This window comes from Intrasporangium sp. (assembly GCF_035688975.1).
GTDB lineage: Bacteria > Actinomycetota > Actinomycetes > Actinomycetales > Dermatophilaceae > CALMNV01.
The window spans coordinates 1-50,497 of the sequence record NZ_DASSMH010000008.1 but is presented as its reverse complement, the minus strand read 5'-3'; the positions used below and the strand labels follow the sequence as shown (position 1 = coordinate 50,497).

Annotated in this window: 47 protein-coding genes, 1 tRNA gene, 1 pseudogene and 1 riboswitch; of the genes and pseudogenes, 23 read left to right on the top strand and 26 right to left on the bottom strand. The window is 71.9% G+C overall.

What is annotated here, in order from left to right:
• Positions 1 to 336: hypothetical protein (locus VFJ94_RS00815; protein WP_325002263.1), on the top strand; the 336-nt coding region annotated here is incomplete at its 5' end.
• A 196-nt stretch (positions 337 to 532) separates the two neighbouring features.
• Positions 533 to 865 (top strand): TfoX/Sxy family protein, encoded by a 333-nt coding sequence (locus tag VFJ94_RS00810; RefSeq protein ID WP_325002262.1) that lies wholly within the window; start codon positions 533 to 535, stop codon positions 863 to 865.
• A gap of 25 nt (positions 866 to 890) precedes the next feature.
• On the opposite strand, the gene gabT is transcribed toward VFJ94_RS00810, so the two are convergent.
• Entirely contained in the window at positions 891 to 2,243 is a 1,353-nt protein-coding gene (gene gabT, locus VFJ94_RS00805; RefSeq protein ID WP_325002261.1) for a 4-aminobutyrate--2-oxoglutarate transaminase, read from the bottom strand.
• 158 nt (positions 2,244 to 2,401) lie between these two features.
• On the opposite strand from gabT, the gene VFJ94_RS00800 reads away from it, so the two are divergent.
• The 6 genes from VFJ94_RS00800 (at position 2,402) to VFJ94_RS00775 (ending at position 7,804) form a co-directional block, all read left to right on the top strand.
• A complete protein-coding gene (locus VFJ94_RS00800; protein ID WP_325002260.1) occupies positions 2,402 to 2,797 on the top strand; it encodes a TOBE domain-containing protein in 396 nt (131 codons plus the stop codon).
• Entirely contained in the window at positions 2,794 to 3,597 is an 804-nt protein-coding gene (modA, locus tag VFJ94_RS00795) for a molybdate ABC transporter substrate-binding protein (protein WP_325002259.1), read from the top strand. The genes VFJ94_RS00800 and modA overlap by 4 nt, the downstream gene beginning before the upstream one ends.
• Complete coding sequence (locus VFJ94_RS00790; RefSeq protein ID WP_325002258.1) at positions 3,594 to 4,382, top strand: ABC transporter permease; 789 nt, start codon at positions 3,594 to 3,596, stop codon at positions 4,380 to 4,382. Before modA ends, VFJ94_RS00790 begins: the two co-directional genes overlap by 4 nt.
• Entirely contained in the window at positions 4,379 to 5,443 is a 1,065-nt protein-coding gene (locus VFJ94_RS00785; protein WP_325002257.1) for an ABC transporter ATP-binding protein, read from the top strand. Before VFJ94_RS00790 ends, VFJ94_RS00785 begins: the two co-directional genes overlap by 4 nt.
• 186 nt (positions 5,444 to 5,629) lie before the next feature.
• On the top strand, positions 5,630 to 6,781 hold the full coding sequence (locus tag VFJ94_RS00780; protein ID WP_325002256.1) for an acyl-CoA dehydrogenase family protein: 1,152 nt from the start codon (positions 5,630 to 5,632) through the stop codon (positions 6,779 to 6,781).
• Positions 6,782 to 6,952: 171 nt separating this feature from the next.
• Complete coding sequence (locus VFJ94_RS00775; protein WP_325002255.1) at positions 6,953 to 7,804, top strand: NAD(P)-dependent oxidoreductase; 852 nt, start codon at positions 6,953 to 6,955, stop codon at positions 7,802 to 7,804.
• A gap of 331 nt (positions 7,805 to 8,135) precedes the next feature.
• Here VFJ94_RS00775 and VFJ94_RS00770 read toward each other — a convergent pair whose 3' ends face one another.
• Both VFJ94_RS00770 and VFJ94_RS00765 read right to left on the bottom strand, forming a co-directional pair.
• On the bottom strand, positions 8,136 to 8,864 hold the full coding sequence (locus VFJ94_RS00770; protein WP_325002254.1) for a TetR/AcrR family transcriptional regulator: 729 nt from the start codon (positions 8,862 to 8,864) through the stop codon (positions 8,136 to 8,138).
• A gap of 217 nt (positions 8,865 to 9,081) precedes the next feature.
• On the bottom strand, positions 9,082 to 9,507 hold the full coding sequence (locus VFJ94_RS00765) for a hypothetical protein (RefSeq protein ID WP_325002253.1): 426 nt from the start codon (positions 9,505 to 9,507) through the stop codon (positions 9,082 to 9,084).
• Positions 9,508 to 9,613: 106 nt separating this feature from the next.
• Here VFJ94_RS00765 and VFJ94_RS00760 point away from each other — a divergent pair, with 106 nt between their 5' ends.
• The 8 genes from VFJ94_RS00760 to VFJ94_RS00725 all read left to right on the top strand — a co-directional run bounded on the left by VFJ94_RS00760 (position 9,614) and on the right by VFJ94_RS00725 (position 18,631).
• A complete protein-coding gene (locus VFJ94_RS00760) occupies positions 9,614 to 9,988 on the top strand; it encodes a spore germination protein GerW family protein (protein ID WP_325002252.1) in 375 nt (124 codons plus the stop codon).
• Positions 9,989 to 10,090: 102 nt separating this feature from the next.
• Complete coding sequence (locus tag VFJ94_RS00755) at positions 10,091 to 11,875, top strand: phosphatidylglycerol lysyltransferase domain-containing protein (RefSeq protein ID WP_325002251.1); 1,785 nt, start codon at positions 10,091 to 10,093, stop codon at positions 11,873 to 11,875.
• Positions 11,876 to 11,911: 36 nt separating this feature from the next.
• A complete protein-coding gene (locus VFJ94_RS00750; protein ID WP_325002265.1) occupies positions 11,912 to 13,039 on the top strand; it encodes an alpha/beta hydrolase in 1,128 nt (375 codons plus the stop codon).
• A gap of 233 nt (positions 13,040 to 13,272) precedes the next feature.
• Complete coding sequence (locus VFJ94_RS00745; RefSeq protein ID WP_325002250.1) at positions 13,273 to 14,448, top strand: glycosyltransferase family 4 protein; 1,176 nt, start codon at positions 13,273 to 13,275, stop codon at positions 14,446 to 14,448.
• On the top strand, positions 14,445 to 15,353 hold the full coding sequence (locus VFJ94_RS00740; protein ID WP_325002249.1) for a DMT family transporter: 909 nt from the start codon (positions 14,445 to 14,447) through the stop codon (positions 15,351 to 15,353). Before VFJ94_RS00745 ends, VFJ94_RS00740 begins: the two co-directional genes overlap by 4 nt.
• A gap of 122 nt (positions 15,354 to 15,475) precedes the next feature.
• Positions 15,476 to 16,138, top strand: a complete 663-nt coding sequence (locus VFJ94_RS00735) for a phosphatase PAP2 family protein (protein ID WP_325002248.1) — start codon at positions 15,476 to 15,478, stop codon at positions 16,136 to 16,138.
• On the top strand, positions 16,135 to 16,800 hold the full coding sequence (locus VFJ94_RS00730) for a DedA family protein (RefSeq protein WP_325002247.1): 666 nt from the start codon (positions 16,135 to 16,137) through the stop codon (positions 16,798 to 16,800). The genes VFJ94_RS00735 and VFJ94_RS00730 overlap by 4 nt, the downstream gene beginning before the upstream one ends.
• Positions 16,801 to 17,041: 241 nt before the next feature.
• Positions 17,042 to 18,631 (top strand): alkaline phosphatase PhoX, encoded by a 1,590-nt coding sequence (locus VFJ94_RS00725; protein WP_325002246.1) that lies wholly within the window; start codon positions 17,042 to 17,044, stop codon positions 18,629 to 18,631.
• A 212-nt stretch (positions 18,632 to 18,843) separates the two neighbouring features.
• Here VFJ94_RS00725 and VFJ94_RS00720 read toward each other — a convergent pair whose 3' ends face one another.
• From VFJ94_RS00720 to VFJ94_RS00650, 15 genes are all read right to left on the bottom strand, one after another.
• The gene (locus tag VFJ94_RS00720; protein ID WP_325002245.1) at positions 18,844 to 19,254 is read right to left on the bottom strand and encodes a nuclear transport factor 2 family protein; all 411 of its coding nucleotides are present in this window, start codon (positions 19,252 to 19,254) and stop codon (positions 18,844 to 18,846) included.
• A gap of 95 nt (positions 19,255 to 19,349) precedes the next feature.
• Positions 19,350 to 20,126 carry an IclR family transcriptional regulator gene (locus tag VFJ94_RS00715; protein ID WP_325002244.1) on the bottom strand — a complete coding sequence of 259 codons (777 nt, stop codon included), beginning with the start codon at positions 20,124 to 20,126 and terminating at the stop codon, positions 19,350 to 19,352.
• Positions 20,127 to 20,360: 234 nt separating this feature from the next.
• Positions 20,361 to 21,098 (bottom strand): aspartate/glutamate racemase family protein, encoded by a 738-nt coding sequence (locus tag VFJ94_RS00710; protein ID WP_325002264.1) that lies wholly within the window; start codon positions 21,096 to 21,098, stop codon positions 20,361 to 20,363.
• A 5-nt stretch (positions 21,099 to 21,103) separates the two neighbouring features.
• A complete protein-coding gene (locus VFJ94_RS00705; RefSeq protein WP_325002243.1) occupies positions 21,104 to 22,657 on the bottom strand; it encodes an NCS1 family nucleobase:cation symporter-1 in 1,554 nt (517 codons plus the stop codon).
• Positions 22,658 to 22,826: 169 nt separating this feature from the next.
• On the bottom strand, positions 22,827 to 23,516 hold the full coding sequence (locus tag VFJ94_RS00700) for a GntR family transcriptional regulator (RefSeq protein WP_325002242.1): 690 nt from the start codon (positions 23,514 to 23,516) through the stop codon (positions 22,827 to 22,829).
• 69 nt (positions 23,517 to 23,585) lie between these two features.
• A complete protein-coding gene (locus VFJ94_RS00695; RefSeq protein ID WP_325002241.1) occupies positions 23,586 to 24,419 on the bottom strand; it encodes a bifunctional allantoicase/(S)-ureidoglycine aminohydrolase in 834 nt (277 codons plus the stop codon).
• A complete protein-coding gene (gene allB / locus VFJ94_RS00690) occupies positions 24,416 to 25,762 on the bottom strand; it encodes an allantoinase AllB (protein ID WP_325002240.1) in 1,347 nt (448 codons plus the stop codon). The genes VFJ94_RS00695 and allB overlap by 4 nt, the downstream gene beginning before the upstream one ends.
• Before the next feature lie 67 nt (positions 25,763 to 25,829).
• Positions 25,830 to 26,960, bottom strand: coding sequence for a glycerate kinase (locus tag VFJ94_RS00685; RefSeq protein ID WP_325002239.1), 1,131 nt, complete (start codon positions 26,958 to 26,960; stop codon positions 25,830 to 25,832).
• 9 nt (positions 26,961 to 26,969) lie between these two features.
• Complete coding sequence (gene gcl / locus VFJ94_RS00680) at positions 26,970 to 28,748, bottom strand: glyoxylate carboligase (protein WP_325002238.1); 1,779 nt, start codon at positions 28,746 to 28,748, stop codon at positions 26,970 to 26,972.
• A gap of 90 nt (positions 28,749 to 28,838) precedes the next feature.
• Positions 28,839 to 29,852 carry a 2-hydroxy-3-oxopropionate reductase gene (locus VFJ94_RS00675; RefSeq protein WP_325002237.1) on the bottom strand — a complete coding sequence of 338 codons (1,014 nt, stop codon included), beginning with the start codon at positions 29,850 to 29,852 and terminating at the stop codon, positions 28,839 to 28,841.
• Complete coding sequence (locus tag VFJ94_RS00670) at positions 29,758 to 30,585, bottom strand: hydroxypyruvate isomerase family protein (protein ID WP_325002236.1); 828 nt, start codon at positions 30,583 to 30,585, stop codon at positions 29,758 to 29,760. Before VFJ94_RS00670 ends, VFJ94_RS00675 begins: the two co-directional genes overlap by 95 nt.
• Positions 30,586 to 30,707: 122 nt before the next feature.
• Positions 30,708 to 31,955 (bottom strand): DUF6986 family protein, encoded by a 1,248-nt coding sequence (locus VFJ94_RS00665; RefSeq protein ID WP_325002235.1) that lies wholly within the window; start codon positions 31,953 to 31,955, stop codon positions 30,708 to 30,710.
• Entirely contained in the window at positions 31,955 to 33,373 is a 1,419-nt protein-coding gene (locus VFJ94_RS00660; RefSeq protein ID WP_325002234.1) for an NAD-dependent malic enzyme, read from the bottom strand. Before VFJ94_RS00660 ends, VFJ94_RS00665 begins: the two co-directional genes overlap by 1 nt.
• A gap of 450 nt (positions 33,374 to 33,823) precedes the next feature.
• Positions 33,824 to 36,043, bottom strand: coding sequence for a response regulator (locus tag VFJ94_RS00655; protein ID WP_325002233.1), 2,220 nt, complete (start codon positions 36,041 to 36,043; stop codon positions 33,824 to 33,826).
• Positions 36,040 to 36,408 carry an STAS/SEC14 domain-containing protein gene (locus tag VFJ94_RS00650; RefSeq protein ID WP_325002232.1) on the bottom strand — a complete coding sequence of 123 codons (369 nt, stop codon included), beginning with the start codon at positions 36,406 to 36,408 and terminating at the stop codon, positions 36,040 to 36,042. Before VFJ94_RS00650 ends, VFJ94_RS00655 begins: the two co-directional genes overlap by 4 nt.
• Before the next feature lie 215 nt (positions 36,409 to 36,623).
• Here VFJ94_RS00650 and VFJ94_RS00645 point away from each other — a divergent pair, with 215 nt between their 5' ends.
• The 5 genes and pseudogenes from VFJ94_RS00645 to VFJ94_RS00625 form a co-directional block, all read left to right on the top strand.
• A complete protein-coding gene (locus VFJ94_RS00645; protein WP_325002231.1) occupies positions 36,624 to 37,022 on the top strand; it encodes a PPOX class F420-dependent oxidoreductase in 399 nt (132 codons plus the stop codon).
• A 92-nt stretch (positions 37,023 to 37,114) separates the two neighbouring features.
• A complete protein-coding gene (locus VFJ94_RS00640; protein ID WP_325002230.1) occupies positions 37,115 to 37,447 on the top strand; it encodes an Lsr2 family protein in 333 nt (110 codons plus the stop codon).
• Between the two features lie 195 nt (positions 37,448 to 37,642).
• Entirely contained in the window at positions 37,643 to 37,840 is a 198-nt protein-coding gene (locus tag VFJ94_RS00635; protein WP_325002229.1) for a hypothetical protein, read from the top strand.
• The gene (locus VFJ94_RS00630; protein WP_325002228.1) at positions 37,824 to 38,162 is read left to right on the top strand and encodes a type II toxin-antitoxin system PemK/MazF family toxin; all 339 of its coding nucleotides are present in this window, start codon (positions 37,824 to 37,826) and stop codon (positions 38,160 to 38,162) included. Before VFJ94_RS00635 ends, VFJ94_RS00630 begins: the two co-directional genes overlap by 17 nt.
• 163 nt (positions 38,163 to 38,325) lie before the next feature.
• A pseudogene (locus VFJ94_RS00625) lies at positions 38,326 to 38,649 on the top strand (IS5/IS1182 family transposase); the annotation flags it as partial.
• A 165-nt stretch (positions 38,650 to 38,814) separates the two neighbouring features.
• Here VFJ94_RS00625 and VFJ94_RS00620 read toward each other — a convergent pair.
• The 4 genes from VFJ94_RS00620 to VFJ94_RS00605 all read right to left on the bottom strand — a co-directional run bounded on the left by VFJ94_RS00620 (position 38,815) and on the right by VFJ94_RS00605 (position 42,582).
• Positions 38,815 to 38,887, bottom strand: a tRNA-Thr gene (locus VFJ94_RS00620).
• A 114-nt stretch (positions 38,888 to 39,001) separates the two neighbouring features.
• Positions 39,002 to 39,739, bottom strand: coding sequence for a transglycosylase family protein (locus VFJ94_RS00615; RefSeq protein ID WP_325002227.1), 738 nt, complete (start codon positions 39,737 to 39,739; stop codon positions 39,002 to 39,004).
• A 6-nt stretch (positions 39,740 to 39,745) separates the two neighbouring features.
• Positions 39,746 to 39,897, bottom strand: a riboswitch (cyclic di-AMP (ydaO/yuaA leader).
• Positions 39,898 to 40,142: 245 nt separating this feature from the next.
• Complete coding sequence (locus VFJ94_RS00610) at positions 40,143 to 41,981, bottom strand: serine/threonine-protein kinase (RefSeq protein ID WP_325002226.1); 1,839 nt, start codon at positions 41,979 to 41,981, stop codon at positions 40,143 to 40,145.
• Positions 41,982 to 42,150: 169 nt separating this feature from the next.
• On the bottom strand, positions 42,151 to 42,582 hold the full coding sequence (locus tag VFJ94_RS00605) for a CBS domain-containing protein (protein WP_325002225.1): 432 nt from the start codon (positions 42,580 to 42,582) through the stop codon (positions 42,151 to 42,153).
• 182 nt (positions 42,583 to 42,764) lie between these two features.
• Here VFJ94_RS00605 and VFJ94_RS00600 point away from each other — a divergent pair, with 182 nt between their 5' ends.
• A complete protein-coding gene (locus VFJ94_RS00600) occupies positions 42,765 to 44,195 on the top strand; it encodes an alpha,alpha-trehalose-phosphate synthase (UDP-forming) (protein ID WP_325002224.1) in 1,431 nt (476 codons plus the stop codon).
• A complete protein-coding gene (otsB, locus tag VFJ94_RS00595) occupies positions 44,192 to 44,980 on the top strand; it encodes a trehalose-phosphatase (RefSeq protein ID WP_325002223.1) in 789 nt (262 codons plus the stop codon). Before VFJ94_RS00600 ends, otsB begins: the two co-directional genes overlap by 4 nt.
• Before the next feature lie 30 nt (positions 44,981 to 45,010).
• Here the strand turns inward: otsB and VFJ94_RS00590 are convergent, their stop codons facing one another.
• From VFJ94_RS00590 to VFJ94_RS00575, 4 genes are read right to left on the bottom strand one after another with little or no spacing between them, the layout of a single operon-like run.
• Positions 45,011 to 46,024, bottom strand: a complete 1,014-nt coding sequence (locus VFJ94_RS00590; RefSeq protein ID WP_325002222.1) for a LacI family DNA-binding transcriptional regulator — start codon at positions 46,022 to 46,024, stop codon at positions 45,011 to 45,013.
• Positions 46,021 to 47,910: a glycoside hydrolase family 13 protein gene (locus VFJ94_RS00585; RefSeq protein ID WP_325002221.1), complete on the bottom strand. Its 1,890-nt coding sequence runs from the start codon at positions 47,908 to 47,910 to the stop codon at positions 46,021 to 46,023. Before VFJ94_RS00585 ends, VFJ94_RS00590 begins: the two co-directional genes overlap by 4 nt.
• A complete protein-coding gene (locus tag VFJ94_RS00580; protein WP_325002220.1) occupies positions 47,907 to 48,842 on the bottom strand; it encodes a sugar ABC transporter permease in 936 nt (311 codons plus the stop codon). The genes VFJ94_RS00585 and VFJ94_RS00580 overlap by 4 nt, the downstream gene beginning before the upstream one ends.
• Positions 48,842 to 50,422 (bottom strand): ABC transporter permease subunit, encoded by a 1,581-nt coding sequence (locus VFJ94_RS00575; protein WP_325002219.1) that lies wholly within the window; start codon positions 50,420 to 50,422, stop codon positions 48,842 to 48,844. Before VFJ94_RS00575 ends, VFJ94_RS00580 begins: the two co-directional genes overlap by 1 nt.
• Between the last annotated feature and the right edge of the window lie 75 nt (positions 50,423 to 50,497).

Sequence of the window (50,497 nt, the reverse complement as noted above, 5' to 3'; positions counted from 1 at the left end):
CGCCCGTTCGGGCAGCCGGTCACGAGCGAGTGGAGCTACCGGCTGGTGCGGACCCTCGAAGAGGAGTGGGTGGCCGTCCTGCTGGTCGGCGGCACGGCATACTGGGCGGTGGTCCTCGGCGGGCCAGCGCACCCGGCGCCCGCAGGCCACTGCGGAGTCCGCGGCGACCTGGAGTCCGGCGGCGCGGTCCACCTGCTCATCGACGGTGACGTGTGGATCCCCATCTCACCCGTGATCCGGGTCGACGCCGAGGTCCGCGAGCAGATCCGTGAGGACCTCGTGCACCGCCTCACCGGTGGGGTGCCCGAGGTGCCCGACGCGAACGGCCGGCCGTGACGCCCCTGCGCCCCGGGTGCCGGTCCGCGGCGGGAGGCGCGGGCCACCCACCGCGGCCGCCGCGGACACCCGGACGACCATTGGTGCCCGGCTCCGGCCACGCTGAGCACGGGCGCGGCCAGCACCGGAGAGCAATGGTCGTCGGTGTGCTCATCGGCCAGCCACGGCCGGCTCCGGGCACGGCATACTGCAGCTCATGGCATACGACCACGACCTCGCGGACCGGGTGCGGGAGGTCGTGGGCGGCGAGAGCGGCGTCACGGAGCGGGGCATGTTCGGCGGCCTCGCCTTCCTCGTGGGCGGCAACATGGCCGTCGCCGCAAGCAGCGGCGGCGGCCTGCTGCTGCGCGTCGACCCGAGCCAGACGGACGTCCTGGTGCGGGAACCGCACGTGCAGCGGTTCGAGATGCGCGGCAGGCAGATGGACGGCTGGCTGAGGGTCGACCCCGCGGCGGTCGAGACCGACGAGGAGCTCCGGCGCTGGGTGGGCCACGGCGTGGCCTACGCCCGGTCGCTGCCGCCGAAGTAGCCCGACGGGCGGCCGTCCACTGCGCTCAGGCCGGCGTGGCGGCGCAGACCGCCTCGAACGCCGCCTCGAAGACGTCGAGACCCTCGCGCAGCAGGTCGTCGTCCGCCGCGAGCGGCGGCAGGAAGCGGAAGACGTTGCCGTAGGTGCCGCACGTGAGGGTGACCAGTCCCTGGGCGTGGCAGGTGCGGCCCACCGCGGCGGTGAGGACGGGGTCCGGCGTGAGGTCGCCCGCGCCGCGCACCAGCTCGACAGCGAGCATGGCGCCACGGCCGCGGATGTCGCCGATCTGCGGGAACCGCGCGGCGAGCGCCTGCAGCCGGGGCAGGAAGAGCGCCTCGACCGCCCGGGCGCGCGCGCACAGGTCCTCCTCGCGCATGGTCTCGATGGCGCCCAGAGCGGCGGCGCAGGCGACGGGGTTGCCGCCGAAGGTGCCGCCGAGCCCGCCGCTGTGCACCGAGTCCATGACGTCGGCGCGGCCGGTGACCCCGGCGATGGGCAGGCCCCCACCCATGCCCTTCGCGGTCGTGACGAGGTCGGGCACGACCTGCTCATGCTCGGAGGCGAACCAGTCACCGGTCCGGCAGAAGCCGGTCTGCACCTCGTCGGCGACAAGCAGGATGCCGTGCTCGGAGCACCACTCGCGCAGCTGTGCGACGAATCCCGGTGCGGGCACGATGAACCCGCCCTCGCCCTGGATCGGCTCGAGGATGACGGCGGCGACGTTGTCCTCACCCACCTGGGCGTGGACGTGCGCGGCGAAGACGTCGAAGGACTCCTTGGCGCAGTCGGCCGGGCCGCCGGGCCAGCGGAACGGATAGCTCATCGGGGCCCGGTAGACCTCGCCCGCGAAGGGCCCGAACCGGTGCTTGTAGGGCATGCTCTTTGCGGTCAGCGCCATGGTGAGGTTGGTGCGGCCGTGGTAGGCGTGGTCGAAGGCGACGACGGCCTGGCGCCCCGTGTGGTGCCGGGCCACCTTGATGGCGTTCTCGACCGCCTCGGCGCCGGAGTTGAAGAGCGCCGAGCGCTTCTCGTGCTCGCCCGGCGTCAGGGCGTTGAGCGCCTCGCAGAGCTCGAGGTACTCGGCATACGGCGTCACCATGAAGCACGTGTGGGTGAAGTCCTCGACCTGCCGCCGTACCCGCTCGACGACCCGCGGGGCCGCGTTGCCCACCGTGGTCACGGCGATGCCCGAGCCGAAGTCGATGAGCTGGTTGCCGTCGACGTCGACGAGGATGCCGCCGCCGGCGCGCTCGACGTAGACCGGCAGGCCGGTGCTGACGCCCGCCGACACGGCAGCCGCCTTGCGCGCGTGGAGCTCGATCGACCGGGGACCGGGGATGGACGTGCGCAGGACGCGGTGCTGGTCGACGGTCGCCATGACGGCCAGTATGCCGCCCGGACGGCTCCCGGTCGGCCCCCGGCCGGCCGGCTCCCGGTCGGCGCGGGTCAGCCCCCACCGCCCCGGCGTGGCGGGGGCCGAGAGGGACTCGTCCAGCCGCTCGTAGCCCCCGCATCTGCGGAGGTAGAGTGCTCCGTATGCCGCACCTGCGCATCAGCGAAGCCGCCGCCCTGCTCGGCGTTTCCGACGACACCGTCCGCCGCATGGTCGACTCCGGCCGGCTGGGCGGGGGCACCGACGCGTCCGGGCGGCGCACCGTCGACGGGGCCGCGCTGGCCGCGGCGGCCCAGGAGCTGGCCCACCCGGCCGAGGTCGGCCTCACCGGCGGCGCCTCGGCCCGCAACCGCATGCGCGGCATCATCACCGCGATCACCCGCGACACGGTCATGGCCAAGGTCGAGCTGCAGTGCGGGCCGTTCCGGATCGTCTCGCTGCTGTCGAGCGAGTCGGTGGACGACCTCGGCCTGGAGGTGGGCGGGGTCGCCGTTGCGTCCGTCAAGTCGACCCACGTCGTCGTGGAGGTCCCGGCGTGACGGCCCGGACCGCCGCCCGGCGTGCCTGCGCAGGGGCCGCGCTGATGCTCGCGCTCGTCGTGTCCGCCTGCGGCCGCGCGGGGCTCGACAGCGACGCGGCCGGCGGCGACACGGCTACGGCCGCTTCGGCGTCCTCGGCCCGCGGCACGGTCGTCGTCCTGGCGGCCGCGTCCCTCACCGACGCCTTCGACCGCATCACGGCGGACTTCGAGGCCGCCCACCCCGGCGTCGACGTCTCGGTCTCCTACGGCTCCAGCTCGACCCTCGTCCAGCAGGCCAACCACGGCGCGCCCGCCGACGTGCTCGCCCTGGCCGGCGAGGCGGCCGCCGGTCCGCTCGACCCGTCGCTCGTGCGCGAGCGGGCCGTCTTCGCCACCAACGTCCTCGAAATCGCGGTCCCCCCGGGCAACCCCGCCCACGTGGGGAGCCTGCGCGACCTCGGCCGGCCGGGCCTGGCGCTCGTCCTGTGCGCCTCGAGGGCGCCGTGCGGCGCGGCGTCCGACGCCATCCTCGCCAAGGCGGGCGTCGCCCCCTCGGTCGTCTCCCGCGAGGTGGACGTCAAGGCGACGCTCGCCAAGGTCCGGCTCGGCGAGGCGGATGCCGCGGTGGTCTACGCCTCCGACGTCGCCGCGGCCAAGGGCGCCGTGACCGGCATACGCATCCCGCCGGAGGCCAACACGACCCTGCGCTACCCCGTCCTGCGACTCGACGACGACGCGGCCACGCGGGCCTACGTCGACTTCGTCCGCAGCGACGCCGCCCGCTCGACGCTCGAGTCGGTCGGCTTCGGGGCGCCATGACCGCGGCCCGCGGCCGGTGGCGCTCGCGGACCGTCCTCGGGGTGCCCGCCCTGTTGGCGCTCGCGCTGCTCCTGCTGCCCCTCCTCGCGCTGCTGCTCCGCGCCGACTGGGCCCGCGTGCCCGCCGACCTCACCGCCGAGACCGCCGGGCCGGCCCTGCGCCTGTCGCTCCTCACGACCACGTCCACGGCGGCGCTCTGCCTGCTCCTCGGCACCCCGCTCGCGTGGCTCCTCGCTCGCGCGAACACAGCGGCCGTCCGCTGGCTGCGGGCTCTGCTCACGGTGCCGCTCGTGCTGCCGCCGGTCGTGGGGGGCGTCGCGCTGCTCCTCACGTGGGGCCGCCAGGGCCTGCTCGGCGGGCCGCTCACAGCCCTCGGCGTGCAGGTGCCCTTCACCACGGTCGCCGTCGTGCTCGCCGAGACGTTCGTGTCGCTGCCCTACTACGTCCTCGCGGTGGAGGGCGCCCTGCGTGGCCTCGACGTCCGGCTCGAGGCGGTCGCCCGGAGCCTCGGCGCGAGCGAGCTGCACTACCTGCGCACCGTGGGCCTGCCGCTCGTCCTGCCCGGCATCGCGAGCGGCCTCGCCCTGGCCTGGGCGCGGGCGCTGGGCGAGTTCGGGGGCACCATCACCTTCGCGGGCAGCTTCCCGGGCCGCACCCAGACCGCGCCGCTCGCCGTCTACGTCGCCCTCGAGCAGGATCCGCAGGTCGCCATCTCGATGAGCATCGCGCTCCTCGCGGTCAGCGTCCTCGTCCTCGGGCTGCTGCGCGGCCGGTGGCTGCGGTGACCCCTCCCCCGGGGCTCGAGGCGCGGATCGGCCTCAGCCGCGGGACGCTTGAGGTGTCCGTCGACCTCACGGCCTCCCCGGGCGAGGTCGTGGCGGTCCTCGGCCCCAACGGCGGCGGCAAGACCAGCGCCCTGCTCGCCCTCGCCGGCGTGATCCCGCTCCGGTCGGGCAGGGTGGCCGTGGCCGGCGAGGAGTGGGAGAGCGCGGGCCGGCGGCGCCGGCTCCCGGAGGAGCGGTCCGTCGGCCTCCTCCTCGCCGAGCCGCTCCTCTTCCCCCACCTGCGCGCGCTCGACAACGTCGCCTACGGCCTGCGCAGCCGGGGCGTCGGCCGCAGGGCCGCGCGGGCCCGCGCCCACGACGAGCTCGGCCGCGTCGGACTCGCCTCCCACCACGGGGCCAGGCCCCGAGAGCTGTCGTCGGGCCAGGCCGCCCGCGTGGCGCTTGCCCGGGCCCTCGCCACCGACCCACGTCTGCTCCTCCTCGACGAGCCGCTCGCCTCGCTCGACCCGGACACGCGGGCGCGGACCCGCTCGGACCTCTCGGCCCGGCTCGCGGCCTACGACGGGGTCACGGTGCTCGTCACGCACGACCCCCTCGACGCGCTCACCCTCGCCGACCGGCTCGTCTTCGTCGAGGGCGGCCGCGTGACCCAGTCCGGCTCACCGGGAGAGGTGCTGCGCGAGCCGCGTAGCGCCTACGTCGCCACCGTGGTCGGGCTCAACCTGTATGCCGGTGAGCTCGGCCCCGCGGGCACCGTCCGGCTCGACGGGGCCGGCTCGCTCGTGACCGCCGACGCGCCAGCCGGGCGCGTGTGGGCGACGATCGCCCCGTCGGCGGTGTCGCTGCACCGGCAGCCACCGGAGGGTTCGCCCCGCAACAACTGGCGGCTGCGGATCACGGACATCACCCTGCAGGGGCAGTCGGCGCGGGTCGGCCTCGCCGGCGCGCTGCCGCTGACGGCAGAGGTGACGCTCGCGGCGGTGACCGCGATGGCGCTGCGCGCCGGCGACGAGGTGTGGGCGTCGGTCAAGGCGACGGAGGTGCGCACGTATCCCCGCTGAGGGCGGACCCGGGCGCGGGCGCGGGCGCGGGCGGTGCGGGTGTGCGGAAGTGGCCACTCGACTCGTGGGTGGGCGGGCGGCTCCCCCCCATCGTCGAGTGGCCAGTTCCGTTCGTCCTGGGTGGCCAGCCCCACGGCATACGTCTGGCGTGTTGGTCGCCCGGAGCCAGCGCCCTAGAGTCGGGCCATGCCAGCAACGAGGGTGATGCCGACCGGCGAGGCCGAGGACCTCATCGAGCTGACTCGCGAGATCTGCCGCAAGGACCTCGCTCCCCACGTCGACGCGATGGAGCAGGCGCACACCCTGCCCCGCGAGGTCTTCCGGACCCTCGGCCGGGCCGGCCTGCTGTCGCTGCCGTACCCGGAGGAGCACGGCGGGGGCGGGCAGCCGTACGAGGTCTACCTGCAGGTCGTCGAGGAGATCGCCTCAGCCTGGATGAGCGTCGCCGTGGGGGTGAGCGTGCACAGCCTCACGGCCTACCCCGTCGCGACGTGGGGGACGCCCGAGCAGCAGGCGACACTGCTGGCCGGGATGCTCTCGGGCGAGCAGCTCGGCGCCTACTGCCTCTCCGAGCCGCTCGCCGGCTCGGACGTCGCCTCGATGACGACCCGCGCCACCCGCTCGGCCGACGGGCGGACCTACGCGCTCAAGGGCACCAAGGCCTGGGTGTCGCACGCCGGCCACGCCGACTACTACACGACCTTCGCCCGCACGGCCGACACCGGCGGCAAGGGCATCACGACCTTCGTCGTGCCGGCTGACGCGTCCGGTCTGGAGTTCGCCGCGCCCGAGCGCAAGATGGGCCTGCACTCCGACACCGTGCGCCAGGTCGTCTTCGACGGCGTCGTCGTCGGCGCGGACCGGCGCATCGGCGAGGAGGGCCAGGGCATGATGATGGCCCTGGCCGCCCTCGACTCCGGCCGTCTCGGAATCGCCGCTGCCGCAACGGGACTCGCGCAGGCGGCCCTGGACAGGGCGGCGGCATACGCGATGGAGCGCGAGCAGTTCGGCAGGAAGATCGGCACCTTCCAGGGACTCGCGTTCCTGCTCGCCGACATGGAGGCCGCCGTGACCTCCGCGCGCGCCACCTACCTGCACGCCGCCCGGCTGCGGGACGCCGGCCGCCCGTTCACCAAGCAGGCCGCCGTCGCCAAGCTCGTCTGCACCGACGCCGCCATGAAGGTCACGACCGACGCCGTCCAGGTGCTAGGCGGCGCCGGCTACACGCAGGACTTCCCCGTCGAGCGCTACCTGCGCGAGGCCAAGGTCACCCAGATCTTCGAGGGCACCAACCAGATCCAACGGCTCGTCATCTCCCGACAGCTCCTTCAGCACTGACGGCGAGTGCCGGGGGATCCAGGCGCCGGGCGCGACGCGAAGTGCACGGGGCACGCGCACACGCGGCAGACGCCCACCATGGTCCCGCCCGCCCCACTCGCGTGGGCGCATAAGGTCGCTCCCAGGCGGCATACCCAAACGGCTCGGCGAAACCATCAACCAGGAGGACGCATGCGCATCGCGGTCACCGGAGGCTCCGGCAAGCTCGGCCGGCACGTCGTCACACGGCTGCGCGACGGGGGCCACGACGTGCTCGTCCTCGACCGCGCCGGTGCCCGCGGCCCGGGCTTCCTGCAGGTCGACCTCACCGACTATGGGCAGGTCGTCGACGCGCTCTCCGGCGTGCGCGAGGGGTCGGCGACCACGACTGTCGACGCGCTCGTGCACCTGGCCGCGATCCCCGCCCCCGGGATCGCGCCCGACATCGAGACCTTCCGCAACAACCTCGTGTCCACGTTCGGGGTCTTCTCCGCCGCGATCCGGCTCGGCATCCGCAACGTCGTCTACGCCTCGTCCGAGACGGTGCTCGGGCTGCCCTTCGAGGTGCCGCCGCCCTACGTGCCCGTCGACGAGGAGTATGCCGCCCGCCCCGAGTCGGTCTACTCCCTCGTCAAGCACCTCGAGGAGCAGATGGCCGCCCAGCTGTGCCGGTGGCATCCGGACCTCAAGATCGTCGCGCTGCGCTTCTCCAACGTCATGGACGTCCAGGACTACGCGGCGTTCCCCTTCGACGGCCACCCGCAGGGGCGGGCGTGGAACCTCTGGGGCTACATCGACGGCCGTGACGGCGCCCAGGCCGTCGAGCGGGCCCTGGCGCACGACAAAACCGGGTTCGACTGCTTCGTCATCGCCTCCCCGGACACCGTCATGACGATCCCCAACGGGGAGCTGCTCGACCGGTTCTTCCCGGACGTCCCGCGCCGCGGCACCATCGGCGATCACGAGACGCTGCTGTCCATCGACAAGGCCCGGCGCGTCCTTGGCTATCACCCGGAGTTCTCGTGGCGGACCCTTCGGGCGTGAGCGCGCCCCACCTGGTCGAGTGGCCACTTTCGTTCACGGCCCACCTCGTCGAGTGGCCACTTTCGTGCACTCGCGACCGCACCGAAGTGACCACTCGACCGCAGCGCCAGGACCGGTCGCTGCACCGAAGTGACCACTCGACCGCAGCGCCAGGACCGGCCACCGGTCACTGCGCAGAAGTGACCACTCGACCGCAGCGCCAGGACCGACCGCTGCACCGAAGTGACCACTCGACGGCAGGCAGGACCGGCCACGGCCCAGTCGAGTGGCCACTTTCGTGCACCCGCGACTGCACCGAAGTGGCCACTCGACTGGGGCGCGGGGTGGGCGTTCACTGGCTGAGGGACATGTCCAACCTGTCGAGGAGTGCCTCGAGGGCCCGCTCGAACTCCGCCTCGGTGTCGTCCTGCGACAGCAGCGGTCGCAGACGCAGGAGGGTCGGATAGTCGGCGAGCTCGACGTCCTCGTCCCGGTTGGGAACGTCCGCGTTCCCCTCGTCGAGCGGCTCCGAGGCCGGTCCGGTCTCGGCGCCCAGGGTCGCGGTCTCGAGGAGCAGGTGCCCGAGCAGGAAGCTGGTGAAGGTGCGGTAGGCGTCGACGGCCTGCTCGCCCGTGAAGCCGCGGTCGATGAGCGCGTTGAGGAACTGCTCCACGATGCGCAGGCTGCGCAGCGGAGGGCGCAGCCACGGGGCGGCGGGGTGCCGCGTCGCGACGAGCGGAAAGGCCGCAGGGTGGGCGAGCGCCATGCTGCGCACCTCGTGGGCAAGCCACTGGATGTAGGCCTGCCACCCGTTCGAGGCGCCGAGCCCCTTCTCCGGCGCGACCTCCAGCTCACCGACGAGCTCGTCGACGATGCCCTCCAGCAGGTCTTCTCGGCCGTTGACGTAGCGATAGAGCGACATGGCCTCCACGCCGAGCTGCTTGCCGAGCCGGCGCATGCTGAGGGCGGACACGCCGTCCCGGTCCACCTGACCGATCGCTGCATCGATGATGAGGGAGCGCGACAGCCGCTCGCGCTCGACAGGAGCGGTGCTCGGGGTTCGGCGGCCGTCGCCAGACATCTCAGCTCACCTTTTCCTCGGTCATCCTCGACGCGCCGACCGGTTCACGTCCCCTGGCGGTCGACACGTGGTCCCGACACCCCGGATGCCTCGACCGGGGGAGGTTGTGCAGCCATTCTGGCACAGGACCGGCCCGGCCTCGGTCTTCCGGGCGGGCAGGGTCGGGTGCCGTGACCCCCTCGGCACGATCCGTATGCCGCTAGCGGCGCCCGACTGGTCAGCCGGTGACGAGGACGGTGAGCGACACGAGGATGGCGATGCCGCTGCCGACGATGGCCACGACGCCGAGGACCCGCACGACCAGGGCCCAGTCGACGGACCCCGGCCCGAACGCGAAGGGAAAGACCTGCCAGATGACGACCATGGCCACCAGTCCGATCGAGGTCGTCACGATGTCGCCGAGCGCCTTGAACCGCACGCTGTCCACGAGCAGGTAGAGGGCGTTGGCGACGACGCCGGCGGCAATGGAGGCGTTGACGATGCCGAGGACCTTCGGCGTGTCGGCGGTGAGGAACGGCACAGCCTCCCACCCGGGCCAGCGGTTCACGGCATACAGCATCGCCCCGTTGACGAGGAGCGCTACGGCGTAGCCGAACCGCCGCGACGCGACGGCCGGGCGACGAGGCGGGGCAAGCGTGGTCATGACTGCCTCCTTGCGGCTTCTCTCTTCATCGTCACCGCGGCCCCGGTGCGCGGGTCAGGGCCGTAGGTCCCTGCCCCGCAGCGCGACCCCGGCATACCGTCGGTCCATGGACGTCAAGGAGCTGCTTGCCCAGGTGACCGACAACATGGCTGTCTCCAAGGTGTTCGGGGACCCGATCCCGCAGGGTGACGCGCTCGTCGTGCCCGTGGCCCAAGTGCGCGGCGGCGCCGGCGGAGGCGAGGGCGACAGCGAACAGGGCAAGGGCAGCGGCGGAGGCGGGTCGTTCTCAGCCCGACCGGCCGGCGTCTACGTCATCCGCGACGGCACCGCCTCGTGGCAGCCCGCCGTCGACGTGACCCGCATCGTCCTCGGCGGCCAGCTGGTCGCGATCGTCGTGGCGCTTGTCGTCCGCTCCGCCCTGCGTCCGCGCCACCGCTGTAGGACACCGCGCGTGACCGGGCTGCGTCCTCAACGTAGATGACGCGCGCGGGCTCCCGCAGGTAGCCGGCCAGGGCGGGGGTATGCCGCCGTGTCCGCTCCGGGGCGACGCGTGACGCGCGGGAGCGTCACCGACAATGGCGTCATGCAGGCCGTTTCGCGCCGCCCCCTCTCGGGCCCGCGGCGGTGGGCGCGGCACGCGTCGAGTCCCGCGTGGCTCGCCCGACTGCTCGCCCTGCTGGGGCTCGTGTCCCTCGTCAGCGCCCTCACCCCGTCGCTCGGTGAGCGCCTGGCGGCCATCCGGGAGGTGTTGCCGCACTTCGCACCGGCGGCGGCTCGCGCGGGCACCGCGGCCACCGGCCTCGTGCTGCTCTTCCTCGCCCGCGGCCTGCGTCGCCGCAAGTCCCGCGCCTGGTGGGCTGCGGTCACGCTGAGCGGTCTGGCCGCGGTGCTGCATCTCGTCAAGGGCCTCGACGTGGAGGAGGCCACCTTCGCCGGCGTGGTGCTGCTGCTGCTCGTCGCCGGCCGCCGCGACTTCGTCGCCCGGCCCGACCCCCGCTCCACGCGGACGGTGTTGTGGACGGCCGGGAGCGGCCTCGTCCTCGCCACGAGCCTCGGCTGGCTCCTGCTGACACTGACCGGTGCCCGCGAGGCGCCGGGCACCTCGGCGGCCGAGCGCCTCGAGGAGGCCGTGTTCGGGCTCATCGGCATCCCGGGGCCGGTCCGGTTCGTCACGCAGGACGCGGCCGACCGGGCCGCGGTCACCCTCCTCATCCTCGGCGCGGCGGGGCTGCTGACCGCGCTCGGGGTCATGCTCCGGCCGGCGGGCGGCCCCCACACCCTCACGCCCAGCGAGGAGGAGGAGCTGCGGGCGCTCATCGCCGGGCACGGCAGGGTGGACTCCCTGTCGTACTTCGCGCTGCGTCGGGACCGCAGCGTGATCTTCTCGAGGTCGCGCAAGGCAGCGGTGAGCTATCGCGTGGTCGGAGGGGTGAGCCTGGCCGGTGGCGACCCCATAGGAGACCCGGAAGCCTGGCCAGCGGCGATCTCGGCGTGGCTGGAGGAGACGACTCGGTTCGGCTGGTGCCCAGCGGTGCTCGGCGCGAGCACAGCGGGGGCCAATGCCTACCACCGCGCCGGCTTCGATGCCGTGGAGATCGGCGACGAAGCGGTGATCGAGGTCGACGACTTCGGCCTCGACGGCCGGCGGATGCGTCCCGTGCGGCAGGCCGTCCGCCGGGTCGAGCGGGCCGGCTACCGGATCCGCTGCGACCGGGTGGCCGAGGTCGGCCAGGCGGCCCGCGACGAGGCGGTGCACGGGGCGGACGCCTGGCGCAACGGCGCCACCGAGCGCGGGTTCTCCATGGCGTTGGGAAGGTTCCAGGACCCGCAGGACGACGGGTGCGTCATGGTGCGGGCGCTCGACGGCAACGGCCGTCTCCGCGCCCTCATGCACTTCGTCCCGTGGGGGCCCGACGGCCTGTCCCTCGACCTCATGCGCCGCGACCGGTCGAGTGAGAATGGCACCGTCGAGGCCATGGTGGCCGGCCTGGTGTCGCAGGCGCCGCGGTTCGGGGTCACCCGGCTCTCGCTGAACTTCGCGGTGTTCCGCTCCGTCTTCGAGCGGGGGGAACGCCTCGGTGCGGGCCCGGTCCTGCGGGTGTGGCACGCCGTGCTGCTCCAGGCGTCGCGCTTCTGGCAGATCGAGGCGCTCTACCGGGCCAACGCCAAGTACCACCCGTTGTGGCAGCCCCGATACCTGTGCTTCGTCGAGGCGCGAGACCTCCCCCGCATCGGCCTGGTGGCACTGCGGGCCGAGGCATTCCTCCGCACCCCGTCGTGGGCGACGCTCTCGGGGAGGAGGCGTGCGTCCCCTCCCACCAGCGACCTCTCAGGCAACCATCGGCCGCCTCCCAGCCAGCGACCGTAGCGTCGCCGCCGACGCGGTGGAGGAATCGGGGAAGTGATGTCGCTGACGGGCGGGGGCCTGCTGGTCGGGCTCGGCTGCCTCGCTCTCGTGCTGTTGCTGCTGATCGCACTCGGGCTCCCGCGCACCTCGCGCCGATGGGTGGCAGTGTCGATCCGGGGAACCGAGGCGGTCGCGCTGAGCATCGTCGTCGTCGCCCTGGGCGCCGCGGCGCTCAACGACGAGTACTCCTTCTACGTCAGCTGGTCCGACCTCCTCGGCGCGCGGTCGCCCTCGACGTCCACCCACGGCGGAGCCAGCGCCCAGCGAGCGGCCAGCGCCCGGGCAGCCGGGCCGGGCTTCTCGCAGTGGGCCGAGGCGGCGCCCGGCCCCCTGGCGCCGCACCCCGGCATACGGCTGCAGGCCTTCTCGGTCACCGGGGCACGCAGCGGCGTCCACGGGCAGGTGCTCGTCGACCTCCCGCCGGGCTACGCCGCCAACCGCACCCACCGCTATCCGGTGGTCCTGGCCCTGCACGGCTTCCCCGGCAACCCGGCCGTGTGGGTGCACACCATCCACGTGGACAGCATCGTGGACGACCTCGTGGCCCGGCACCGGCTGGGTCAGTCGATCATCGTCATGCCGCAGGTCAACGACCCGGCCACGGTCGACACCGAATGCGTCGACGCGCCGGCCGGGACCGGCCCCCAGGCAGAGACGTGGCTCGCGCAGGACGTGCCAGCATGGGTCATGACGCACCTGCGCGCCCAGCCGCTGCGCACCTCGTGGGCCGTGATGGGGTACTCGTTCGGCGGGTGGTGCGCGGCGATGCTCGGCATGCACCACCCCGACGTCTTCGGGGCGGCCATCGTCCTGCAGGGGTACTTCCGGCCCGACTTCTCCGCGGGCTACGACCCCATCCCGCCCGGCTCGCCGGCGGCCCGCGCCTACGACCTCATCCGGGCGGCGCGCACCGACCCCCCACCGCTCGCCATGTGGGTGCTGTCGACCAAGACGGACGGGCTGTCCTATCCCACGACCGCGCTGTTCGTGCAGGACGTCCGGCCCCCGCTATCGGTGACGACCGTCCTGCTCAAGACGGGTGGGCACCGTCTGTCGGTGTTCATCCCGCTCGTTCCCGATGCCCTTAGCTGGCTCGGAGAGACCATGCCCGGATTCCGCGCGTGAGCAGGCCCGCCGACCCCTCGCCGTGACAGCCGGCTGGCTCGGAGAGGGCACCGAGCTCGACGCCGCCTCGACGCCGCCTCGACGCCGCCTCGACGCCGGCTCAAACGCCGCCTCACCCCGCACCCCACGTGGCCCACGACCGCCCGTCGGTGATCTGCGCCCTTACGCTGTACCACTATGTCCTCCTGCCCCCTCCCCGTGCCCTCCGCCGGCCCTCGCGAACCTGATCCGCGGTGAGGATCGCCCACGTCACCGACTTCTACCTCCCGCGGCTCGGCGGGATCGAGACGCATGTCGCCGAGCTGGCGGACCTGCAGCGGTCCCGGGGGCACGAGGTGCACGTCGTGACGAGCACCCCCGGTGCGGTGGAACGCCACGTGCACCGCGTCACCGACACGTTGCCACGGCCGCACGCGCTGCACCCGTTGGCTGTCCGCGAGGGCATCCGGACCCTGCGCGAGCTCGACGTCGATGTCGTGCACGCCCATCTGGGCGTCGCCTCGCCCCTGGCGTTCTTCCTCGCCCGGGCCGCCGCCCGTGGGGGGACCGCGACGACGGTGACCGTGCACTCGATGTGGGCCGGCGTGGCGCCCATCATGGCGGCGATGGACGCGGCCGGCGGCTGGTCCTCGTTGCCCATCCTCTGGAGCGCGGTGAGCGGGGCGGCTGCGGACACCGTGCGGCGTCACCTTCCGCCGGGTCGCCCGATCCGCATCCTCTCCAACGGAATCGACCAGGAGCGGTGGCGCCTGCCGGCACCCGCCGAGCCGTCCGGGGAGCTCGTGCTCGCGGCGGTGATGCGGCTGGCCCGTCGCAAGCGTCCCCTCGCGCTGCTGCGCATCGTGCACCGGGCCCAGCAGGAGCTCGACCGCCTGGGCGACCCGACGCGGCTGCGCCTGCTCATCGCGGGCGACGGGCCCCGGCAGCAGGCGATGGCGAGCCACCTCCGGCGCACTCGCATGACCGAGGCCGTCAGCCTGCTCGGGCGCCTCGACCGCGACGAGGTGCACCGCCTCCTCGGCCGGGCCCAGGTCTTCGTCGCACCGGCCGACCTCGAGTCCTTCGGCATCGCCGCCCTCGAGGCCCGCTGCACCGGGGTGCCCGTCGTCGCGAAGTCGAGCGGCGGGGTGCGCGAGTTCGTCCGGCACGAGCGGGAGGGGCTGCTCTGCGGGTCGGACGACGAGATGGTCGCGGCCATCGTCCGCCTCGCCCGGGAGCCCGCGCTGCGGCGGCGTATCGCCGAGCACAACCGCACGAGCGACTGCCTCGTGGGGTGGGGGTCGGTCCTGCGTGCCACCGAGGCGGCATACGACTCGGCACTCGGTCTGCAGCGAGCGGCGGCTGTCCGCCCCGACCGCAGGGGGCCCGAGAGGCCGATCGAGCCCGTGTTCGAGGGGGCCGGCTCGTGAGCCTCCCGGGCATCATCGCCCTGTCCGTCGGGTCGGCCGCGTTCTTCTCGCTGGCGACGGCGCTGAAGCACCGCAGTGCCGGGCAGGTGCCGCGCGTGCACCACTTCCGAGCGAGGGACCTGCGCGACTTCGCCGTCGAGACCGTCCGGCACCCACTCTGGCTGCTCGGCATCCTCGCCGACGTGGGCGGACTCGCGCTCCAGCTCCTTGCCCTGCACCTGGGTGGCCTCAGCGTCGTCCAGCCGGTGCTCGTCATCGCCGTGCTCTTCGCGCTCGTGCTCGGGCACCGGATCGCGGGGACGAGGATCAGCCGCCGGGAGCTGGTGCTCGGCGCCGTGCTGGTGGCCTCCGTCGCCGGCTTCCTCGTCGTCTCGGGCGCCGTGACCGCCGCTGCCGGGCGGACCAACCGGCTGCCGGCGGTGCTCGCAGCCGCGGCGTCGGTCGTCGTGGTCGTCGGATGCGTCCTGGCGGCGCGCTGGGCCATGCGCCGCAAGCTCGCCTCCAAGCGGGCCGCGAGCCTGCTCGGCGTCGCTGTCGGCACCATCTATGCCGGGACGGCCGCCCTGATGAAGACCTGCGCCGGCGTGTTCTCGCAGGGTCCCGGGGCCCTGCTGGGAAGCTGGCCGCTCTACGCGCTCCTCGCGTCGGGGGCGGTGGGGGTGTTTCTCGCGCAGATGGCGTTCCAGGCCGGTCCGCTGTCCTCCAGCCTGCCGGCGACGGCGACGACCGACCCGATCGTCAGCGTCGCGCTCGGCGTCGCCGTCTTCGACGAGCGGCTCCGTGACGGCGCGCTGCCGGTGTTGCTTTCGGTGCTGTGCCTGGTCGTCATGTCGACCGCCGTGGTCCTGCTCACGCGGGTCCGGGTTGCCGTGGACTCGACGGTCCATCCCGGGCGCCCGGCCTGACCTGCTCCCAGCGAGCTCCCAGCCGGCGTCCAGCCCCGGCACCTATGGTCGAGCCGACAGTGCAGGCACCCAGGTAGGAGGGGAAGACGAATGCCGCTGACAGGCCTGGAAGAGGCGCGCGCATGACCACTGTGCGCCGCCTCGACGACGCGGTGTTCTTCGCCGTCAACCGGTTCGCCGAGAGCACCCCGTGGCTGCACGGCCCCGTGCTGGGCTACGCGGCATACGGGATGGTCCTCTTCGCCGGCCTGCTGCTTGCCGCGCTCCTCATCAGCCGGACGGGCCCCTCGACCCGGCTGGCGGCCACCGGGTGGGCCGCGGTCGCGACCCTGGGCGCGCTGGGGGTCAACCAGGTCGTGGGCCGCGTCTTCGCCGAGAGCCGGCCGTATGCCGCGCACCCCGGGATCCTGCGCCTCGCCGACGCCACGACGGACTTCTCCTTCCCCTCCGACCACGCGGTGATGGCGGGGGCGGTGGCGGCCGGGCTGCTGCTGGCCCACCGCCGGCTCGGGCGCCTCGCCGTCGGGGCCGCGGGGCTCATGGCGTTCGCCCGGGTCTACATCGGCGCCCACTACCCGTGGGACGTCCTCGCCGGCCTCGTCCTCGGCGCCGCCGTCTCGGTCGCCGGGTGGCTGCTGCTCCGCCGGCCGCTGACCGCCCTGACCAGCTGGCTGCGCCGCCTGCCGGTGCTTCGCACGGCATTTCCGCCGCCCGGAGGCGAGACCGGGGGCGGGGGCCTGCACTCGGGCGACGCGGTCGCCGCGTCGCTGCCAGCGCGGTCGTGAGCGGCCTGCTCGACAGCATCCTCGGGGCGCCCGCGTGGATGGTGCTCGGCGTCGTGGGTCTCGTCGTCTTCGCGGAGGACGCCCTCTTCGTCGGCTTCGTCATCCCCGGCGAGACGGTCGCCATCCTCGGTGGCGTGGCCGCGCATCGCGGACACGTCTCCTTTGCTGCCGTGCTCGCCGTCGTGGTCGCCGCCGCGATCGTCGGGGACAGCGTCGGCTATGAGGTCGGCAAGCACGCCGGGCCGCGCCTGCTCACGTGGCGCGCCCTCGACAAGCACCGTGCCCGCCTCGATGACGCGCAGGACCTCCTCGCCCGGCGGGGCGGCGCCGCGGTCTTCCTGGGCCGATGGGTGGCGTTCTTCCGGGCGGTCATGCCCGCCCTGGCCGGCACGGCCCGCATGCCCTATCCCCGGTTCCTCGCCTTCAACGCGGCCGGCGGCGTGGTGTGGGGAGCCGTCGTCGTCACGGCCGGCTACCTCGCCGGGGCGTCGTATGCGCAGGTCGAAAAGACGCTCGGGCGGGACGGGGCCTTCGTCGCGCTCGCCGTGGCCGTGGTCGCTCTCGTCGTCTGGCGGGTCCGGAAGCACCGGGCCGAGCGCCAGGTGGAGCGGCGCGCCGGGCGCCGGGGCGGTCCTCAGGCCGACGTCTCCGCCCCGGAGTGAGGCCGTCGTCCCTGGGATGGTGACCCGGGTCCTGCTCCGGGTGGGCCTGCTCGACACTGGCCCCCTCGATGGCGTTCGTGATCCGTGCAGTCGACGATGCCCGTTTGGCGACAACTGCTCGACTCGAGTTGGGCTGCGGTTGGCCCATTCGTTCCCCCATCCTCAGCAGCCACCGACAGGGTTTCGAGAGTAGGTGGAGGGCCTCCCAGGCCCTCCGGGTCATCTCCGAGAGGCGTTACCTGTGAACATCTCCATCCTGAAGAAGACGAGCCTGGTCGCCACCATGGCGACTGCCGCCGTCTTCGCTGCAGCCAGCGCTCCGGCCGAGGCGGACAACAGCTTCCGCGTGGTTGGCGTTCCCTATGCCAACCCGGCCATGGGAGTGCAGAACAACGTGGTCACTCCGAGCGCGACCCAGACCTCCGTGGCGTGGGGCAACCTGCCCCTGGCCAACCCGGACACCGTCAACGGCGTCACGCACTACGGCTACAACACCCTCGACGGCGCACCGCTGACCCAGACGAAGAACGAGGCCCGCAAGACGGAGCCGGACAAGAACGTCTACCTCGTCCTCGGCGGCAAGCACTACCTCTACCAGGGCCACGAGACCGGTCCCCGCGGCTACGTCACGCGCATCAACCTCGACGAGACCGACCCCGCCAAGCGGGTGACCCTCATCTCCGACGTCGACGACGCCGGGCAGGCGTATCCGACGATCGACGGCATCACGTGGGACCCCTTCACCCACCAGCTGCTGCTGACGGCCGAGGCGAAGGCCCCGAAGGGCGGGGTCTTCGCCGTCTCCCTCAACGACAAGGGCGACGCCGTGGACGGCAAGGCCGTGCGCCTGCCCGCACTCGGCTCGGGCGGCTACGAGGGCATCCAGAACGACAAGGACGGCAACGTCTGGCTCGTCGAGGACATCGGCGGCCCTGCCGCGAACGGCGGGAAGGCCCCCAACAGCTACGTCTACCGGTTCGTTCCCCGCGACCGCACCGACCTGACCAAGGGGGGCGCGCTGCAGGCGCTGCAGATCAATCGGGCGAACGGCAGCCCGGCCACCGCCCCGCAGCTGCAGGCCAACCCGGCGGACGCCTTCATCCGCAACCTGCACACGTACGGCACGTCCTTCGCCACGCAGTGGGTGACTGTGCATCGGGGCACGTTCGAGCCCTTCGACGCCACGGCCGCCGCGGCTGCAGCCCGAGCCACCCCGCTCAAGCGACCCGAGAACGGCGTGTTCCGGCCGGGCACCAACTTCCGCGAGTTCTACTTCACCGAAACGGGCGACACCAGCACGGACAGCGCGCTGCCCGGAGCGTGGGGCGGCGTGTTCCGCCTGACCCAGGCGGGCCCGAGCGCCTCCACGGGCCGGATCTCCATCGCCGCGGTCGGCGACAAGGAGCACACGGGCTTCGACAACATCGCCTTCGCGACCGAGGACGACCTCCTCGTTGTCGAGGACGCGGGCGACAGCCTGCACGAGCAGCGCAATGCCCTCGACTCGGGCTACCTCTACCGCCTCGCGGAGAGCGAGCGGCAAGAGAAGCACGACGACAAGGGCGCGGCGTCTGCACCGCGACCGACGCGCTGGCTCGCGGAGGGGCGCGACGCCTCTGCGACCTTCGACTCGATGAGCGGGCCATCCTACAACGACGGCGACAACGAGATCACCGGAATCCACGTCTCCGACGGCGACCCCACCCCCGCCGGTCTCCTCGGCGCCAAGGAGCCGCGGCCCCTGTCGGCCAGGTGGCGCACCTTCTGGACGCAGCAGCACGGCGACAACGTCACGTGGGAGATCAGCTGGAACGGCAAGTCCCACGACTGATCCCCTCCCCCGACCGGCCGGGCCCAGCGGTTTGCAGCGTTGGCCCGGCCGGCTGGGCCTTCGGTGCCCCCGACCTGTGCACACCGACGACCATTGGTCCCCCTCACCGCGCCCGCGGCACCTCAGCTGAGCACGGTCGCCCGAGGTGTCGCCGACCAATGGTCGTCCGGGTGCACAGGGGGCTCCTCGCGGGACGTCGCACCGCGGCCGGCTCAGGCCCAGAAGGCCTTCACGGCGACCGGGTCGCCGACGAACTGGTCGACGCTGCGCACCCTGCCGTCCACGACCCGGAAGAGCAGCATCTGCGGGTTGTCGAACGACCGGCCGTCCGGCCTGGTGCCGCTGACCTGCGTGAGCACGGCGACGTGCCCCTCGCCGTCGGTCATGAAGACGCGCGGTACGGGGCGCAGCGTCCCGGCCGTCAGCTGGACGGACTCGCCGATGAAGGCGAGGATCCCGTCCCGGCCGGCGTGCACGCCGCCCAGCCGGTCGTCGTTGCGGTGGTTCCAGGTGGCGTCGGGGTGGAACATCTCGCCGAAGCCGGCGAGGTCACCCCTTGCGATCGCCTCGAACCCTGAGCGGACCGCGATGACGTCGGCGCTCTGCGCGGTGGTGTTGGTCATGGCTGTTCCTCCTGCCGGTTGGTTCCTTCGACGCCACCGTAGGGAGGACCTGGACGCGCGCACATCGACCGTTCGGTCGATCTTCGGGTCGTGGCCTAGGGGCGGGCGCCCCGCATCTCCGCCGCGATGGCGCGCGCCGTGCGGTGCAGCGGACCGGACGCGCTGGCGACGAAGTCGTCCGTCATGCGCGGCAGCGGCCCCGACACCGACAGCGCGAGTCGCTGCGGCGCATCTGGCACGGCCACCGCGACGCAGCGCACACCGACCTCCTGCTCACCCTCGTCGAGGGCGTAGCCGCGCTGCCGCGTGCGCTCGAGCTCCAAGGCGAACTCGTCGGGGGACGTGATGGTGTGCTCGGTGCGCGCGGGCATGCCGGTCCGGGCGAGCAGACCTCGCACCTCCGCCGGGTCGAGCTGGGCCATGATGGCCTTTCCGACTCCGGTCGAGTGCGGCAGGGCACGGCGCCCCACCTCGGTGAACATCCGCATGGAGTTCTGCGACGCCATCACCTGGCCGACGTAGACCACCTGGTCGCCGTCGAGCATCGCGAGGTTCACCGACTCGCCGAGCTCCTGCGCCAGCCGCTCCATGTGCGGGCGTGCCCACCGGCCGAGCATCCGCGAGGTCGTCTCCCCGAGGCGGATGAGGCGTGGCCCGAGGGAGTACTGCCGCGAGGCCTCCTGACGCACGTAGCCCAGGTCGACGAGGGTCCGCACGAGCCGGTGGATCGTCGGCAGGGGCAGGCTCGCGTCGGTCGCGAGCTGGGAGAGGCTGATGACGCCGCCAGCGTCCGCCATCCTCTCAAGGATGGCAAACGCCCGCTCGAGCGACTGCACGCCTCCGGATCTCGGGGCGGGCGCCTCCGCCTTCATGTTCTTCTCCCCGCCATACTGATGAGAGAAGCTTTTCGCATCATGGAACTAGTGTAGTGCGGACGCGGGTTTCCGCAGCGTGACACCCGGTCAACTGGCGGATCAACTGGCGTTTGGGGTCGCCAGGGCGACGCCACATGCCTGTTGATCCGCCAGTTGATCCCGCGCCCGTCCCGATGACGGCCCAGCCCCGATGATCCTGATCGCGGACGAGCCGTATGCCGCCCGGGGCGACTAGGGGATGCGGCCGAAGGACCGCAGCGCGCCCGTGTAGGCCTTGGCCGGCGGCGGCGCGAGCTCGCCGGTCGTCGAGGGCCGCAGCCTCAGCCGGACGAGCCCCTCCGCGAGGACCGTCCCGGCCGCCACGCCGTCGACGACCGGCACGCCGAGCTGCTCGGTGAGCAGCTCCGGCAGCCCGGCCATCCCCGCGCACCCGAGCACGATGGCGTCGCTGCCGTCCTCGGCCAGCGCGGCCTTGGCGAAGGACAGGATCACGGCATACGTGTGGTCGCGGTCCTCGTCGAGCTCGAGGACGGGGATGTCACAGGCGTGCACTCCCGCACACTGGCGTTCGAGCCCGTAGGTGCGGGTGAGGTCCCAGGCGCGGCCCACGGTGCGGCTCATCGTCGTCACGACGCTGAAGCTGCGGCCGAGCAGGGACGCGACCTTCATCGCCGCCTCCGCGATGCCGACGACCGGCCTGGACGCCGCCTCGCGGGCGGCGTCCAGACCCGGGTCCCCGAAGCAGGCGAGGACGAACGCGTCCGCCTCGTCGTCCTCCCGGATGATCTCGAGCAGCCCCGGCACGGCGAGCGCCTCGTCGTAGTGGCTCTCGATCGACGCCGGCCCCATGGACGGGGTGCGGCCGGTGACCACCGTGTCAGGGCCGGCGAGGCGACGGGCCTCGGCCTCGATGAGGTCCGTCATGGACTGCGTCGTGTTCGGGTTGATGACCGTGATCCGGATGGGCATGGTGGTCACTGCCGGACGAGCTTGTCGGTCAGCTGGCGCACGCTGACGCCGAGGCGGGGGGCGATGAGGCTGTATGCCGTGAAGCCGACGCCGCAGCCGATGAACCAGCTGTAGTCGGTGAATCGGTTGATGCCGGGGACGAAGACGCAGGCCACGGCCGCGAGGGCGGCGATGACGGTGGCGTAGATCGCCGCTGGGTTGTAGCCGCGCGTGTAGTGGTAGGCGCCGGACTCGTCGAGGGTGAACAGGTCGTCGACGCACACCCGCTGCTTGTGCACGACGTAGTAGTGCGAGATGAGCACCCCGAAGAGCGGGCCGATGAAGGCGCCCAGCGTGTCCAGCGTGTAGTGGATCGTCGCGGGGTTGTTGTAGAGGTTCCACGGGGTGAGCAGCACCGACCCGACGGCCGCGATCATGCCGCCCATGCGCCAGCTGATCTTCTGTGGGCTGACGTTGGAGAAGTCGAAGGCGGGCGAGACGAAGTTCGCGACGATGTTGATGCCGATCGTCGCCGTCGTGAAGGTCAGGGCGGCGAGCACGAGCGCGAACGTGTTGTCGATGTGGCCGACGGTCTCGACCGGGTCGGTGATGAGCTTGCCGTAGACGGGCAGCGTGGCTGCCGCCGTGAGGACGGTGAGCAGCGAGAAGAAGAGGAAGTTCACCGGCAGGCCCCAGAAGTTGCCCTTCTTGACGGCCTCGAAGGTCTTGCCGTAGCGCGAGAAGTCACCGAAGTTGAGCATCGGCCCGGAGAAGTACGACACGACCAGCGCCGTGGCGGCGAGCATGGTGGTGAACACCTGGGTGCCGCTCAGGGAGCGGTCCGAGAGGTTGAGGTCGACCTGCCAGCCGGCCTTGGCGAGCAGGTAGACGCACAGCGCCACCATGACGACGTAGACGGCGGGGCCCGCGAAGTCGATGAACTTGCGGATGGTGTTCATGCCGGTCCAGAAGACGGCTGCCTGGGCGACCCAGAGGGCGGCGAACGTGAAGTACCCCAGGGTGGACAGTCCCAGCATGCCGTGCTGGGTGACGTCGGCATACGGGGCGAGGCCCGGGAACATCCGCACGAGGAGGATGTCGAGGGACGCGGAGGCCAGGTAGGTCTGGATGCCGTACCACGCCACCGCGATGAGGCCGCGGATGATGGCCGGGATGTTGGCCCCGAGCACGCCGAAGACCGAGCGGCAGATGACGGGATATGGCACGCCGGTGCGCTGGCTCGGCTTGGCGACGAGGTTGCAGAAGAACAGCACGATGGTGATGCCGACGATGAGGCAGATGAAGACCTGCCAGCTCGTCAGGCCCAGCGCGAAGAGGCTGCCCGCGGTGATGTAGCCGCCGACGCTGTGCACGTCCGACATCCAGAAGGCGAAGATGTTGTACCAGGACCACGTCTGCTCCTTGAGCGGCGCGAGGTCCTCGTTGGTGAGGCGGTGGTCGTAGGACGACTTGATCAGCCCGGTCCCTGCCCCGTGGTCGTGCTCGCCGTGGTGCGTGGCGTAGCCGGCTTCGGCGGCGGCGGTCTCGTCCTCGAAATACTCGGTCTTGGTGGTGCTCATCGGACTCCTTTGTCCCGCCGCGGTGTCCCGCGGACTGGTCGTGGAGAAAACGCTAGAAGCCAGCACCCTGCCCGAGAAAGGTTTCCAATCGTATATCCGCGTATATCCAGGGTGTTTCACAGTGCCAGGGTGTTTCACATTGCCTGGGTGTTTCACAGTGTCTGCAGCATCAGGCGTCGCCGATGCGCGCGATGCAGGCGGTGAGGCGGTCGTGGTGCGCCTCTGCCGCGCTCCTGAGGCTGGCCGCGTCACCGGCGACGAAGGCCTCCAGCATCTCCTGGTGGTCCACCTGCATCTGGAGGCGCTCCTCGTCGGTCACCCGCATCATGGTCTGGACCGGCTCGGTGAGGTTCCACGCGATGTCGAGCATGTGCAGCAGCCGCGGCATACGGCACGAGGCGAGGAGCGCCTCGTGGAAGTCTCGGCTGGCGCGCTGGAAGCCGACGATGTCGCCTGCCGACAGGCAGGCAGCGAGGCGCTCGTGGACCGCCCGCGCGCGGGCATGGTCGACGGCCGTGGCCTGGCGCACCGCGCCGTCGAGGGCCGCGGCCTCGAGCGCCCCGCGCACGACGTAGAGCTCGTGGAGCTCGGCTGCCGAGAGCGCCGTCACGGTGTAGCCGAGCCGCGGCTGGTGCGCGAGCAGGCCCTCGCCGAGCAGGGTCTTCAGCGCTTCGCGGACCGGGATGAGGCTCACCCCGAAGAACGCGGCCACGTCGTCGAGCGGGATCGGGCTCCCTGGCGGGACGGCCCCGGACGCGATGACGCGACGCAGCTCGGTCAGCACCTCGGGGCCCGAGACGTAGTCCTTCTGTCGCACGAGCAGGCTCACGATGCCCGACTGCCGGCGTGGCTGCGTCATGGGCACTCCCGTCCGCGTGCTGGTGGGAACGCCTTCATCATGCCCTGCCCAGCGTCCCCTGGTCAGGGGCTACACGAGCTGGCGGCTGAGCTTGGCGTGGCGGTTGACGTCCTTGTAGAGCAGGTAGCGGAACCGTCCGGGCCCGCCGGCGTAGCAGGCCTGCGGGCAGAAGGCGCGCAGCCACAGGAAGTCGCCCTCCTGGACCTCGACCCAGTCGTTGTTGAGCAGGTAGACCGCCTTGCCCTCGAGCACGTAGAGGCCGTGCTCCATGACGTGCGTCTCCGGGAAGGGGATCACGCCGCCGGGCTCGAAGTTGACGATGTTGACGTGCATGTCGTGGCGCACGTCGAGCGGGTCGACGAAGCGCTGCGTCGTCCACCGCCCGTCCGTCCCGGGCATCTCGCCGCCCGGCACGTCGACCTCGTTGGTGACGAAGGGCTCCGGGACGTCGATGCCCTCGACGCGTTCGTAGGCCTTGCGCACCCAGTGGAACGTCGCGACGGCGCCGCTCGTGTTGCGCACCCGCCAGTCGGTGCCCGGCGGCACGAAGGCGTAGCCGCCGGCAGTGAGCTCGTGGGCCGAGCCGTCGATGGTCACGACGAGCGAGCCCCGGACCACGAAGAGGACGCCCTCCGCGGCGGGGTCGAGCTCCGGCCGGTCCGACCCACCGCCCGGCGAGACCTCGACGATGTACTGCGAGAACGTCTCGGCGAAGCCGGAGAGAGGACGCGCGATGACCCACAGCCGGGTGTCGTCCCAGAACGGCAGGCTGCTGGTGACGATGTCGCGCATCGTTCCGCGGGGCAGCACGGCATACGCCTCGGTGAAGACCGCGCGGTCGGTCGTGAGGTCCGTCTGGGCCGGCAGCCCGCCGACGGGGGTGGAGTAGCGAGGGGTCGTCATGGCTGTCCTCTCCTCAGGAGCCGTCCGCGCGGGGCCGCGTCGACGTCGATCGGTATGCCGGCCAGCCACGTGCGGCGCACCACCCCGGTGAGGGTGCGGCCGGCATACGCGGACACCGGGTTCTTGTGGTGCAGCGAGGCGACGTCCACGCGGAACGACTCCTCCGGCGCGAAGGCGACCAGGTCGGCGGTGGCGCCGACGGCGATCCGCCCGCGGTCGGCCAGCCCCACCTGGTCCGCCGGTCCCTGCGCCATCCAGCGCACGACGTCGGCGAGGGTGTGGCCGCGCTGCCTGGCCTCGGTCCAGATCGCCGGCAGCCCGAGCTGCAGGCCGGCGATCCCGCCCCAGGCCTGCCCGAAGTCCCCGGAGTCGAGACGCTTGAGGTCCGCTGTGCACGGCGAGTGGTCCGAGACGATGGTCGCGATGGTGCCGTCAGCCAGCCCCGCCCACAGCCGGTCGCGGTTGGCGTGCTCCCTGATCGGCGGGCAGCACTTGAACTGCGTTGCCCCGTCAGGGATCTCCTCGGCCTCGAGGGTCAGGTAGTGCGGGCAGGTCTCCACCGACAGCCGCACCCCCTCGGCCCGGGCGCGCGCGATGAGCGGCAGCGCATCGGCGTCCGACAGGTGCAGGATGTGCGCCCGGGCCCCGGTCTCACGGGCGGCGTCCACGACGAGGCCGATGGCCCGCTCCTCGGCCTCCTTGGGGCGCGACCCGAGGAAGCCGGCATACCCACGGCCCTTGGGCTCGGGCGCGCTGTCGATGGTCTCGGCGTCCTCGGCGTGGACGATGACCATGCCCCCGAAGGTGGCCGCCTCGGCGAGCGCCTCGCGCAGCTGCGGGGGCGACAGGTGTGGGAACTCGTCGACACCGGAGTGGAGCAGGAAGCACTTGAACCCGAAGACGCCTGCCTCGTGGAGGGGCCGCAGCTCCTCCAGGTTGTCGGGGATGGCGCCGCCCCAGAAGCCCACGTCGACGTAGGCCTGGTCCCGCGCGACGGCCCGCTTCTGCTCGAGCGCCGCGACGGTGACCGTCGGTGGGATGCTGTTGAGGGGCATGTCGACGATCGTCGTGACACCACCTGCGGCCGCGGCTCGGGTGGCGCTGGCGAAGCCCTCCCAGTCGGTGCGGCCGGGCTCGTTGACGTGCACGTGCGTGTCCACCAGGCCGGGGAGCAGCACCTCGTCCTCGGCGAGCTCGACGACCTCTGCGTCGTGGGCGAGCTCGACGTCGGCGTCGAAGGGACCGACCGCGGCGATGCGCCCGCCGACGACGGACACCGTCGCACCGGTCTCGACGCCGCCCACGACCGCTCGTGGTGCGCGGATGACCACCTCAGGCGCCATGTGCGTGCCCTTCCTCGTCCCGACTGTCATTGACCGTAGTCCGTCGCTCATCGCCCCCGGTAGCGGGTCAGCAGCCGGCCCCGAGGTGCTCGCGCGCGATGCGCGCGCCGATCCGCTCCAGCAGCGGTCCCGGGGCCTCGAAGGGCTCCCGGGGATCGCCCGCCTCGTCGACCAGCGCGTATGCCGCGCCCACGCCGGCGGCGGCGAGCTCACCGGCGGTCAGGGCGACCCGACCCGCGACCGCGACGACGGGGAGGTCCCTGTCTCGGGCCGCCGCGGCGACCGCGGCGGGGGCCTTGCCGTGCAGGGTCTGCGCGTCGAGGGAGCCCTCGCCGGTGACGACGAGGTCCGCTTCGGCGAGGGCGTCGTGCAGGCCCGTCAGCTCGAAGACGAGGTCGGCCCCGGGCCGGGTCCGCGCCCCGAGCACCGCGACGAGGCCGAAGCCCACGCCGCCCGCCGCTCCCGCGCCCGGGTCGTCGCGGTGGTCCTCGCCGGTCGCGGCGGCCACGAGGTCGGCCCAGCGGGCGAGCGCGCGGTCGAGCGCCTCGACGTCCTGCGGGGCCGCCCCCTTCTGCGGGCCGTAGACGGCCGCGGCCCCGCGTGCTCCGGTCAGCGGGTTGTCGACGTCGCACGCCACGACGAGCTCCGCGTCGGCGAGGGCCGGGTGCAGGCCGTCGAGGTCCAGCCGAGCGGCCTGGGCCAGACCGGCCCCGCCGGGCCCGACCGGCTCGCCCGAGGCCGTCGTGATCCTCGCCCCGAGCGCCTGGAGCAGGCCCGCGCCCCCGTCGGTGCACGCGCTGCCGCCGATGCCCACGACGATGCGCCGGGCCCCCGAGTCGAGGGCAGCGGCGACGAGCTCTCCGGTGCCACGGCTCGTTGCCGTCAACGGCTGGGGGTGACCGTCGGGCAGCTGCGCCAGGCCGGAGACCTCGGCGAGCTCGACCACCGCCTCGGTGCCGCGCTGGCCGAAGGCCGATTCGTGCGGCAGGCCCGTCGGACCCGTCGCGGTGACGGGCATGCGGGTGAACCCGGCCGCCTGCGCGGCGGCCAGCGTCCCGTCACCGCCGTCGGCGACGGGCACGACCCGCACGTCCACGTCGGGCAGGACGGACCGCAGGCCCGTCGTGAGGTGAGCGGCCACCTCTGCGGCGGTGAGCGTCCCCTTGAACTTGTCGGGGGCGAGCAGGACTCGGGTCATGTCGACGACCTAGTCCACGTTGGCGAACAGCGCGGTGGGGGCGTCGTGCCCGCCCTCGGCCAGCTCCTCGAACTCCGAGATGGCGTCGATGGACAGGCCCATGGAGACGTTGGTGACGCGCTCGAGGATGACCTCGACCACCACTGGGACGCGGTACTCCTGGGTGAGGCTCTTGGCCTTCTCCAGTGCGGGGTAGATCTCCTCGGGGTCGGTCACGCGGATCGCCTTGCAGCCCAAGCCTTCTGCCACCTTGATGTGGTCGACACCGTAGCCGCCGAGCTCGGGCGCGTTGACGTTCTCGAACGACAGCTGGACGCAGTAGTCCATGTCGAACGTGCGCTGGGCCTGGCGGATCAGCCCGAGGTAGGCGTTGTTCACGACGACGTGGACGTAGGGGATGTTGAACTGCGCTCCGACGGCGAGCTCCTCGACCATGAACTGGAAGTCGTAGTCTCCGGAGAGGGCGACGACCGTCGAGTCGGGGTCAGCGGTGGCCACGCCCAGCGCCGCCGGCAGGGTCCAGCCGAGCGGACCGGCCTGGCCGGCGTTGATCCAGTGCCGCGGCTTGTAGACGTGGAGCAGCTGGGCCGCCTGGATCTGGGACAGACCGATGGTCGAGACGTAGCGCACGTCCTTGCCGAAGACGCGGTTCATCTCCTGGTAGACCCGCTGCGGCTTCACCGGTGTGACGTCGAAGTTGGTCTTGCGCCACATCGTCCGCTTGCGCTCGCGGCACGACTCGGCCCAGTGCTCCCGGCGCGGGAGCCGGCCCGCCTCGCGGCGCTCCCGGGCGACCTCGACGAACAGCTGCAGTGCGGCCTTGGCGTCGGAGACGATGCCGAAGTCGGGGGCGAAGACCCGTCCGACCTGGGTCGGCTCGACGTCGACGTGCACGAACGTGCGGCCGCGCGTGTAGGTCTCGAGGTCGCCGGTGTGCCGGTTGGCCCAGCGGTTGCCGATGCCGAGGACGAAGTCCGACTCGAGCATCGTCGCGTTGCCGTAGCGGTGGCTCGTCTGCAGGCCCACCATGCCGGCGTTGAGCTCGTGGTCGTCAGGGATCGTGCCCCAGCCCATGAGCGTCGGGACGACGGGGACCCCTGTGATCTCCGCGAACTCGACGAGCAGGTCCGCCGCGTCGGCGTTGATGACCCCTCCGCCGCTGACGAGGAGCGGCCGCTCGCTGGCCTCCAGCATGTCGAGCGCCTTGTCCACCTGCGCGCGCGTGGCAAGCGGCTTGTAGACCGGCAGCGGCTCGTAGGTCGCCACGTCGAACTCGATCTCCGCCTGCTGCACGTCGATCGGCAGGTCGATGAGGACCGGTCCCGGGCGCCCGGAGCGCATGAGGTGGAACGCCTGCTGGAACGTGCCGGGCACCTGGGCCGGCTCGAGCACGGTGACTGCCATCTTGGTCAGGGGCTTGGCGATCGAGGCGATGTCGACGGCCTGGAAGTCCTCCTTGTGCAGCTTGGCCACCGGCGCCTGCCCGGTGATGCACAGGATCGGGATCGAGTCGGCGGTGGCCGAGTAGAGCCCGGTGATCATGTCGGTGCCGGCGGGCCCGCTCGTGCCGATGCACACACCGATGTTGCCCGCCTTGGCGCGGGTGTACCCCTCGGCCATGTGTGAGGCGCCCTCGACGTGCCGCGCGAGGGTGTGGTGCAGGCCGCCGCCCACCTTCATCGCCTTGTAGAACGGGTTGATCGCCGCCCCGGGCAGGCCGAAGACGTGGGTCACCCCTTCCCTCTTGAGGATCTCGACGGCCGCCTGGGCCGCGGTCATGCGTGCCATGGTGGTGCTCCTGGTCCTTCGTGGTTCGGTATGCCGGTCGGCCGGGAGGTCGTCGGCGGCGGTCAGTCGGCGACGGTCAGTCGGCGACGGTCAGTCGGCCAGGCGGCCGGAGAGGCGCTCGACGCCGCGCAGCAGCCCCGAGTGGTCGAGGCCGCCGTCGCCGTTCGCGCGCGCGGAGGCCATCAGCTGCGCGACGAGGGCGCCGAGCGGCACGACGACGCCCGCCTCGCGGGCGGCGGAGGTGACGATGCCGAGGTCCTTGTGGTGCAGGTCGATGCGGAACCCGGGCGTGAACTCGTGGTTCGCCATGTTGGCGCGCTTCTGCTCCAGGACCTTGGAGCCCGCCAGACCGCCGCCGAGCACGTCGAGGGCTGCCTCGAGGTCGACGCCGTAGGCGTCGAGGAAGACGACCGCCTCGGCGAGCGCCTGGATGTTGGCGGCGACGATGAGCTGGTTGGCGGCCTTGACGGTCTGTCCGGCGCCGTTGCCCCCGACGTGGACCACGGTCTTGCCGACGGCGTCGAAGATCTCCTTGGCCGCCTCGAAGTCGGCCGCCTCGCCACCGACCATGATCGAGAGCGCTGCGTTCTTGGCCCCGGCCTCTCCCCCGGAGACCGGGGCGTCGAGGAGTCGGAAGCCCTTGTCCCTGCCGGCCCGGGCGAGCTCCACGGTGACGTCCGGGCGGATGCTCGAGAAGTCGATGACGAGCGTGCCCTCCTTGGCGCTGGCGAAGACCCCGTCCTCGCCCGTGAGGACGTCCTGCACGTCGGGGCTGTCGGGGACCATGACGGCCACCACGTCAGCGTCACGGACCGCCTCGGCCACCGAGCCCGCGGCGGTGCCTCCGGCCTCGACGAGCGGCCTGGTCTTCTCCGGCGACGGGTTGAACCCGACGACCGTGTGGCCGGCCTGCTGGAGGTGGACCGCCATGGGGCTGCCCATGATGCCGAGGCCGATGAAGGCGATGGTGCTCATCTGCGTTCTCCTGTGGGGGTCGTGGGCGGGTCGGTCAGCCGGCCGAACGGCGCTCGAGCGGCAGCCAGCCGAAGCTGTCGGGCGTGGTCGCGGTGGTGGGCTTGTATTCCAGCCCCACCCAGCCGGCATACCCGCTGCGTGCGAGGTCGCCAAGGTGGCGCTGGAGGTCGAGGGAGCCCGTGCCGGGCTCGCCGCGGCCCGGGGCGTCGGCGAGCTGGACGTGCGCCGTGCGGTCGGCGTAGTGCGCGATCGCGGCGTCGAGGTCGTCGCCGTTGGCGGCGAGGTGGTAGAGGTCGAGGAGGAAGCCGACGTTGCCGGCGCCCGCCGCGCGCACGTCGTCGACAACGGCGACGGCCTGGGCTGCCGTGCGCAGCGGGTACGGCTTGGGGCCGCTCACCGCCTCGACCAGGACGGTGGCGCCGATCCGGTCGGCGGCCTTGGCGGCGACGGCGATGGACTCGCGGCCGAGGGCGTCCTGCGCCTCCGGCGCGACCCCGTCGACCCGGTTGCCGAAGAGGGCGTTGAACGCGCGCGTGCCCAGCCGCTGCCCGATGCCGACGGTGACGTCGACGTTGTCGTGGAACTGCTCGACCCGGTCGGGGACCGACAGGACGCCGCAGTCCGGGCCCGCGAGGTCGCCCGCGAAGAAGTTCAGCCCGACGAGCCGCACCCCCGCGTCCTCGATCGCCGCCACGAAGGCGTCGACGTCACGGTCGGCCGGGACCGGCTGGTCCGGCCAGGGCCACCAGAACTCGACCGCGTCGAATCCGGCCGCCTTGGCGGCAGCCGGACGCTCGAGCAGCGGCAGCTCCGTGAAGAGGATGGAGCAGTTCACCTCGTAGCGCAGGCCGTGGTCGGTCATCGCGGGTTCCCTTCGGTCTATCGCATCGTGGAATCTAATTTCCGATTAGTGAGAGCATAGGTGTCGGTCGGAGCCCGGTCAACGGCCCGGACCCAGGCACCCGGCATATATCTGGGCGCCCCTTACCGCTTGGCGAGGCGGTCGACCGCCGCGCGGTCGAGGCCGGTCAGGCCGTGCACCTCGGCCTCGTCGGTGGCGCCGCAGTCGAGCCCGCGCACGATGAAGTCGGACAGGGCGCGGGCCGTCGCCGGCTCGTCCATGACTGCGGACTCGACCTGTCCGACGTAGTTGCGCAGGCGCTCGGCGGCGGCGGACAGGCCCTCGCGATAGAAGGCGTAGGTGGCCAGGTAGCGGCTGGGCAGCTGGGCCGGGTGCAGGTCCCACCCCTGGTAGTAGCCGCGCTCGAGCGAGCGTCGCACGAGCCGGGCATGCAGCCGCCAGGCCGCGCGGACCTGGTCGGCGTCGCCCACCGGCAGGACGTTCGTCGAGCCGTCCGACAGGCGCACCCCGGTGCCCGCCGCCGCCACCTGCATGACCGCCTTGGCGTGGTCGGCCGCCGGGTGCTCCATCGACTGGTATGCCGCCGCGATGCCGCACGACGCGGAGTAGTCGTAGGTCCCGTAGTGCAAGGCGGTGCACCGTCCTGCGGAGGCATGCACCATGCGCGCGACGAGCGCGGTGCCGTCCGGGCCGCAGATGGCCTGCGGCGTCTCGACCTGGATCTCGAAGCCGATCGCCCCGGGTGCGAGGCCCACCCCGCTTTCGATCCGCTGGCAGGCGAGCACCATGGCCTCGACCTGGTCGACGGAGGTCACCTTGGGCAGCGTGACGACGAACCCCTCGGGCAGCGAGCCGTCGCGCGTGACGGCGGCGACGAACCGGGCCAGGGTCCGGAGGCCACGCGCCCGGGTGGGCGCCTCGAAGCTCTTGAAGCGGATGCCCGAGAAGGGCGTCGCGTCGCCGGCGTCGAGGGCCTGCAGCAGGGCGGATGCCGCCGTGTCGACGGCGTCGTCCTCCTCCGCGTCGTCGCGGATGCCGTAGCCGTCCTCGAAGTCGATCCGCAGGTCCTCCACCGGCTCCGCCTCGAGCTTGGCGCGCATCCGGGAGTACGCGGCTTCGGCCAGCTGCGCCGGGAGGCCGAAGGCGTCGACCACCTGCGCGGCCTCGCCCCCGTACTGTGACAGCACGCGGAGCGCCTCCTCGCGCCACTGAGGCACGAGCTCGGAGGCGTAGCGGTCGGCGGGGACGTAGACGGTGTGCACCGGCTGGCGCCCGGGGCGCTCGCCGGGGAACCCGGCAGCGAGCGCGGCATCCGCCGCGGCGAGGCGGGCGTCGATCTCCGCGGCGAGGGCGGCCGGGTCGAGCGCCATCAGCGCGCCGCGGCACTCGGGTCGGAGGGGTGCCCGTGGAAGCCGGCCGCGTGCCGCACAGCGGCCGCGACCGCCGGGGCCACCTCAGCGTCGAAGACGCTCGGCACGATGTAGCTGGCGTTGAGCTCGTCGGGGTGCACGCAGTCCGCGATCGCCTTCGCCGCCGCGATCATCATCTCGCTCGTGATGTCGCTGACGCCCGCGTCGAGCAGCCCCCGGAAGAACCCGGGGAAGGCGAGCACGTTGTTGATCTGGTTGGCGTAGTCGGAGCGACCCGTCGCCACCACGCCCGCGTGCCGGCTCGCGGCGACCGGGTCGACCTCGGGATCCGGGTTGGCCAGCGCGAAGACCACCGACCGCACCGCCATCGTGGCGATGTCGTCGCCGTCGAGCAGGCCCGGGCCCGAGACGCCGACGAAGACGTCGGCGCCGCGCAGCACCTCCTTGAGGGTGCCCTGGACCCCGGACGGATTGGTGTGGCGGGCGATCCAGCCCCGGAACTCGTCGCTGTGCTGCGCGTTGGGGTCGAGCGCTCCGTGCCGGTCGCAGCCCACGATGTCGCGGGCACCTTGGGCGTCGAGCAGCCGGATGATGGCGTGGCCGGCAGCACCGACTCCGGACACGACGATGCGGACGTCCTCGAGCCGCTTGTCGACCACCCTGAGGGCGTTGGTCAGGGCGGCGAGGACGACGATGGCGGTGCCGTGCTGGTCGTCGTGGAACACGGGGATGTCGAGCTCCTCGCGCAGCCGGGCCTCGATCTCGAAGCAGCGCGGCGCCGAGATGTCCTCGAGGTTCACCCCGCCGTAGACGGGCGCGAGCGCCTTGACGATGGCCACGATCTCGTCGCTGTCCTGCGTGTCGAGGCAGACCGGCCAGGCGTCGACACCGGCGAACTGCTTGAAGAGCGCCGCCTTGCCCTCCATGACCGGCAGCGCTGCCGCGGGGCCGATGTTGCCCAGGCCGAGGACCGCGGAGCCGTCGGTGACGACCGCGACGGTGTTGCGCTTGATGGTGAGGCGCCGCGCGTCTTCGGGGTTCTCGGCGATCGCGAGGCACACCCGCGCCACGCCGGGCGTGTAGGCCCGTGACAGGTCGTCGCGGTGCTTGAGCGGGACCTTGGGGACGACCTCGAGCTTGCCCCCGAGATGCAGCAGGAACGTCCGGTCGCTGACCTTGCGCACGGTGACCCCCGGCACCGCCGCGATCCGGTCGGTGATCCGGTCGGCGTGGTCGGCGTCGGCAGCGTTGCACGTGACGTCGACGACGAGGCTGTCCGCACGGGACTCCGCGACGTCGAGGGCGGTCAGCGACCCGCCGGCCTCGGCCACCGCGGCCGCGAGGATTCCCGTGGTGTCGATCGCGGCGGGCGCCTGGACCCGCACTGTGATGGAGTAGCCAGGACTGGGTGCCGACATGGTGATCCCTCCATTGGGACGTGCTTCCGCATCGTGGATGCTTGTTTCTATATGTCGGAACGATAGTCCTGAGTCGAACCTGGGGCAAGGGCAGGTATGCCGATGGGCCGGCCCTCGCCCGGCGCCTGGCGCGGTCCCTGGCCACCCGCGGATCGCCTCGGCGGACAGGTTGCGCAGGGCGGCCGCTTCGGCGACCTCACCGTTGAGCCCGCCTCGACCCGCTCGACGGTGTTCTCGGTCATCTCGCCGTGTCCAGAGCCGGGAGGCTGCTTCACCGCCTGGACTCGACAGGTGGCCAGCGTCGCGTGGCGAGGACGCGAGCACGCCGACGACCATTGCTGGCGGCCGCACCGCCTACGGCACGTCCGCCGAGCACGACCGCACAGGAAGCGGCATACCAATGGTCGTCCGGGTGCACAACCCGACGCGGGCTCCTGGTCGACTTCGTGGCTAGTCGGCTGGGCCTCGGTCCGAGCCGGACGGACCGCCCCAGCCGGGGTCGGACTGGTTGTGGACGGCAGCCCGCAGCAGTCGGCCTGCGCGCTCGATCTCGGGCCCCAGCCGATCGAGCAGCTCGGGTGCAAGCAGTTGCCCGCCCGTCTCGACCTGACGAGCGAGGTCGGCGACCCTGACCGCACCGATGTTCGCCGCCGATCCTGCGAGCTCGTGGGCAGCGCGCCGCAGCCCCCTCGCCTCGCCGCTGTCCAGCATCCGGCGCATCGTCGCCAGCAGGTCCGGGGAGGCCGACGTGAAGGCATCGGTCAGCGCCGACAGCAGACCCTGCCCGGCCGTCGCGCCGAGCTCGCGCAAGGTCGAGAGGCGCTCCGGGTCGACGGCCGACCTGTCACCCTCGAGGGACGCGACCGGCTCGTTGCCGGTCCGGTCCGCGTGGTCGGGGCGCGGCCGCGCCCAGCGGTTCAGGACGTCCCTGAGTGTGGGCAGGTCGACGGGTTTGGCGACGTAGTCATCCATCCCGGAGGTCAGGCACCGCTCGCGTTCCTCCGCCGTCACTCCGGCGGTCATGGCAATGATCGGCAGCCGCGGGCCGCCGACCTCCCGCCGCCGGATCTCCTCGGTCGCAGAGTAGCCGTCCATCACGGGCATGTGGCAGTCCATCAGCACGGCGGCGTAGGGGGTGGCCGCGATGGCGTCGAGCGCCTCGGCACCGTTTGCGACGATGTCCACCTCGTAGCCCAGGCGCGAGACCAGCCCCTCCGCGACCATTTGGTTCACCAGGTTGTCCTCCACGACCAGGACTCGTCCGGAGGTCGTGCCCGCGCGGGTCGCTGCGGTCTGCGCCATCCGCCGAGCCGCCGTGATGGGTGCATCGCCGACGAGCCTGACCAGCCGGTCGAAGAGCTCCGAGCTGCGCACCGGCTTGCTCAGCGTGTCCCGGACCCCGGCGCGCCGCAACTCGTCCCGGTCGACTTCGAGGGTCGACGACAGCATGATCAGCAGGGTGTCGCTCAACGTCTCGTCGGCGCAGATGTGGCGGGCCAGCTCGAGGCCGTCGATCTGCGGCATACACATGTCGAGCACCGTGATCGCATAGGGGTCGCCAGCAGCCAGAGCCGCGCGCATCAGGTCGACGACCGCCTGCGGGTGCTCCACGACGTCGGGCCGCATTCCCCAGTGCGCGAGCTGGGACTCGAGGACCAGCCGGTTGGTGGCATTGTCATCGACGACGAGGGCCCGCAGGCCGCGCAGCAGGTCGCGGCCCGGGTTCGGGGGCGGATCGGTCGCCGACACGGGCAGGGGCACTTCGAACCAGAACGTGCTGCCGACGCCTTCTTCGCTCTCGAGGCCGATGACGCCGCCCATCGCCTCGGTCAGGCTGCGCGAGATGGCCAAGCCGAGCCCGCTGCCGCCGTACTTGCGCGTGGTCGAGGCGTCGGCCTGCGTGAAGGAGTCGAACATCCTGCGCTGGGCGTCCAGCGGAATGCCGATTCCCGTGTCCGCCACCTGGAACCGCACCCGGCTTGGGTCCTCCTCGCTCATCCGGACGGTGATCACGACCTCGCCCTTGTCGGTGAACTTCACGGCGTTGGAGGCCAGGTTGAGCAGGATCTGATGCAGTCGCCCCTCGTCGCCGAGCAGCCGAGCCGGGACCTCGGGCGCACAGTAGGCGATGAGCTCCAGCTCCTTGCGCGACGACATCGGCGCGACCAGGCCGGCCACCGACTCGACCAGCAGCCGGGGGTCGAGGTCGACGAGCTCGAGGTCCACCCGGCCGGCCTCGAGCTTGGAGAAGTCGAGAATGTCGTTGATGACGTTGAGGAGTGCCTCACCGGCGTGCTGCAGGCCGTCGACGTACTGCAGCTGGGTGTCGTCCAGCTCGGTCTGGAGCAGCAAGGTGGTGAGGCCGACCACGCCGTTCATCGGGGTCCTGATCTCATGGCTCATCGTCGCCAGGAACTCCGACTTGAGCCGCGAGGCCTCCATGGCCTCCTTGCGGGCGGCCTCGAGCTCGACGGTGCGGCTGCGCACACGCTGCTCGAGCTCGGAGCGATGGGCGCTGAGCTCCTCGGCGAGCATGTTGATCCCGACGATCACGGCGTCGAGGTCCTCGTCCTCCCCGGTGGGCGCCCCGCGGGCGTCGAGGTCGCCGGCGGCGAGGCTGGTGAGCAGCTCGATGACGCTGTCGATGCCCGCCTGACGGGACGGGGTCATGCCTGTGCTTGCAGCCACTCGACTGCGTCGGCCTCTGAGGTGAACATCTTCACCGGGATCGTGCCACGTTTCAGGCCGATGAAGAAGTTGGCCAGCATTCGCGTGGGCGCGGAGCCTGCGACGAGCGCGACGGCGCGGTAGTTGGGGTTCTGGCTGATGAAGAACTCGCGGGCGGGACGGTCGAACCCGGCGGCCTGACGAAGATCGACCAGGCAGCGCACCTTGCCCCGTCCCAGTGCCTTGATCTCGGCGTCGACCGCGTGAGCCTCCTCTATGCCGCACACCGCCCCCGGGAGCCAATCCGTCCGTGCGATCCCGCTTGCCTCGTCCCACGTGACCCTGTATCGCTTGCCCTCGGCATTCATCCCCGCACCTCCGCAGCCGCAGCCTCGATGCCTGCCAAGGTACCTCAGCCTGTATGCCGCAGATCGGGATCGCCAAGGGCATATCCCCGGGTGGTGCTGGCCGGCTCCGGTGGTGCGCGCCCGTCGCGCGCGGCGCCGGTCGCGCGCGGCGCCGCGCCCTCACCGCGCCGTCACCGCGCCGTCATCGCGGTCGCGCCCTGCGGTAGAAATGAGCCATGCTTCCCCAGTCCGCCCTGGCCGAGCTCGGTGACGAGAGGTTCGTCTCCCTCACGACGTATCGCAGATCGGGGACCCCGGTCTCGACGCCCGTTTGGGTTGTCCAGGACGCCCAGGGGCTCCTGGTCAGCACCCCGGAGGGAACGGGCAAGCTCAAGCGCCTGCGCCTTGATCCCCGGGTGAGTCTCAGGCCGTGTGATCGTCGCGGCCGGGTCGCGAGCAACGCCCCTGCCGTCGATGCCGTGGCCGAGCTCGTCAGGGACGTCACGGTGGTGGATCGGGTGAGGGCGCTGCTGCGGGGCAAGTACGGGCTCGAGTACCGGCTCTTCATGTTCCTCGAGCGTGTCGTCCGCCGTGGGACGCCTGCACGTGTCGTCCTGCGCATCACGCCGGCCTGACCCACAGGGTGGCTCGACATCCGCAAGAGACAAGCTGCGTCACATCGCGGCCAGTCGGGCCGCCCTAGCCACTGCCCGCGTACCATCGCGCCATGGCCCAGCAGAAGATCGTCACCCTGATCGACGACCTCGACGGAACCGAGGCGTCGGAGCCCGTCAGCTTCGCGATCGACGGCACCAACTACGAGATTGACCTGTCGGAAAGGAACGCAGCCGCGCTTCGGGAAGCGCTGAGGCGCTACACAACAGCGGCTCGTCCGGCCGGGACGCGAGGCCACACCGGCCGAAAGCGCGTCACCATCCCGTCCGCCGGACACTCGCGCAACGCAGAGATTCGGGCCTGGGCGCACAGCAACGGGCACGCGGTGCCAGCGCGAGGACGCATCCCTCAGCGGGTCGTTGCGGCCTTCGACGCAAGCTACTGATTGGCGCCGGGCGCCCCCGGCGGTCATGCGCCGGATCAGCATGCCATTGGTTTGGCGTCAGCGACTGCGACCCACAGCCACCATTCGTCATGGGCGTCGCCGACACTGACCCTTTCCCCCGCGGGCCGGGCTTGGGGGATGCCCGGTCGTCGCGGCAAATGTAGACGACTCTGTCTACGCGAGTATCGTTGTGTGGTGGCCGAGACAACGACGATCCGCATCAGCAGGGAGACTCATGCGCGGGTGACGCGCTTGGCGGCCGAACGCCACGAAACGATCGATGAGACGGTGAGCAAGGCCATCCGCGCACTCCGCCAGGACGCCATGGCACGGGACCTCGCGGCAGAGCTCACCGAGGATGAGACGGCGTGGCTCGATGCTGACGCCGGGTGACGTCGTCGAACTCGACCTCGGCATGCCCGCCGGCAGCGAGGCCGGACCCCGTCGCCCGGCCATCGTGGTGACAGCCGCCCGGATTCTTAGGGGCGGACCCAACGTCGTCCAGGTCGTGCCGGTTACCCGGACGATGCGCACGAGCAGCACCGAGGTCCTGATCGACCCCGATGAGGGCAACCGCCTTGTGGCGCGTTCCTCGGCGCAGTGCCAGCACGTGCGCTCCGTGGCCACAACTCGAATTCAGGAGCGCACCGGCAATGTCGGCCCCGTCGTCCTCAACGAGGTCCGCGAGACACTGGCGCTACTGCTAGACCTATAGCGTCGCGCGAGCATCAGGGATCGCCCGAGTGTGACTCCCTCGAAGCACGGACGCGCTTGCACCCGCCAGCCACTGCTCCCAAGACGTCCCCGCGTGCTGGGGATCCGCGAGCACCGGACTGCAAGGTGGGCGTCCGCTGAATGGCCGGTTGACGTCGCTGTTCATCGACGTCCGGACAACCACCCGTGCAGGGCCCGTGCCCCTGCTGCCAGCATCCCTAATCGAACCCTTGGGGGTCGAGTTCGCCGCGCTGAGCGGCGCCGCCGACCGCCCGAGTACGACCCGGCTCACCCCATGGGCTGCCATCGGCGCCGGGTCGGGGAGCGGGCCGCTTTCGACGGTGTCATCGCCCTGGTCCACGGCAGCGGATACGAGCGGGTCGATCACCAAATCCCCTTGCGGCGGTGAGGTTTCCGGCCCGTCTCCGGTCGACTGCGCCAGGCAGGGCACCAAACGATCGGTGGTCACCGACGGGACCGGGATACCCCCCTTGAGCTTCTGCACCATTTGCGACCCTCCCCCGTCGTGCTCTCGCCGTGAGATTGGAGGGTACATCGGTGCCGAGTTGTGTCCGCTTCTGACTCGGGGTCACGGAAGCCCGCCCGACGGCATAACCGCAGGTGAGAGGCCATTTCTGCAGGTCATGCGTCTGAGCTGGCGAGGGGACTCGAACCCCTAACCACCTGTTTACAAGACAGGTGCGCTACCGATTGCGCCACGCCAGCAGCGACCCGCGCCGCACGCCGCCGGGTCCGCGCCAGCGTAACCGAGGCGAACGGCATACGGAAAAGACGATGGCCCCGCGAGGAGAACCTCACGGGGCCATCAGCGACTCATGCTCAGGGCAGGCGCAGGACCTGACCGACGAAGATGAGGTCGGGGTTGGAGACCGTGCCCCGGTTGGCCGCGAACAGCGCCTGCCAGCCACCCTTGACGTGGTACTTCTGGGCGAGCTTCGACAGGCTGTCGCCGGCCACGACCGTCACGCGGGCACCGGTGGCGGTGCTGACGCGGGGCGCCGAAGCGTTGACTCGCGTCGCGGCCTTGTGCGCGACGTGGGTGTGCGCCGCGGTCGACCGCTTGACCGTCGCGCGCTGGGGGGTGGCCCGCTTCGCCGGCGCGGGGTTGGAGACCCGCTTCGGGGCAACCGCAGTGCGCTGCGTGGAGCGCGAGGTGGTGACGCCGGCGCTGGCGCCGCCGTTGGAGCGGCTGAGGCCCGCGCGGGCCGAGCAGACGGGCCACGCGCCGGGGCCCTGGCCGGCCAGGGTGCGCTGCGCGACGGCGATCTGCTGCTCGCGGCTGGCAAAGTCGGCGCGAGAGGCGTAGGCCCCGCCGCCGTAGGCGAGCCACGTGCTGCGGGTGAACTGCAGGCCGCCGTAGAAGCCGTTGCCGGTGTTGATGTGCCAGTTGCCGCCGGACTCGCACGCGGCGACTCGGTCCCAGACGGAGGCGGCGGAGGCGCTGTTGGCCGTGGCGATCCCCGCGAAGACGGTCGCGGCACCGGCGATGCCGACCCCGGCGAAGCGCTTCTTGACGGAGACGCTCTTGGGGGCAGCGTGCTTGGGCTGGTAGTGCACAGTGGTTTCCTTCCTGACGTGCGCCTGCGGGGTTAGCTGTCGGGTTGGGGCTGTCAGGTGCCCCGTCGCTCTCGCGACCTCACCCCCTGGCCCGCTCGTGCGGGTCATCTGGGTCCCCCGTCCTCGCCCGGCCCGGAAGGTCCGGGCAATGTCCCTGGCTGGCGAGGCTCGGCGCGCGCAGGGACCGGTTCAATGGGTGCTGGTGCAATGTGGAGTTGTCCTGCTGCAGCGCCCGCGAACCAGGCGCACAAGGGCTCTCGCCCGGAGACCATCGTCGGCCCGATCCAGGCGGGAGCCACTGAGGAATGACGGTACGGGACGCGGGCCTGCCGCACAAGCCGATCGAGATGCCTTTTCGTTACCGGTCCTTGACCGTGGCGTTACCTTGAGGTCGGCCGCCGACTCACCAGCCGAACGGCGCGCCGGCAAAGGGCGTCCACGAGAAGCTCGCTCCCCGACTCGTGGCGAGCCACGCCACCACGGCGCCACCCGTCACGAGGAGTGCGGAGACGACCCGCGAGCCGGTCCCCTCGGGCACGAGCCCGCGCACCATGGATCGGGATCCCCGCCGCAGCGACACGCAGCCGGGCCCGCACCACAACGTGAGCAGGCCGGCTGCGCCTCCCGCGGCGAGGGTGAGCGGGCTGCCCGCCAGCGGCGCCTCCCCGCGCACGGCCGCCAGGATCGCCGTCGACAGCGCCACCCCGCCAAGGGCCACCCCGGCCGCGAGGAGCACGCTGAGAGCGGTGGCCACCCCGGCGAGCACGAGATGCCAGGGTGCGAGCAGCACCGCGGAGGCGAGGTCCGTGCGGCGCACCCCGTGGACGTGGCGGCGCAGGACGAGCCCGGTCACGACCCGGTCCGCCGTGCGCGCGAGGCACGCCCAGGCCACGAGGGCGACGACCGCGACGCCGGGCCAGGCGGCGGCGAGACCGAGCCACGCGGCCGTCAGGGCGAGAAGGAGGCCGGTGCGCGAGGACAGCCCGATCCGCGGGTCGCCTCGGCGCACCGTGTAGGCCTCGTGCTCGTAGCCCGCCTGGTCGTAGTCCGCCTGTCCGTCAGGCTCGTGGTCCTCGTGGCGCCCGTCGCCGGCGAGCCCGTCCTCGTCGAAGACGTCCGGCTCCCAGGGCTCGGCGGCCGGGCCGTTGTCCTCGTATGCCGCCGGGCCCGGGCCATGCCCCACGGGGGGCGAGGTGGGCGGTGCCCACCTCGACGGCGGGAGGGGGACCGCTGGGACGCCGGGGAGGGCGGCGGTGCCGCGGCTGTCGTAGACCTGCGTCGCTCCCGGCCTCGCCTCGTGGAGCCCCGGGTCGTCCCACACGTCGCCCGTGGGCGTGGGCACGGTGGCGGCGTGTCCCGCCGCGAAGCGCTCGAGCGCCGAGATGACGTGGTCGGCATGCGGACGCTCCGCGGGGTCGGGGCTCAGCGAGGCGCGCAGCAGCGGCTGGAGCCGCGGGTCCACTCCGTCGAGGTCGACCTCGCCGGCCCGCACGCGGGCGAGCACCGCGTCCATGCGGCCACGACCGAAGGGAGGGCGGCCGCTCGCGGCATACGTGATCGTCGCGGCCCACCCCCACCAGTCGGTCGCGTCCGTGATCGGCGCGCCCTCGACGAGCTCTGGGGAGAGGTAGCCCGGTGTGCCCATGACGAGGCCGCCGACGGTGTGCCGCACGTCGTCCTGCAGGTGCGCGATCCCGAAGTCGATCAACACCGGCTCGCCGTCCTCGAGCAGGACGTTGCCCGGCTTGATGTCGCGATGCACGACCCCGCACGCGTGGATGGCGCGGATCGCCTCCGCCATGCCGCGGGCCAGCCGCAGGAGAGCGTCGGGCGGCAGCGGACCGTGCTCCTCGACCACGTCGTCGAGCGCTGCCCCGGGGACGAAGCGGGTGACGATGTAGGGCCGCGGGCCCATGATGTCGGCGTCGATGACGCTCGCGACGCGGTCGTCGCGGATCCGCGAGAGCGTCTCCACCTCGCGGCCCAGCCTCCCCCGGGCCTCCGCGTCCGCGGCCACCGAGGTGCGCAGCACCTTGACGGCCACGGCGCGGCCGCGCCGGTCCAGCGCGAGGTGGACGACGCCCATGCCGCCCTGGCCCACCTCCTGGATCAGACGGTACGACCCGATCCGGCCACCCCCGGCCGGGACACCGGAGTCACCGTATGCCGCACCGCCCGCACCGGCCGCTGTCGGCCGGGACGCCGGGCGGGACACCCGTTCGGTCCGGTCGGAAGCAGCCATGTCCTCTACGGTATTCGACGCCCGCAGGCGCATGCTGCACGCGTGAGCTCAGCAGGCACGAAACTGGCCACTCGACCCGGCTCACGTCGAGTGGCCACTTGCGTGCAGCCGCCCACGCACCAAACTGGCCACTCGACCGGGGGTGCCCACCTCGAGTGGCCACTTCCGCTCAGTGGGTGATGTAGTCCCGCAGCTGGTCGCGCTCGGACTGCAGCTCCTGGAGGCGGTGCTTGACGATGTCGCCGATGCTCACGATCGCCGTCATCGCGCCCTCCGCGTCGAGGATCGGCACGTGGCGCACCCGTTGCTCGGTCATGATCGTGGCCAAAGCGGCGATGTCGTCCTCCGGATGGCCGGTCGCGACGACGCTGGTCATGATCTGGGAGACCGGCGCCGAGAGGATGTCGCTACCGGTGGTGTGCAAGTGGCGCACGATGTCACGCTCGCTGACGATGCCGTCGACGCCGGTGCCGCCCCCGCTCACCACGACGGCACCGATGTTGTGGTCGGCGAGGAGCCCGAGCAGTCCACTCACGGACTCGTCGGGACGCACCGTGACGACCCCACCGCCCTTGTGGCGCAGCACGTCCGAAACCTTCACGGCGACCTCCTTGCACCGAGGGAAACTCCTGGACCGACCCTAGAACGGCTCCGCCCGCCGCGCCAGACGTGCGCTCGGCCAGAGGGGCCAGTTCGAGAGGGCCCTAGTTACAGTGGGCGTGACGGCCCGTGACCCGTGGGCGCGGCCCGACCGTCATCCCCACGCCCAGGAGTTGAGTTCCCGTGCCGCCAGCACAGCAGCGCTACGACCTCGTCATCGCCGCGAACCGGCTACCCGTCGACAAGGTGGTCAGCGAGTCCGGCGAGGAGTCGTGGCAGCGCAGCCCGGGTGGCCTCGTGACGGCCATGGAGTCGGTCATGCGGAACCAGCCCGGGGCGTGGGTGGGCTGGGCCGGGGGCACCGGTCCGGCGGAGGAGCCGTTCGACCTGGACGGCATGCATCTGCACCCGGTCGGGCTGAGCGTCGAGGAGGTGCGCGACTTCTACGAGGGCTTCTCCAACGACACGCTGTGGCCGATCTACCACGACGTCATCGTGCCCGCGTCGTTCCACCGGGACTGGTGGGCCACCTACCGGCAGGTCAACGCCCGCTTCGCCGAGGCGGTCGCCGACGTGGCGGCCCCGGGCGCCCGCGTGTGGATCCAGGACTACCAGCTCCAGCTCGTGCCCGCCCTCGTCCGCCGTCTCCGGCCGGACCTGCGCATCGGCTGGTTCAACCACATCCCCTTTCCGCCGGTCGAGCTCTTCGCGCAGCTGCCGTGGCGGGGTCAGCTCCTCGAGGGCCTGCTCGGGGCTGACTTCCTCGGCTTCCAGCGGCAGGCGGACGCGCAGAACTTCGTCCGGGCCTGCCGGCAGCTGCTCCGCGTGGCGACCAAGGGCGACACGGTCGCCGTCGACGACGGCTCCCGCCGCCGGGTCCGCGCGAGCGCCATCCCGATCTCAGTCGACTTCAAGGGGATGGAGGACCTGGCCCAGCAGCCCTCGGTCGTGGCCCGCGCCCACGAGCTGCGAGAATCCGTCGGCAACCCCAGGGTTCTCATGCTCGGCGTCGACCGGCTCGACTACACGAAGGGCATCCGGCACCGGCTCAAGGCCTACGAGGAGCTCCTCGCCGAGGGGAAGGTCAGCCCGCCAGAGGTGACCTTCCTGCAGGTCGCGACGCCGAGCCGGGAGCGCGTCGAGGCCTACCAGCACCTCCGGTCCGAGATCGAGCAGACCGTAGGCCGGATCAACGGCGACCACGGGGAGATCGGGGCGCCCGCGGTCCACTACCTGCACCATTCGTACCCGCGCGAGGAGATGGCCGCCTTCTTCCAGGCGGCCGACGTCATGCTCGTGACGCCGTTGCGCGACGGCATGAACCTCGTGGCGAAGGAATACGTCACGTGCCGCTACGACCTCGGCGGTGCCCTCGTGCTCAGCGAGTTCACCGGGGCCTGGCACGAGCTGCACCAAGCCTTCGCGTGCAACCCGCACGACATCGAGGGCTTGAAACAGGCCATCCTGCGGGCCATCAACACCCCGACCAAGGAGAAGCAGCGGATCATGCGGTCGCTTCGGCGCCGGGTCTCCCAGCACGACGTGCAGCGCTGGGCCAAGCGGTATCTCGCCGCCCTCGATGCGGCACCCGAGCGGCCGGGCACCGCATCGTGATCCCCAGGGGGCTGGCGTCCGCCCTGAGGCTCGCGGCCGGCCTGCGACCGCTGCTCGTCGCCACCGACTTCGACGGAGTGCTCGCGCCCTTGGAGTCGGACCCGATGGCGGTCAAGCCGACGCCGGGGACCATCGAGGTGCTGCGGGCGCTGGCCGAAGTCCCCGACGTGCACGTCGCCGTCGTCTCTGGCCGGGACCTGACCACCCTGGCGCGGCTGAGCGGCATCCACGAGTCCGAGCCGATCGCCCTCATCGCCAGCCACGGGGCCGAGTCCACCTCGGAGGCGGTGCGGCAGGCGATGGAGGCGGCGCGGATCACACCCGAGGACCGGGTTCGCCTCGCGCAGCTCGCCGAGGACGTGGCCCTGCTCGTGGAGGAGCGACACCCCGACGCGGGCATCGAGCACAAGACCGCCGCCGTCGTGGTGCACACCCGTGGGCTGCCGAAGGAGCTGGCCGATGCCGCCCTCGCGGATGCGCGGTCGGTGGCCCTGGCGCACGAGGGGATTCGCGTCCTCAAGGGCAAGTCCGTGCTCGAGCTGAGCGTGTCGCCGGCCGACAAGGGGTCCGCCCTCACGGCATACGGGCGTCACGTCGGCGCCCAGGCCAGGATCTACCTCGGCGACGACGCCACCGACGAGGACGTGTTCGCCCGGCTGACCCGGCCCGACGACGTGACGATCAAGGTCGGGGACGGCTCGACCGCGGCCCGGCACCGAGTCGCGGACGAGGCCGACGTCGCCGAGACGCTGCACCTGCTCGCCCAGCTCCTCCTCGGACGCTGACAGCCACGACCGGCCGCTGGCCGCCGCAGCTCACCAGCGCCGGACGGCAGCGGTCGAGCTGCGCACCACGAGCTCCGGCCGGAAGACGTATTCGGCGCGGGGAGAGGGGTGCCCGGCGATCTCGTCGAGCAGCGCGCGCACCGTGGCCGAGCTCATCGCATCGACGCTCTGGCGCACCGTCGTGAGCGGCGGATCGGTGAACGCGATGAGGGTCGAGTCGTCGTAGCCCACCACGGAGAAGTCACGCGGCACGCTGAGGCCGCGCTTGCGGGCCTCCCGAATCGCCCCGAGCGCCATGAGGTCCGAGCCGCAGACGGCCGCCGTCGCCCCGTGATCCAGGAGGCGACCTGCCGCCGCCGCTCCGCCCTCGACGGTGAACAGGGAGCGCTCGATGAGGTGGTCGACGTCGGAGCGGCCGAGCACGTCCTGCATGGAGTGCCGGTAGCCGGCGATCTTGCGGATGACCGGCACGTAGCGGTCGGGCCCCACGGCGAGGCCGATCTCGCGGTGGCCGAGGTTGACCAGGTGGTCGAGCGCGAGACCCATGGACGTGACGTCGTCGTTGGAGATGAACGGCGCGTCGACGCCCTCGATGTAGCCGTTGACGAGGACGATGGGCAGCCCACGCTCGCGCAGCGTGACGTAGCGCTCGGGGTCGGTGTTGGTGTCGGCGTGCATGCCGGAGATGAAGATGATCCCCGCGACCCCCCGGTCGAGCAGCATCTGCACGTAGTCGTCCTCGTGCACGCCCCCAGCCACCTGCGTGCACAACACCGGGGTGAAACCGTTCTGTGCCAAGGAGTTCTCGATGACCTGGGCGAAGGCGGGAAAGATCGGGTTCGTCAGCTCGGGCACGATGAGGCCGACGAGGCCGGCGCTCTTGCGACGCAGCCGCGAGGGCCGGTCGTAGCCGAGGACGTCCAGCGCCGTGAGCACGGACTGCCGAGTCGACTCGGCCACGCCCGGCTTGCTGTTGAGCACGCGCGAAACGGTGGCCTCCGACACGGAGGCCTGCACCGCGATGTCGCGCAGCCGCGCCTTCACCCAGTCCTCCTCCGCACGGTCGGCCGGGGGCCCTCGTCCGTGGGGCGCCATCGCCACACGCGCACACCTGGCCCGTCGGCCCGAAGGGTAACGGTTCCCGCCTCGATGTCGGGCACCGGTCCGTATGCCGCCGAGCCCGACTCGACGCCCGGCAGGTGCCTCGCGTCGACGCAGACCGGTCCATGGGCCGCCCGAGAGACGTGCACGAGGGCGGTCTCGGTGAGCTCCTCGCGGAGGAAGACGATGGCGTCGCCGGACGCGTGCACCCAGCGCAGCCCGCCGTGCTGCAGGGCCGGCGACGACTTCCGCGCCGCGATGAGGCCCCGGTAGACGTCGTGCAGTCGAGTGTCCCAGCAGGAGTCGTCCCACGGCATCGGTCGGCGGCCGTCCTCCCCGAAGCGGCCCTCCATCCCGATCTCGTCGCCGTAGGTGAGCATCGGCATGGAGGGAAGGGTGAGGAGCAGCCCGGCGGCCGCGTCCACGCGCCGGGAGTCCTCGCCCACCAGCGTGCGCACCCGGGTCGCGTCGTGGGACCCGACGAGGTTGAAGGAGTGCACGAGCGACTGCCAGGACACGCGAGACGTGAAGTCACGCATGGTGTCCACCACCGCGCGGGCGTCGAGCAGCGGGATCGGGACCGGGGCACCGAGGAAGTTGGGGTCCTCGGTCTCCCCCCGCAGCCAGGTCCACATCGGTCTGCAGAAGCCGGCATAGTTCATGACCCCGTGCCAGCCGTCGCCCGGGAGGTCGACCGTGTAGTCGTGGGTGTGCTCCCCGACGAGCAGCGCCTCCGGCGCCCACCGCCCCATCGCGTCGCGCATCTCGCGCGCCACGTCGTGGTTGACGTCGGTCGAGCGCCAGCGACCGGTCATGTTGGCCACGTCCACGCGCCACCCGTCGAGGCCGCCGGACGGCCCCAGCCACTTGCCCACCACGCCCGCCCGGTCCTGGAAGATCCGTCGCCGCAGCTCGGCATTGAGGTGGTTGAGCTTCGGCAGCGACCGGACCCCCAGCCAGGCGACGTAGTCGTCGCCCTCCCAGATGTAGAAGTCGCGCTCGACAGCGCGCCGGCCACCCGGCCCCGTGGCCGTGACGAACCACTCGTGCCGGTCGCCGGTGTGGTTGGTCGTGAAGTCGCCCATCACCTTCATGCCCCGCTCGTGCGCCGCGCTCGTAAGCCGCCGCAGGGCCGCGTCTCCCCCGAGCAGAGGGTCGACCTCCGAGAAGGAGGAGGCGTCGTACCGGTGGTTCGAGCCCGCCGGGAAGAACGGCGTGAGGTAGATGACGTCGACCCCAAGCCGCTCGAGGTGGTCGAGCCGCTCGGCGATCCCGTCGAGGTCGCCACCGTAAAGCTGGTGGCCGATCCTGCCGGGCCGGGTGTCGACCGGGTCGTCCCAGGCGGCAGGGAAGGCCCAGTCGGGCACCTCGCGCCGGTCCGCTTGAGCGGAGCGGGCGAAACGGTCGGGAAAGATCTGGTAGACCACCGACCCCTCCGCCCACGCCGGCGGCGGCACCTCCGAGGCGACCAGCCGGAAGTCGCTCGCGTCCGGCACGTCGCGCAGATGGACCCCGGTGCCGTTGAGCCAGGCATACCGCGTCGGGCCCCCCGACAGCAGGAAGCGATACGTCGTGACCGGGTTGTGGCAGACCAGCGAGGCGCTCCACCAGGCGTCGGTCCGGGTGGTGCAGACCAGGCGCGCCTTGACGAAGACCTGCTCGGCGTCGGGAGCGGTCCGCACGTGGACCGCTGTGAGCTCGTGGTCCACGGGGACGCGCAGGAGCACGCTGACCGTCTCGCCCAGCCGCGGGCGCTGGGTCGAGACGTAGCGCGCGGAGCCGTCGTGGTGCGGCTGTCCCAGCCAGGTGGAGGCGGTGGCAGCCCTCACTTGACCGAGCCGGTCGTCAGCCCACCCACGAGCTGCTTCTGGACGGAGAGGTAGAGCAGCACGACGGGGATGGAGCACAGCAGCGACCCGGCAGCGAACTGGCCGAAGAGCCGGTTCTTCTCGTTGCCCTTGCTCATGCTGTAGAGCCCGACACCCAGGGTCTGCGAGTCGACGTCACGCAGGAACACCGACGCGAGCATGAACTCGCTGAACAGGCCGATGAAGGCGATCATGAACGTCGTCACGAGGATCGGCATGACGAGCCGCAGGATCATCGTGAAGAAGATCCTCGCGTGCGAGGCGCCGTCGACCTTCGCGGCCTCGTCGAGCTCTCGCGGCACCGTGTCGAAGTAGCCCTTGAGCAGCCACACGTTGGCGCCCATCGCGCCGCCGAGGTAGACGAGCGCCAGCCCGAGGACCGTGTTGAGCCCGAGCGCCGGGATGATGTCGCCGATCGCGGCGAACATGATGTAGAGCGCGACGAAGGTGAGCAGCGCCGGGAACATCTGCAACAGCAGCAGGGCCAGCAGGCCGGCGCGGCGACCCGTGAAGCGCATGCGGGAGAAGGCGTATGCCGCGCACGCCCCGAGGAAGATCTGCCCGAGTGCACCGACGAGGGCGATGAGCATCGAGTTCTTGAACCAGCTCCAGTAGGGCCGGGACGGGTCGTTGAACAGCTGGCTGAAGTTGGTGAAGGAGGTGCCGGTGGGCAGCAGCTCCGCGGACGACAGGGTGCCGGCCGGGTTGAGCGCCGCCGAGACGAGGAAGACGATGGGGAACAACGCCCAGACCAGGGCGAGGATCGCGAGAGCGTGGCGCCACCAGACGCCCGACCGCCGCGAGGTGGGCGCGTTCTTCGTGTCGGTCACGGCCTCGACCCGCGTGACGGGGCGTGCCGCCACACCGGAGACAGGAGTGGGCTGTGCAGTCATCAGTTGACCTCCTCCAGGCCCTTGGTGCGCCGGAAGCCGCTGTAGCTCATGAGCGCAACGAGGAAGAAGATGAAGATGGAGACGGCGGCCGCGAGGCCGTAGTTGGGCGAGACGCCGCTGAAGGCGAGCCGGAACGCGTACGTGATGAGCAGGTCGGTCGAGCCGATGCTCGTGTTGGCGGCTTCGAAGGGACCGCCTCCGGTCAGCAGGAAGATGAGCGTGAAGTTGTTGAAGTTGAAGGCGAACGACGCGATGAGCAGGGGACCGACCGCGACGAGCAGCAGCGGCATGATGATGGAGCGGAGTGTCCGCAGGGGGGAGGCCCCGTCGATCTTGGCGGCCTCGCGCACGTCGCTCGGGATGGACTGCAGGGCACCCGTGCAGATGAGGAACATGTAGGGGAAGCCGAGCCACAGGTTCGTGATGAGGATGGCGGCCTTGGCGGCCCACGGGTCACCGAGCCAGTCGACGCCGAGGTGGGTGACCGAGTTGACGAGGCCGAACTCGGCGTTGAACATCGAGGCCCAGAGCAGCGCCGTGACGAAGCCGGGGATCGCGTAGGGCAGCACGAGCAGCGCCCGGTAGACGCCCTTGCCCTTGAGCCGCTCGTCGTTGAAGAGGAGCGCGAGCATCATGCCGAGCACGAACGTGCTGAGCACCGAGCCGAGCGCGAAGGCGATGTTCCACACGAAGATCTTGAGGAAGCCGGCACGGATCGTCGGGTCGGTGAGGATGGTCTGGAAGTTCTTGAGCCCGACGTTCTCCTTCCAGCCCTGAGGGAAGGACTGCCCCTGGCCGTCCTGCGGCGCCCATGTCGCGTTCCTCGCGACGTACACCTTGCCCGTGGAGCTGTCCTTGAGGGTGTCGGTGGCCGCGTCGTAGGTGACGGTCGCCTTGCCCTCGAAGGCCTCGCTCAGGCCGCTGGCCTTGATCCCTCCCCCGTCGGGGGTGGGCACGGCGAACTGGGCCAGCTCCTTGCGGGCGTTCACCTCGCGGGCGGTGAGGATCCGGTAGCCGGGCGCCTTCGTGATCTTGCCCGTCGAGGTCTTCTCGACTCCGCTCGGCGACAGGTCCTTCAGGCCGTCCTTGGTGCCGACCTTGAAGGTGCCGTCCGGGGCCGTGAGCAGGAACGCGGGCTCCCCCGTCGCCGCGTCACTGCCCTCCGGCACCGCCACGCTGAGGCGATACCGGGGGGACCCCGGGACCTCCTTGACTGAGCTGCGCACGATGGCGCTGATCGTCTCCTCCTTGCTGATCGCGTGGCCGTCGCCGTAGTTGGTGAACGCCGTGCTCACCGTCATGACGATGGGCCAGATCTGCAGGCCGAGCAGGAGCAGCAGCCCCGGGAGGAGGTACTTGGCGGGCACGCTGCGGCGGGTCGCGTAGACGACGAGGACCGCCATGACGACCATGGCGACGAGCACGATGTAGAGGCCGTAGCCCTCGGCCGCGAGCCGGGTGGAGAGCCACAGGGCCGCGATGACGACGAGGGCGATGGCCGCCCACTTGACGACGGTGGCCCACAGCGGGGCCGGCGTGGAGACGTGGTCGGCAGGCGACGACTCTGTGGCCTGGGACATGGCGGACCTCATTCCAGCAGGACGGGACACGAAGGCGGGGCGGCGCGGGGCGTGACGTGTGAGCGGCGGGTGGAG

Excerpts from the sequence above, each read along its gene's own strand:
- VFJ94_RS00750 (WP_325002265.1), top strand. The coding sequence starts at position 11,912 with ATGTCGCTGACGGGCGGGGGCCTGCTGGTCGGGCTCGGCTGCCTCGCT.
- VFJ94_RS00760 (WP_325002252.1), top strand. The coding sequence starts at position 9,614 with ATGGACGTCAAGGAGCTGCTTGCCCAGGTGACCGACAACATGGCTGTC.
- VFJ94_RS00710 (WP_325002264.1), bottom strand. The coding sequence starts at position 21,098 with ATGCCCATCCGGATCACGGTCATCAACCCGAACACGACGCAGTCCATG.
- VFJ94_RS00660 (WP_325002234.1), bottom strand. The coding sequence starts at position 33,373 with ATGTCGGCACCCAGTCCTGGCTACTCCATCACAGTGCGGGTCCAGGCG.
- VFJ94_RS00575 (WP_325002219.1), bottom strand. The coding sequence starts at position 50,422 with ATGTCCCAGGCCACAGAGTCGTCGCCTGCCGACCACGTCTCCACGCCG.
- VFJ94_RS00670 (WP_325002236.1), bottom strand. The coding sequence starts at position 30,585 with ATGACCGACCACGGCCTGCGCTACGAGGTGAACTGCTCCATCCTCTTC.
- gabT (WP_325002261.1), bottom strand. The coding sequence starts at position 2,243 with ATGGCGACCGTCGACCAGCACCGCGTCCTGCGCACGTCCATCCCCGGT.
- VFJ94_RS00655 (WP_325002233.1), bottom strand. The coding sequence starts at position 36,043 with ATGACCCCGTCCCGTCAGGCGGGCATCGACAGCGTCATCGAGCTGCTC.
- VFJ94_RS00770 (WP_325002254.1), bottom strand. The coding sequence starts at position 8,864 with ATGTCTGGCGACGGCCGCCGAACCCCGAGCACCGCTCCTGTCGAGCGC.
- VFJ94_RS00705 (WP_325002243.1), bottom strand. The coding sequence starts at position 22,657 with ATGAGCACCACCAAGACCGAGTATTTCGAGGACGAGACCGCCGCCGCC.
- VFJ94_RS00765 (WP_325002253.1), bottom strand. The coding sequence starts at position 9,507 with ATGACCACGCTTGCCCCGCCTCGTCGCCCGGCCGTCGCGTCGCGGCGG.
- VFJ94_RS00630 (WP_325002228.1), top strand. The coding sequence starts at position 37,824 with ATGCTGACGCCGGGTGACGTCGTCGAACTCGACCTCGGCATGCCCGCC.
- VFJ94_RS00720 (WP_325002245.1), bottom strand. The coding sequence starts at position 19,254 with ATGACCAACACCACCGCGCAGAGCGCCGACGTCATCGCGGTCCGCTCA.
- VFJ94_RS00735 (WP_325002248.1), top strand. The coding sequence starts at position 15,476 with ATGACCACTGTGCGCCGCCTCGACGACGCGGTGTTCTTCGCCGTCAAC.
- allB (WP_325002240.1), bottom strand. The coding sequence starts at position 25,762 with ATGGCGCCTGAGGTGGTCATCCGCGCACCACGAGCGGTCGTGGGCGGC.
- gcl (WP_325002238.1), bottom strand. The coding sequence starts at position 28,748 with ATGGCACGCATGACCGCGGCCCAGGCGGCCGTCGAGATCCTCAAGAGG.
- VFJ94_RS00695 (WP_325002241.1), bottom strand. The coding sequence starts at position 24,419 with ATGACGACCCCTCGCTACTCCACCCCCGTCGGCGGGCTGCCGGCCCAG.
- VFJ94_RS00580 (WP_325002220.1), bottom strand. The coding sequence starts at position 48,842 with ATGACTGCACAGCCCACTCCTGTCTCCGGTGTGGCGGCACGCCCCGTC.
- VFJ94_RS00780 (WP_325002256.1), top strand. The coding sequence starts at position 5,630 with ATGCCAGCAACGAGGGTGATGCCGACCGGCGAGGCCGAGGACCTCATC.
- VFJ94_RS00775 (WP_325002255.1), top strand. The coding sequence starts at position 6,953 with ATGCGCATCGCGGTCACCGGAGGCTCCGGCAAGCTCGGCCGGCACGTC.
- VFJ94_RS00790 (WP_325002258.1), top strand. The coding sequence starts at position 3,594 with ATGACCGCGGCCCGCGGCCGGTGGCGCTCGCGGACCGTCCTCGGGGTG.
- VFJ94_RS00675 (WP_325002237.1), bottom strand. The coding sequence starts at position 29,852 with ATGCCGGCTGGGTGGGGCTGGAATACAAGCCCACCACCGCGACCACGC.
- VFJ94_RS00645 (WP_325002231.1), top strand. The coding sequence starts at position 36,624 with ATGCTTCCCCAGTCCGCCCTGGCCGAGCTCGGTGACGAGAGGTTCGTC.
- VFJ94_RS00700 (WP_325002242.1), bottom strand. The coding sequence starts at position 23,516 with ATGACGCAGCCACGCCGGCAGTCGGGCATCGTGAGCCTGCTCGTGCGA.
- VFJ94_RS00640 (WP_325002230.1), top strand. The coding sequence starts at position 37,115 with ATGGCCCAGCAGAAGATCGTCACCCTGATCGACGACCTCGACGGAACC.
- VFJ94_RS00650 (WP_325002232.1), bottom strand. The coding sequence starts at position 36,408 with ATGAATGCCGAGGGCAAGCGATACAGGGTCACGTGGGACGAGGCAAGC.
- VFJ94_RS00755 (WP_325002251.1), top strand. The coding sequence starts at position 10,091 with ATGCAGGCCGTTTCGCGCCGCCCCCTCTCGGGCCCGCGGCGGTGGGCG.
- VFJ94_RS00685 (WP_325002239.1), bottom strand. The coding sequence starts at position 26,960 with ATGACCCGAGTCCTGCTCGCCCCCGACAAGTTCAAGGGGACGCTCACC.
- VFJ94_RS00610 (WP_325002226.1), bottom strand. The coding sequence starts at position 41,981 with ATGGCTGCTTCCGACCGGACCGAACGGGTGTCCCGCCCGGCGTCCCGG.
- VFJ94_RS00800 (WP_325002260.1), top strand. The coding sequence starts at position 2,402 with ATGCCGCACCTGCGCATCAGCGAAGCCGCCGCCCTGCTCGGCGTTTCC.
- VFJ94_RS00810 (WP_325002262.1), top strand. The coding sequence starts at position 533 with ATGGCATACGACCACGACCTCGCGGACCGGGTGCGGGAGGTCGTGGGC.
- VFJ94_RS00665 (WP_325002235.1), bottom strand. The coding sequence starts at position 31,955 with ATGGCGCTCGACCCGGCCGCCCTCGCCGCGGAGATCGACGCCCGCCTC.
- VFJ94_RS00715 (WP_325002244.1), bottom strand. The coding sequence starts at position 20,126 with ATGAAGGCGGAGGCGCCCGCCCCGAGATCCGGAGGCGTGCAGTCGCTC.